We start from the raw sequence: 46,844 nt of genomic DNA on the forward strand, positions 1-46,844 counted from the left end.
ATTTCAAAGTAAAGCAAAAGGAGGTGTTTTTTCTCAGTGAGATGGTAACGGTGTAGGTGCGCACATTTCATACTTTTACGATATTTACACTAAAGTGTCATCCTTTCTTGTTTGTTTTCCATGGGGAAAGAGGTCTTTCACTTCGAACTCCGTCACAAAGGAATGTCTAGTGCCACAATAGCAATAAGAACTGGCGTCTTTGTGTGGTGCTTGAGGGAAAAACAGACACTTTATGGCATTTTGTAGGTCTTCACCTCATTATGATGGAAAGGGGATCGTTGTGTATGAAGAGATATCTACAAAGATTAGGACGTTCTTTGATGTTACCGGTTGCTGTGTTGCCTGCTGCTGCTATTTTAATGGGAATTGGTTATTGGATTGACCCTACTGGATGGGGGTCAGGGAATGTGCTTGCCGCGTTTTTGATAAAAGCAGGTGCTTCGATTATTGACCATATTCCGATTTTGTTCGCGGTTGGTGTTGCATTTGGGATGGCGAAGGAAAAAGATGGTTCTGCTGCGATTAGTGGTTTGGTGGCATTTCTAGTAGTGACGACGATGCTTTCAACTGATACTGTTGCTCTTCTGCAATCAGTTGATCCTGCAACTGTCGATATTGCCTTTAATAAAATTGATAATGCATTTATTGGTATTTTATCAGGTTTGATTGCAGCGGCGATGTTTAACCGTTATAGTCATGTCAAGTTACCAGATTTCTTAGCATTCTTTAGCGGTAAACGACTTGTGCCCATTGTATCAGCTGTGATCATGCTCTTTATTTCTGCATTATTATTTTATATTTGGCCGATTGTTTTTGGAGCATTAGTATCATTTGGTGAAGGTATCAGTGGTTTAGGTGCGGCAGGTGCTGGTTTATATGGCTTCTTCAATCGCTTATTGATTCCAACAGGCTTACACCACGCATTAAATACTGTTTTTTGGTTTGATACAATTGGTATAAACGATATCGGGAAATTCTGGGATGGTTCTGGTGTCAAAGGGATAACAGGCATGTATCAGGCTGGTTTCTTTCCAATTATGATGTTTGGTTTACCAGCTGCTGGTTTAGCAATGTACCATACAGCGAAAACAACAAGAAAAAAACAAGTAGCATCTTTAGTAATGGCCGCAGGTTTTACTTCGTTTTTTACAGGCGTGACAGAACCGCTTGAATTTTCGTTCATGTTCCTAGCACCAGTTCTTTATTTTGTGCATGCTGTGTTAACAGGGTTATCTATGTTTATTGCAGCAAGTTTTCAGTGGACAGCAGGCTTTGGTTTTAGTGCTGGCTTTATCGACTATGTCTTAACACTCCGCCTTCCACTAGCTAATTTACCATTAATGCTTGTGTTACAGGGACTCGTCTTTGCTGTCATTTATTACTATGTATTCAAATTTTTAATTTTAAAATTTGACATAAAAACACTTGGTCGAGAAGAAGATGATGATGAATTATCAACAACGAAATCATCAGACTCGTCGTTTTCGAAATTAGCGGCAGAAATTTATGCTGGTTTAGGTGGTGTTGCTAATGTTAGTTCTATAGAGCACTGTGCAACGCGTTTACGAGTTGAGGTCGCGCAGATGGAGAAGGTCGATCAAAAGCGTATAAAAAATACAGGGGTCTACGGCATAAATATTGTGGGACCAACTAGCATTCAAGTAATTGTTGGAGCGAATGTACAGTTTGTTGCCGATGAAATAGAGAAACTACGAAAATACTGAGGGTATGTCAGGCTGTTTAACGAGGATTAAATAATCGTTAAACAGCTTTTTCTTCATGACTATGAAATTCCCCATTTTCTAAGGTATAATAAAGAGCAGTAAATAGGAAAAAGGCGGTACGAGGAACGATGAAGAGAATTGAATCTACGCAAAATGCGTTAGTGAAATATTGGAAAAAATTATCGACGACACGCAAAGAGCGTGAGCGTTCTGGTGAATTTTTAGTTGAAGGTTTCCATTTGGTAGAGGAAGCTTTGAAAAATAACGAACAAGTACTACAGCTAATTGTGCGTGAGGGTGTCGATTTGCCGATGCTCTGGCCGATTGACGATGTGTCAATGGTGGAAGTGACAGCGGCTGTTGTGAAGGAATTTGCAGAAACGGAGACATCACAGGGTGTCTTTGCGGTTTGTAAACAGCCAGTTGTTGAAGAAGAAACGATGGCTTCATGGCGCAAGGTGCTACTGATCGATGCGGTGCAGGATCCAGGTAATATCGGAACAATGATTCGTACAGCGGATGCAGCAGGTTTGGATGCAGTTATACTTGGCAAGGGTTGCGCAGATTTATATAATCCTAAAACGCTGCGTTCTGCGCAGGGCTCTCATTTCCATGTCCCTGTAGTACGTGGGGATTTAGAGAATTGGATTGATTTGCTTCAGGACAATGGTGTGCCTGTATTTGGAACGGCACTGGATGAGGATGCAGTCTTGTACAGTGATATTCAACATAACGGTGCTTTTGCTATCATGATGGGCAATGAAGGTAGTGGTATCCATCCACAGCTGTTAGCGATGACAGATCAAAATATCGTTATTCCAATACTTGGACAAGCTGAATCATTAAATGTAGCTGTTGCTACAGGGATAGTTTTGTACGGATTTGTAAAGTAATCGCTGATAGCACGGTAAATATCGCTGAGAACGGGCATATCACCCTTGAAATGCAACGGCTAATTATTGTATAATCACTTTTAAATGTAATCATGTATAAAGAAATGCTTTGACCGGGAAGTAGTAAAGATTGTGAATGGACGACAGGGAGCGTAGGCCGGAGATTGAGAGCCAGCGCCGTATCAATGCAGTTTTGAATTCAGCCCGCGAGCAGCTACCGGGACCAGCGAAATGCTGTAAAGGTATGCCGGCTTCAATCGAGTCGTTATGGCAATGAAGTGATTGTGCGGATTTTATCGTGCAATAACTAGGGTGGTACCGCGAATATGTCCTCGTCCCTTTTATAGGGGCGAGGTTTTTTTGTGTCATTCGCGCAAGCGGGCATTTACATGAACAAGGAGGATTCAACACATGGAAGAGCAATTAAAGCACTTAGAGCAAGAAGCGCTAGCAAAAATTGAAGCGGCAGCAAACTTAAAAGAGTTAAATGATGTACGTGTAGCCTATTTAGGGAAAAAGGGACCAATCACTGATTTATTAAAAGGGATGGGTAAATTATCTGCTGAGGAACGTCCAAAAATGGGGGCTTTAGTCAATACGGTTCGTGAAAATGTTACAGCTGTGCTGGAAGCAAAGGCGACTGTCTTGGAAGAAGCGGCGATTGCTGAAAAATTAGCAAGTGAGTCGATTGATGTCACATTACCGGGTCGTGCAATTAAAGTCGGCAACCGTCATCCGTTAACACGTGTCGTTGAAGAAATTGAAGATTTATTCATCGGCATGGGCTACGAAATTGCAGAAGGGCCTGAAGTTGAGAAGGATTATTATAATTTCGAAGCATTAAACTTACCAAAAGGACACCCTGCTCGTGATATGCAGGATTCGTTCTATATTTCCGAGGAAATATTACTGCGTACGCATACGTCTCCTGTTCAGGCACGTACAATGGAAGCTAAAAAAGGTGAGTCGATTCGTATTATTTGTCCAGGGAAAGTGTTCCGTCGTGACAATGATGACGCTACGCACTCTCACCAATTCATGCAAATTGAAGGTTTAGTAATTGGCGAAAATATTCGTATGAGTGACCTTAAAGGTACTTTAGATACATTGGCGAAAAAGATGTTCGGTGCAGACCGTGAAATTCGTCTACGTCCAAGTTTCTTCCCATTCACAGAACCATCTGTTGAAATGGATATTTCTTGCTTTAAATGCGGTGGCTCAGGCTGTAACGTATGTAAAGGGACTGGTTGGATTGAAATTTTAGGTGCAGGTATGGTGCATCCAAATGTACTTGAAATGGCTGGCTATGATCCGAAGAAAGTTTCTGGTTTTGCATTCGGTATCGGTGCAGAGCGAATCGCAATGTTAAAATACGGTGTCGACGATATTCGTCATTTTTATACAAGTGACACACGTTTCTTATCACAATTCGAGCGAACAGAGGCGTAAGGGGGACAAAAAATGTTAGTATCATTAGAATGGTTAAAAGATTATGTCAGCACACAGGACTTAGCGCCAGAAGAGTTAGCAGAAAAAATTACGCGTTCTGGGATTGAGGTAGACGCAGTAATCGACCGTGCGAGCGGCATGGATAAAGTCGTTGTCGGTTATGTTGTTTCAAAAGAAAAACATCCTGAAGCAGACAAATTAAATATTTGCCAAGTGGACGTTGGTGAAGCAGAGCCACAACAAATTATTTGTGGTGCGCCTAACGTTGATGTAGGTCAAAAAGTAATCGTTGCTCGCCCAGGTGCCCATTTACCAGGTGGCATTAAAATTAAAAAAGCAAAACTTCGTGGTCATGAATCGAATGGTATGATTTGTTCATTACAAGAGCTAGGTGTTGAAGGCAAGCTTGTACCAAAAGCTTATGCAGAGGGCATTTATGTATTACCAGCTGACGCAGAAGTGGGTGCTGATGCACTTGCAATTTTAGGCTTACGTGACACAGTGTTAGAGCTTGGTTTAACACCAAACCGCTCGGATGCACTTTCAATGCTAGGTGTAGCATACGAGGTCGGTGCTATCCTTTCTGAAGAAGTAAAATATCCAGAAATCGCATACAACACAGCAGTTGAAAAAGCACAGGACGTGTTAAAACTTCGCGTAGAAGATTTACAAGCAAATCCGATGTATGTGGCAAAAGTCGTGAAAAATGTAAAAATAGCAGAATCACCAATGTGGTTACAACACCGTTTAATGGCAGCGGGTGTACGTCCACATAATAATGTTGTAGACGTGACGAACTATATTTTAATGGAGTATGGTCAACCGTTACATGCATTCGACTATGATAGCCTCGCAACCGGTGAAATTGTCGTGCGTAAAGCGACAGAAGGTGAAAAAATCACAACTTTAGACGATCAGGAGCGTACATTAAAAGCGACTGATTTAGTGATTACAAATGGCAAAGAACCTGTAGCTATTGCAGGTGTAATGGGCGGCGCAAACTCTGAAGTCACAGAAACGACAACAACAGTTGTCATTGAATCTGCTTACTTCGATGGTTTAACAGTACGTCAAACTTCTCGTAACTTAGGACTACGCTCAGATGCATCAGCTCGCTTTGAAAAAGGTGTCGATCCAAATCGCGTTGTACCTGCAGCTGAACGCGCCGCGGCACTACTTGCTGAATTAGCTGGTGGTGAAGTGTTAGAAGGCACTTGCATCGTGGACGAATTAGACAAAACACCAGCACGTGTCGTTGTTTCACCAGATTTTATCAATGAGCGTCTAGGTATGAAAATCTCATTAGAAGATATGCTGTCAATTTTAGAGCGTTTAAAATTTGGCGTAGAGGCGGCAAATGGATTATTAATCATTGATGCGCCAACACGTCGTCAGGATATTAAAATTGAAGAAGATATTGTGGAAGAAATCGCACGTCTATATGGCTACGATGAAATTCCAATGACATTACTAGAAGGCGCAAACCAAGTAGGTAGCCTAACACCTTACCAAGCAAACCGTCGCGTTGTACGTAACTACATGGAAGGAGCGGGACTATACCAAGCAGTAACGTATTCATTAACATCAGAAGCCTTATCACAACGCTTTGCTTTGAAAGCAGCATCGGTAACGCGTTTATTAATGCCAATGAGTGAAGAACGTTCAACGCTTCGTCAAAGCTTGATTCCACATTTAATTGAGGCTGCGGCATATAACGTTGCACGTAAAGCGGACAGTGTGGCCTTATATGAAGTTGGTTCTGTATTCCTTGGTCAATCAGCAGAAGGTCAACCTTTTGAGGAAGAGCATGTAGCAGCAGTTCTAACGGGTAAATGGTTAGACCATGCTTGGCAAGGTGAGAAAAAGGAAGTAGACTTCTTCGTGTTAAAAGGAATTGTTGAAGGTGTTGTTAGCAAGCTTGGTCTTACTGAACGTATTTCCTTCGTAAAAGCACAAGTAGATGGTCTACACCCAGGTCGTACAGCCAGCATCCTACTAGATGGCGAACATGTCGGCATTATTGGTGGTTTACACCCTGCTGAGCAAAAAACTTGGGGTGTAAAAGATACGTACGTAATGGAAATGAACTTAGTGGCCTTACTTGACGCTACTACAAACGAAGCACCTCTAGGCTATAAACCAGTGCCTCGCTTCCCTGCTATGTCGCGTGATATCGCACTTGTAATGGATAGTGTAACTGCGGCAGGAGAAGTAGTTGCTGTTATTCGTTCAGCAGGCGTGAAACTGTTAAAAGACATTCGTGTATTCGATGTGTACGAAGGTGAGAAAATGGAAGCTGGCAAAAAATCAGTTGCCTTCTCGTTAACGTACTTCGATCCAGAGCGTACGCTAACGGACGAAGAGGTTGTCGCAGCACACAATAAAGTACTAAAAGCTATCGCTACAATTGAAGGCACAGAAGTACGTTAAATTTAAATTATAAGTCAAAGGCTGTCTCAGAATCATTGAGACAGCTTTTTTATTTGTTTAAATGAATTAATTTTCATATCAATAAAGGCGAATATTATTAAAGAAAATAAAGTAATTGTTCCTACCACATAGGTATATTCCGTTACAGGTAGACGGGCAAGCACCGAGCCGCTTCCTTCGTTAGTTCGCCGCCCTACGCTCCTACCAAAAATGTTGGTGTTTCTTTATAGATAAACGATTTCTGAAATTAATTCAAATAACCATTACATTTTTAGTTTTTAATAATATTTAGAAATAACAAAAAATAAATCAAACGTATTTATTGTGTGTATAGTAGAAACTGGATAGAAAATTTTAGTAAGAGGAGATAAGCATTTTGAAAAATCATCGAAAACGAGGAAACTTATCCGTGCGTGCTCGGTTAATATGGGCATTTACATTGACGCTTTTAATTCCAAGTTTTGCAATTGGAACATTGTCATACATGAAGGCGGCCAATCAATATCAAGCAGAATTGAGTAAGAACTCACGCGAAAATGTAGATTTATTAAATTCATTAATTTCAGAAGAAATAGCACCCATCCTTGATGATGCCGAATATTTGGCTGCTTATTTTAATAAGGATTGGCAAGATGCCGAGCTATTAAAGGAAATAGAAAAATATAATGCGCTACATAGCAGTGTTTCCGTTGTCAATTTAGCAATGGAAGGGCACAAATTTTTACGTTCTCCATATGCCGAGTCTGAACCAGATTATAATCCATTTACGAGACCTTGGTATTTAAAGGCAATAGAGTCACCAGGCAAGAGTGTTATGGTTGATCCATATCAATCAACTATTACAGGAGAATTAATATTATCAGTTTCCGCTGGCTTAAAAGACGGTTCAGGGGTTATTTCGATTGGGCTGAATTTAGAGGGAATTTCTGAGCTTGTAAATACGGTGAAAATTGGTAAAAACGGCTATGCTTCATTAGTAAACGCCAACAATGTTAGTATTGCGGATCCCTTCTCAGAAGTTGGGAAGTCGCTCAAAGATTCCTATGTAGAAGAGATGGAAGGCAAGAATGAAGGCCAATTTAATATAGAGGAAGATGGCAAGGAGTACCAAGTATTCTTTGTAACGAATAAACTAACAGGTTGGAAAATTATCGGCACCATGGCTATGGCAGATGTATCAGCTGTCACAGCACCAATCTTCACTACAACTTTGCTAGTAATTGCGATCGCTTTAGTCATCTGTGGAGTAATTGGTGGCTTTATCATCAGTTCGATTACCCGCCCACTGAAACAACTGGCTACTGTCGCTGAGCAGGTAGGTGATGGAGATTTACGTAATTTTATCGAAATGAACACTAATGATGAGTATGGTAAATTGGCTAGTATATTTAACAAAATGATTAGCTCCTTACGTGAGGTTGTTCGTGACGTTAGTGAAAAATCAACCCTGCTAACTTCATCGTCAGAACAGCTTACAATAAGCACAGACGAAAATAAGCGGGCCACTACGCAAATTGTGGAGTCAATCCAGATGTTTGCCGGAACTGTTGATTCTCAAGCCGAAATCATCCATAAAAGTACAAATGCTGTTCGAGAAATGTCTTCATCGATTCAAAACATTTCACACAAGGCTGAAACGGTCAATGTCATGTCCAACAAATCGATGGATGCAGTGGTTGTAGGTGATCAGACTATTCAAACAGCTATTGAGCAGATGCAAATCATTCAAAAAACGGTTCACGCGCTTGAAGACACTGTTCAAACATTAGGTACTCGTTCACAAGAAATTGGCCACATTGTTGAAGCGATTACGCAAATTGCTGACCAAACAAACTTATTGGCATTGAATGCAGCGATAGAAGCGGCACGAGCAGGTGAACACGGCAAAGGTTTTGCAGTCGTTGCCGATGAGGTAAGAAAGTTAGCTGAACAGTCAGCCCAGTCAACGCTGCAAATTAAAGATATTATTTCTTATATTCAAAAGGATACGAAGCTAGCAGTCGAGTCGATGGCCATTGGGACAGCAGAGGTTGTAAAAGGCATCGAAGTGACGACTATTGCAGGGCAGTCGTTTGGAGAAATTCGTAGTAATGTGCAACAAGTGACAAAAGAAGTTGGAGAAATTTCGCAAGCAGCGAAGGTAATTTCACTTCACTCTGACGAAGTGGCAAATGGAATTGAAATTGTGCTGGAACGTACAAATGAAAACGTAGCAAGCGCACAAAACATTTCCGCTGCAACAGAGGAACAGCTTGCCACGATGGAAGAAATCGCATCTTCAGCTGAAGCACTTGCTGAAATGTCTGACAATCTCCAACAATCGATTCAGCAATTTAAATACGAATGATTAAAACAAGGGTGTCTACAATAATGTGACACCTTTCAGATTGATGACAAAAGGTATTCGAAATGATCACATTCCGAATACCTTTTGTCATTGTATCGGACATATTCGTACCAAATAGCCCCTATTAACGACAGTAGTACGCTATGAGCAACTAACTTCTGCCATTATTGGACTTTGCCAAGTCCAATAATTACCTTTAGTTCATAAATTACTTGCGCTTTGATTTTGGATGTAATTTTTCCTGCATTTGAACTAAAACATTCAACTTTTTTAAATAGGCATTCTCCATTTCTAGTTGTTTAATTCGTTCTTCAAGCGCTTCAACTGAACCTTCTACTAATTTTACCTTCTGCGTTTCTTTTTTCATGGATATTCGCCTCTGTTTCTTAGGAATAAGGGCATCGAATCCATCAGCATTAAAATTTATCCGCCATGTTCGAACTAATGATGGAGAAGATATATTAAAGATAGCCGCTGCATCGTAGGAGGATGTACCCGTTTCCTTCATATAATTAAGTACATCCATTTTAAACTCCGCAGAATAACTTGTATAGGATTTCTTAAATCCCTCTTCTCCTTGTACTTGATATAAACGGACCCATCCTTGAATCATTTGATAAGAAACCTTAAATAAATCTTGAAGTTCCAAATAACTATGTTTCCCCTCAAGGTAAAGACGAGCAATAAATATTTTCTCCTCGGCAGTAAAATTAGCCATAAAAAACACCCCTAAATCGTTAGATTTGGTGTCTAACAATTTAGGGGCAGTTCACTGTCCCAAAAGTAAAAATAACATGCTTAGTGGTATCCAAGTATGCTATTTTCACCATAAAGAAAGGCAGATGTTATTGTTTGAAGGGCTTTTTAGATAGGCCCTTGTTTTTAATTTTGGCGAGTAAACGAAGTTCTGCCTAAAATCTTATAAGGGAGAATGCATGAATGTATTTTCTGAACGAAGTAAACTTTATTTAATTTTCCTCGCCTTCTCTGTATTTGCAAAGTGCCATTTAGTGATGGAACGTAAAAATTCTTCGCCTTGTCCACGCCATATACGTGCTGCTAATGCATCCACCTTGCTAGAAGCCCCTTTCAACAGTTCAACGCCAGCAAGGTCACTTAGTCGGTCCATCTCCTTTAAGAAAGCGGCACGTGCCAAGATGGAAGCAGTTGCAACGGAAACATGAAGCTGTTCGGCCTTTGTAGACAACAACACATTTTCTCGCACAATTTCCTGTTCATTCTTTAAATAATTGTAGTAAACCCCACGTTCTGCAAACTGGTCAATGAGAATATGTGTAGGCTTTTCAGGTGTTATTTTAGACAGTGTATGTCCGAGCGCTTTATTGTGCATCATTGCTTTCATTTTGCCCTGTGAGTAGCCCTTTGCCTGTAACGCGTTATACTTTTCGTTGCGCAATATAAGTACGCTATGGACGCATGCAGCCCGTAAATCTGGTGCAATACGGCGCATATAGTCATCCGTCAGCATTTTGGAATCTTTGACGCCAAGCTCGTTCACTAATTCAATTTTCGAAGCAGGCACATAAACAGCTGCGACTGTAATGGGTCCGAAATAATCGCCAGTACCCGTTTCGTCAGAGCCTAGAACGGACATCGAAGCAAAACCGTCTGGCAGCACGTCACCCTTCGCTCCAATAGAGGATGATTTTGGAGTATTCGCAATTTGGGCGCTACCCCAACGTGCCGCTTCTCGATCTGCACCGCTTCCTTGAAACATTAATTTACCTGATTTATACAAAGTGATGGCTGTATCCGATAGTTTGGCAGCGAATACCACCCCGGGTGCTTTACGTTCTACTAAATTGCTTGCGTAAAAAGAGATTACCTCTTTTTGCATAGTTGTTGAAATTAAAAGTACAATATTTGACATTTAATCGTTCCTTTCTGTCCTCGTTGTTCACAATTTTATACCTTTCATGGTATGATAATAAATAGCTTTTTTGTGTGGATGTTGCTCACTACTGAATAAAATCGTGAGCAAAAAGATTTTATTGGAGGGTGCGACTATGGAAAATCAAGAAAAGAATAAAATTTCTGTGGAAATATATGGTCATACATATAAAATGGTCGGCTCTGAATCTATTGGACATATGCGACTTGTCGCTTCGATTGTTGATGACCGTATGCGCGAAATGAGTTTACATAATCCCTCACTTGATAGCGCGAAATTAGCGGTCCTAACAGCAGTAAATACGGTGCACGATTATTTACTCTTAAAAGAGCAAATGGAAATACTAGAAGAAGAATTGAAAAAATTAAAGGGTTGAAGTGAATGCTAGATTTAATTATATTATTGGTGCTATTGGTTGGACTAATTGTTGGGGCAAAACGTGGCTTTATCGTACAAATGATGCATATTGTCAGCTTTGTAGTTGCCCTGATTGTTGCGTATATCTATTATAAGCCATTAGCACAGAAATTTGTGTTTTGGGTGCCATATCCGGGCGTAACAGATTCCGGAAGTCTTGGAGTAGTTATTGATAGCTTGGATTTAGATCGCACGTTTTACCGTATAGTTGCGTTTGCGGTTATTTTCTTTGCGGTGAAGATTTCATTACAAATTGTGGCATCTATATTTGATTTTATTGCCTATTTACCTGTTTTAGGTACAATGAATCGTTGGCTTGGAGCACTTTTTGGCATGATTGAAAATTATTTAATTATGTTCATTATTTTGTATATTCTGGCGTTGTTGCCAATTGATATGATTCAAAATTTAATGTCGAAGTCGTTGTTATCCGGACTCATACTGGAGCATACACCGATTATCACAAAGATGTTCCAAAACTGGTGGTATATTTATCTCCACTCATCATAAAGCTGAGAATTTCTAACTGGTATCGGGCGTCATTCGAAGTGAGTGCGCATTGATTCTGTGAGAAAGCGGTGTAAGTACGAAGCATCTTCTGAGATGTTTTTTGAAACGAAAGCAAAGTGACAGGTACAACTGTGCCTTGGTGTAATGGATAGGCAATAGCAAACTATGCACTTCTCTCGGACTTGAGGGAAGTGTTTTTACGATAGGAGGAATTACCAATGAACAAAAAAACGATTATTCGTACACTAGAAAAAATAGCATTATACATGGAATTACAGGGTGAAAATCCATTCAAGGTCTCTGCCTTCCGAAAAGCAGCGGCGGCACTTGAAGGGGACGAGCGTTCACTGAGTGAAATGGAAGATGTCACGAAGCTTAAGGGCATTGGTAAAGGCACAGCTGCAGTTATTGAGGATCTTATAGCAACAGGTGAATCGAGCCTGTTAAAAGAATTAGAAGACATCGTACCGAAAGGATTACTGCCGTTACTGAAGTTACCAGGTTTAGGTGGCAAAAAAATTGCCAAGCTTCATCAAGAGCTAGGCATCGACTCAGCAGAAAGCTTACAGGCGGCATGTGAGGCTTGTAAGGTACGCGAGCTAGCAGGTTTTGCAGCAAAAACAGAAGAAAAGATTTTAAAAGAGCTTGCGAACTTTGCAAATCGTTCGGAGCGTTTGCCGATTTGGCAATTGGAGCCTGTCGTTTTACAAATTGAAGCACTTCTCGGTAGTATGGAAGAAGTGGAACGCTTTTCAGTTGCTGGAAGTTTCCGTCGCGCTTCAGAAACAAGTAAAGATATCGATTTTATCGTAGTGACGGAGGCAGTTGAGGTTGTGCGTGAAAAATTACTGCGTGCCCTCGTAATACAAGAGGTAGTGGCTGCCGGTGATACGAAAATTTCTGTCATTTTAGATTTAGATGAGCCAGTTAGTGTTGATTTTCGATTAGTGAAGGATGCAGAGTATGCAACAGCCTTGCATCATTTTACAGGCTCAAAAGACCATAATGTACGTATGCGTCAAATTGCAAAGGCACGTGGTGAGAAAATAAGTGAGTACGGTGTAGAACAGTCTGATGGTTCTGTGCTGACATTTACGGACGAAGCGGCATTCTTTGCCCATTTTGATTTACCTTTTATTTCACCTAGCTTACGTACGGGAACAACGGAGTTTGACCGTACAGATGAAATTACGGATTTAGTAACGCTTGACGAAATTGTAGCGGATTTGCATATGCATACAACTTGGTCGGATGGAGCGTACTCGGTTGCGGAAATGGGCGAAGCATTAATAGCACGAGGTTATCAATACAGCGTTATTACCGATCACTCGCAGTATTTAAAGGTGGCAAATGGCTTAACGCCTGAACGACTTATGAAACAACGTGTAGAGATTGAAGCGTTTAACGAAGAGCATCCAGACTTCTATTTATATGCAGGAACTGAGATGGATATTTTACCAGATGGTTCGCTAGATTTTGATGATGACGTACTTAAAGAGTTAGATTTCGTCATTGCTTCGATTCATTCTAGTTTCACACAAACACAGGATAAAATCATGGCTCGGTTACACACAGCGTTGCAAAACCCTTATGTCCATATGATTGCCCATCCAACAGGTCGCATTATTGAGGATCGAGCTGGCTATAATCCAGATATGGCGCAGTTAATTGCATGGGCGAAAGAGTATGGTAAAATTTTAGAGTTAAATGCTAATCCATATCGTCTTGATTTATGTGTCGAGCATTTAGAAATGGCAGTAGCAGCAGGTGTACCTGTAGCAATCAATACCGATGCACATGATATTGCGCATTTACGCTTTATGGATATTGGCGTACGCTATGCAAATAAAGCATGGTTGAAAAAAGATATGATTGTCAATACATGGACGCGTGAACAGTTCGAGGCGTTCATTCGACGAAATAAATAGGTTGAGGAGGTGTTCTCAGTGATCGCACAACGCGCATTGAAAACACTAGAATATGATAAAGTACGCCAACAAGTGGCAACACATTGTACGTCATCAATAGGCAAGTCAGCCATTGATGACCTTGTGCCACAAACGGACTTTGAAAAAGTAGTAAAATTACTAGAAGAAATGGATGAGGGTTTATCCATTTTACGAGTTAAAGGTAATGTGCCAATGGGCGGTATTTTCGATGTACGCCCTGCGGCAAGACGTGCACAAATCGGTGGCATGTTGTCAGCGCTGGAATTAATGGAAATATCAAGTACGATTCGAGCAAGTCGTATTCTGCGCAATTTCATCGAGGATATAGAATCAGATGAAGTTATAGAGATTCCACATTTCATTGCTAAAAAAGAAGCGATGCCAGTACTAACAGGTTTGCAACATGAAATTAATAACTGTATTGATGACAATGGCACTGTATTAGATTCAGCAAGTCAAACACTGCGCACTATACGTCAATCACTCCGTTCAGAAGAGGCTAAAGTACGTTCTAAACTAGAAAGCCTTACACGTGGTAGCAATGCCACTAAAATGCTTTCTGATGCACTCGTGACGATTCGTAATGACCGCTTTGTAATTCCTGTCAAACAAGAATACCGCCATCATTATGGTGGTATTGTGCATGACCAATCGTCTTCTGGTCAAACACTCTTCATCGAACCAGATTCGGTTGTGCAAGCGAATAACGAAATTCATCGTCTCAAAATGAAGGAGCAAGCTGAAATTGAACGCATTTTACTTGCTCTAAGTGCTATGGTGGAGGAAGTTGCACCCGATGTATTTAATTTAGTAAAAATATTAGGTGAAATCGACGTTATTTTAGCCAAGGGTAAATACGGTCAAGCAAACAAATGCACGATGCCTAAAATGAACAAGGACGGCTATATTCGACTTGTGCGAGCACGCCATCCACTGCTGCCAATTGAAACGGCGGTCGCAAACGACATAGAGTTTGGTAAAGACATTACAGCAATTGTCATTACAGGACCCAATACAGGTGGTAAAACCGTTACTTTAAAAACAGTCGGTTTATGTACATTAATGGCGCAGGCAGGCTTACCAGTGCCAGCTCTAGATGGCTCAGAGCTAGCCGTGTTCGAGCAACTCTTTGCAGATATTGGGGACGAACAATCGATTGAGCAATCACTTTCAACCTTCTCATCTCATATGGTGAACATTGTTGATATCTTGCAAAAATTTGACCACGTATCACTGGTTCTCTTCGATGAATTAGGTGCAGGAACTGATCCACAAGAAGGGGCAGCCCTAGCAATTTCAATTTTAGATGAAGTACATGGTCGTGGAGCACGTGTTATGGCAACAACACACTACCCAGAATTAAAAGCATACGGCTACAATCGTCCAGGTGTGGCAAACGCAAGTGTAGAATTTGATATAGAAACACTGAGCCCGACTTATCGCTTACTTATAGGTGTGCCTGGTCGCTCTAACGCGTTTGAAATCTCAAGTCGACTTGGTTTACCTGAATCCATTATTGATCGTGCGAAAAGTTTCACAGGCACTGACCGCCATGAAGTTGAGTCGATGATTGCCTCCCTTGAAGAGACGCGACGCCAATCAGAGGATGATGCAGAACGCTCTCATGATTTACTTTTAGAGTCGGAAGTCTTACGAAAAGAGCTACAGGACAAGCTACAATCCTACGAAGAGCGTAAAGAAGCACTCGACAAAAAAGCAAAGGAAAAAGCACGTAAAATTGTCGATGAAGCGAAACGAGAGGCAGAAACCATCATTGCGGAACTTCGAGATATGCGTAAGAACGCTAATCAAGTTGTGAAAGAACATGAACTTATTGAAGCGCGCAAACGTTTGGAGGATGCAACACCACTCGAAAACAATAAAGTGCTAAAAAAAGCAGCTCAAGTAAAGGCTCGTGCACAAAACTTAGTTGTCGGGGACGAGGTAAAGGTGTTAAGCTATGGACAACGAGGTACTTTACTAGAAAAAGTATCGGATTCTGAATGGGTTGTGCAAATGGGTATTTTGAAGATGAAAATTGCAGACGGTGACCTTGAATACATTAAGCCTGAGAAAGAACCTATTCATCGAGTTGCGGGCGTGAAGAACCGCGATAGCCATGTGAAGTTAGAGTTAGATTTACGAGGTGAGCGATTTGAGGATGCAATTATGCGTACTGAAAAATATATAGATGATGCGCTACTTGCAAACTATGGGCGAGTATCCATTATCCACGGTGTAGGAACAGGTGCGTTACGTCAAGGTATTCAAAGCTACTTGAAAAAGCATAAACGTGTAAAATCCTTCCGCTTTGGTGAGACAGGGGAAGGTGGCTTTGGGGTCACGGTCGTAGAATTGAAATAGATGAGAAAAGTGTATTCGTACTTGCTTGTAGTCGCTGCTAAGCTATTGCATGGACAAAACGTTAACTAAGAGGAGTCTTGATAACTGTATTTGCAGACGTTGAAAAGACAGAAGCGACGATTAGCACATGGTACGAGGTACGAATATCAGAAGTAAAGGGGACGGAGAAAATGCTAAATTCTAGCTTTTGGCGATATCCAATTATCGAAACAGCAGGATATTTTAGTGTTGTTGTTTTATGTTTAGTCGTCTCGATGGCATTGTTCGAAGTCGTTACGAAATATAAAAATTGGGAAGAAATTAAAAATGGAAATGTTGCAGTGGCTCTGGCAACTGGTGGGAAGATATTAGGGATTTGTAATATTTTTCGCTACTCGATTGCACGCCACAGTACATTGAGCGAAATGATTGGATGGGGACTTTTTGGTTTTACATTATTGATCGTGGCCTATTTCTTATTTGAATTTATGACACCGCGTTTTAATGTAGATCAGGAAATTGCAAATGACAATCGCTCGGTTGGCTTCATTTCTTTCACCATTTCAGTTGGTCTATCGTTCGTTATTGGGGCAAGTATTGCATAGGAGTTTAATGAGATGGAAAAATTAGCGAAAATACTAATTGTTGTCTGCATCGCATTTTTATTAGTCGGTGTCTACTATATGTTGACTATTTAAATTGAAAAGCGCATCCTCTTTCTGAGGATGCGTTTTTATCTGTCTGTAGGGCTAGCGCCGCTCAGGGAGTTGTAGGTATCGTTCAGGTGAAGGTCAGTATCAAATCATGGCCCCGGATCGCTCGAGTGAAGCGCGGAACCGCTCGGGAAGTAACGGGTACCGCTCAGGTAAAGCCAGTTACCGCTCGGGAAGTAACGGGTACCGCTCAGGTAAAGCCAGTTACCGCTCGGGTAGCCACAAGAATCGCTCAGGTAAAGGCCATTACCGCTCGGGTAGCCACAAGAATCGCTCAGGTAAAGGTCATTACCGCTCGGGTAGCCACAAGAATCGCTCAGGTAAAGGTCATTACCGCCCGGGTAGCCATAAGAACCGCTCAGGTAAAGGTCATTACCGCTCGGGTAGCCACAAGAACCGCTCAGGTAAAGGCCATGACCGCTCGGGAAGCCACAAGAATCGCTCAGGTAAAGGCCATTACCGCTCGGGTAGCCACAAGAATCGCTCAGGTAAAGGCCATTACCGCTCGGGAAGCCACAAGAATCGCTCAGGTAAAGGCCATTACCGCTCGGGAAGCCACAAGAATCGCTCAGGTAAAGCCCATTACCGCTCAGGTAGACACAAGAGCTAGGGTAGTCCCAAGCATCGCTCAGGTACAGACAGTCAGTTACCGCTCGGGTAGTACAACCGCTGCTCATATCCAGTCAGTCATCGCTTACATTTTTACGTCACAGTGCGCAGACACCACATCAAAGCATCGGCCATATCGCATAATTCTACCATTCTCCAATAATATTCTCTTAATAATATTATTCCCTCGCTTAAATAATTATTTTTCGACTATAGAAATTTTAGGTATAGCATTTGCATAAAAAAGTAAGAATGAATGAGTATTCATAAGGGGGATCAACGTAAATCTCCTTCATGGTGTTGTCATAAAAATGTTGTTAATTGCATAATAATTAATCGAAAATACATTTATTTTCTATTTTGTGTTTGAAACTGTATTCCTTTTTCATTATAATTAAAATAAGAATTTACAAAGTTTGGGACAAAGGGGAGAGGACGTATGACAGCAAAACCATGGCTAGCAAATTATCCTGAAGAAGTACCATCGTCTTTAACGTTTGAGGAAATTCCTGTGCAAGAGTTTTTGACACGTGCCTATAAAAAGAATCCTTCCAAAGTTGCGATTCATTTCATGGGTAAGGATTTGACGTACACCGAGCTATATGAGTCTGCACTAAGGTTCGCAAACTATTTACAATCACTTGGGGTGGAAAAAGGTGATCGTGTGGCTATTATGCTACCAAACACACCACAAAGTGTGATTGCTTACTATGGAGCAATGTATGCGGGGGCAGTTGTTGTACAGACAAATCCACTTTATACTGAACGAGAGTTACAATATCAGATGGCTGATTCGGGAGCGAAAGTTATTTTAGTAATGGATATATTGTATCCACGCGTGATGAAAATCATGAAAGAAACGGCTCTTGAAAACGTCATTGTAACAGCAATTAAAGACTACTTACCATTCCCGAAAAACTTAGTGTATCCTTTTATTCAAAAGAAGCAATATGGCTTTAGTGTGAAGGTTGAGCATAGCGGACAAAATCATTTATTTATAGAAATCATGCGATCGGCGCCCGTGAAAATGATCGATATTCCGTTTGATTTTGAAGAAGACTTAGCATTGTTGCAATATACAGGAGGTACGACGGGCTTCCCAAAAGGTGTAATGCTGACTCATAAAAATTTAATTGCCAATACGACAATGTGCGATGCATGGATGTATAAATGTGTACATGGGGAAGAGACGATTATGGGCGTGCTTCCGTTCTTTCATGTATACGGAATGACAACTGTGATGTTGTTATCGGTGTTCACGCAAAATAGAATGGTGCTGCTACCGAAATTTGATGCAGAAACAGCCTTGAAAACGATTGATAAACAAAAACCAACGTTGTTCCCAGGTGCACCTACGCTATATATTGGTCTATTAAATCATCCAGATATTGCGAAGTACAATTTATCGTCTATTAAGGCATGTCTGAGTGGGTCTGCTTCATTGCCAGTCGAGCTACAGGAGCGGTTTGAAGAAGTAACAGGAGGCAAGCTAGTGGAAGGCTATGGTTTAACAGAAACCTCTCCCGTTACGCACGCGACACCCATTTGGGGTAAACGTGTCATCGGTTCTGTTGGCCTGCCTTGGCCGAATACCGATTCGGTAATTCTACGTACAGGTGATACGGAGCAGCTTCCGGTAGGTGAGGTTGGCGAAATCGCAGTGAAAGGGCCACAAGTCATGAAAGGTTATTGGAATCGTCCTGAAGATACAGCTGCGACGTTTGTAGATGGCTGGTTCTTAACGGGTGATATAGGCTATATGGATAAAGATGGTTTTTTCTATGTAGTCGACCGAAAAAAGGATTTAATTATTGCGGGTGGTTTTAATATTTATCCTCGAGAGGTTGAGGAAGTATTATACGAACGTGAAGAAATTCAGGAATGCGTGGTAGCAGGTATTCCAGATCCGTACCGCGGAGAAACGGTAAAAGCTTATATTGTATTAAAAGAAGGATATTCGATTACCGAGGACGAATTAAATAAATATTGCCGACAACATTTAGCCTCCTTTAAAGTACCGCGCTATTACGAGTTCCGAGATGAGCTACCGAAAACGGCGGTCGGCAAAATTTTACGTCGTACATTAGTGGAAGAAGAAAAAACAAAAATGGCGACTAAAGAAGCAAAATAACTACGTGATAAAGTATTGACAAGCGTGGATGTAGAATATAATATGAAAATATGAATGAATGACCATTCATATTTTCATATTTTTTATTTAATAGGTAATCACGCCGCATCCTCCATAATGTTTTAATACGCTGATAAAAGTGTATATGTACCTTCATTTCAAGTTCTTCAACTTTTGTGGATAGACAATAAGTTACAGCTTAGTCGAATCCTTCATTGTTGCTGATAGGAATGTAAGTAGGCGTGGGTATGTTTTTTCTAGGTGGTGATTTAAAAGTGAAACGAGATAAGCCTAAGTATAAGCAAATTGTTGATGCAGCTGTCATCGTTATTGCAGAAAATGGGTATCACCAAGCGCAAGTATCGAAAATCGCCAAACAGGCAGGGGTGGCCGACGGAACAATCTATTTATATTTTAAAAATAAAGAAGATATATTAATTTCTGTCTTTAATGAAAAAATGGCTGTTTTTGTAGAGTCCTTACAAGATATAATAGAAAATGGAAGTACGTCGAGAGACAAGCTTTCACGAATGATTGAAAATCATTTTAATGTTCTAGCGACTGATCGATACCTAGCAACTGTCACACAATTAGAACTTCGACAATCAAATAAAGATTTACGACTAAAGATCAATGCAGTATTAAGAGAGTATTTACAATTGCTTGATCAAATTTTAATTGAAGGCATGCTATCAGGTGAGTTCAATCAAACGATGGATGTACGCTTGGCACGTCAAATGGTGTTTGGAACCATTGATGAAACCATTACGTCGTGGGTTATGAATGACTATCGATACGATTTGATAGAACAGGTTCCAAAGGTTCAGGCGTTAATCCTGAACGGCATTAAAGCGTAAAGGGATGTGGAGAAATGGAATTTCTAAGTTGGAAAGTTGAAGAAGGCGTAGCAATTATTTCGATTGCTCGTCCGCCAGCAAATGCATTATCTCGCGGAATCATTACAGAAGTAAATGCTGTACTAGATGCCGTAGAAAACGATGATACTGTCCGTGTTCTTGTGCTTCACGGTGAAGGCCGTTTCTTCTCAGCGGGTGCAGATATTAAGGAGTTTACAGAAGTTGAATCGGGCGCAGCGTTCACTAAATTAGCAAGCAATGGGCAACGAGTATTTGAACGTGTTGAAACATTTTCAAAGCCAGTTATTGCAGCAATTCACGGTGCAGCACTTGGTGGTGGACTTGAACTAGCAATGAGTTGCCATATGCGCTTTGTGACGGAATCTGCGAAATTAGGATTGCCTGAACTACAACTCGGTCTTATTCCAGGATTTGGTGGAACACAACGTCTACCACGTTATGTGGGTGTTGCGAAAGCAGCAGAAATGATGTTTACAAGTGAGCCTATTTCAGGTTCAGAAGCCGTACAATGGGGCTTAGCAAACAGAGCATTTACAGATGAAGCCTTACTCGAAGAGACATTAAAGGTTGCGAAAAAAATTGCCAAAAAGAGTCCGATTGCTTTAAAAGCAGCCATTCAAGCTTTGCAATACGCTAAGCCGGCTTCATTCTATGAAGGTATTGAAGTAGAAGCTGAATCCTTTGGTACGGTATTTGTTACTGAAGATGCTAAGGAAGGTATTCAAGCATTTATCGAAAAACGTGAGCCTGTATTTACTGGCAAATAGTATTCCATCAGTATCGATAGCAAACTTAAGGGGGTTATCGATACTGAAAATATATAATATTTATAAGTTTACTTAGAAATTAAAAAACGTTTCAGGAGGTATGGATTTATGAACATTTTTGCATTAATTAAACGTACTTTTGATACAGAAGAAAAAATCGTTGTTTCAGGTGGGAAAATTCAAGAGGATGGCGCAGAATTCATCATTAACCCTTATGACGAATACGCAATTGAAGAAGCTATCCAAGTGCGTGATGCGGCAGGCGGTAAAGTAACCGTTGTCACAATTGGTGGCGAAGATGCTGAAAAGCAATTACGTACGGCTCTAGCAATGGGCGCTGACGAAGCGGTGCTTATTAATACAGAAGATGAAATAGATGAATTAGATCAAAATGCAGCAGCTTACCTTTTAGCTGAGTATTTAAAAGATAAAGATGCAGACCTTATTTTAACAGGTAACGTTGCCATTGATGGTGGTTCTGGTCAAGTAGGGCCGCGAGTGGCTGATTTATTAGGCATCAATTATGTAACAACAATTACAAACCTTGAAATTGATGGCACATCTGCAAAAATCGTGCGCGATATCGAAGGTGATTCAGAAGTAATTGAGACATCTTTACCACTTTTAGTAACAGCTCAACAAGGTTTAAACGAGCCACGTTACCCATCTTTACCAGGTATCATGAAAGCGAAAAAGAAACCGCTTGCAGAGCTTGAGTTAGATGATTTAGATATCGATGAAGATGATGTAGAAGTAAAAGTAGAAACAGTAGACATTTACTTACCAGCTCAAAAAGCTGCAGGACGCATTCTTGAAGGCGAACTTTCTGCACAAGTTAAGGAGCTAGTAAACCTACTTCATACAGAGGCAAAAGTAGTTTAAGTCATTAATTTTCATTCAGCATATTTTGTGGCGAAAGCGTAGCATCAGCTACAGAGGACTCTCACATGAAGAGAGTTTTGCAGTGGGTTTCCAACACCAAATGAATGAAGATCAAGCCTTGGACGGGTGTTACAGATTTTAATAGGAATCCATTTAGGGTGTTAGCCTACATACATTGCTTTTAAGCGATATCGGCTAACTAATCTACACTGCTTCCAACGCCATGACTTGTGGCTATACCGAAAGGATCGACATCATGCCGGTCCTCGTGCAGGCCTAAATACAATTTAGAATCCGAATGATAAACGCCAAGGTGTAGTTGATGATGTAAATCGAATCTTAGAGGGTAACGGAGGGAATGTACTATGTCAAAAAAAGTATTAGTATTAGGTGAAGTTCGTGAAGGAAGCTTACGTAACGTATCTTTCGAGGCAATTGCTGCTGCCAAACAAATCGCTGATGGCGGCGAAGTTGTCGGTGTTCTTTTAGGGGATGCTGTAGCAAATCTTACAGGTCCATTATTCGAGTATGGTGCTGATCGTGTTGTAACAGTGGAACATCCACATTTAAAACAATATACATCAGATGGCTATGGTCAAGCTTTACTAGCTGTAATCGAGCAAGAAAATCCAACTGGTATCGTGTTTGGACACACAGCGAATGGTAAAGACTTGTCACCAAAAATTGCAAGTAAATTACAAGCAGGTCTTGTATCTGACGTAACAACAATTGAAGGTGCTGGTGATGATGTAGTATTCATTCGCCCAATTTATTCTGGTAAAGCTTTTGAAAAGGTAAAAATAAAAGACGGCGTTGTGTTAGCATCGATTCGTCCAAACAATATTGCACCTTTAGAAAAAGAAGCGGGTAAATCAGGTGATGTGTCTGCTGTAGCTGTAGAAATTACTAACCTACGTACAATCATTAAAGAGGTTGTCCGTAAATCTACAGAAGGTGTAGATCTTTCTGAGGCGAAAGTAGTTGTTGCTGGTGGACGCGGTGTGAAATCTGAAGAAGGTTTCGAACCGTTAAAAGAACTAGCAGATTTACTTGGTGGTGCAGTTGGTGCTTCACGTGGTGCATGTGATGCCGAATACTGTGATTACTCACTACAAATTGGTCAAACTGGTAAGGTTGTAACACCAGATCTTTACATTGCAGCTGGTATTTCTGGAGCAATCCAACACTTAGCAGGTATGTCGAATTCAAAAGTAATCGTTGCCATTAATAAAGACCCAGAGGCAAATATCTTTAAAGTTGCAGATTATGGGATTGTAGGCGATTTATTCGAAGTAGTGCCGCTTCTGATTGAGGAATTTAAAGCGTTAAAAGTGAATGCATAATTAGTCGTTTTATACATGTTGCGCGGGGAGGATTTATCTTCCCTGCTTTTTTTGTGTAATTCATCGTTTAGCATAATGTTTGAGCAAGTCTGTAGTGGTTTTGAAAATTATTGCAAAATAAAATATTGACACAATTAATATAAGGCCGTATAGTGATGGATAATAATTAAATTTTTCAATAATAATGTTTTGAAACGCAAAGATTAGGAGTAGTAAAAGCTCATTATTTGGTAAAGAGAGCTGCGGGATGGTGCAACGTAGTCCAATAAGACTTTGAACTTGCCTAGGAGTGGTAAGATAAATAGAATTAACAGATTATTCTATTTGTTTGACGGTTAACCTTCGTTACAAGGTTTTTAAGTAGGGTTCTTATAGAACCAATTAGAGTGGTACCGCGGTTTGCTTTAGGCATATCGTCTCTTCTTTCATTTGATAATGAAGGAACAGACGATATGCCTTTTTTGATTTTAGGAGGTAAGGAAATGGAAAAAGACAACCAGAAATTACAAAGAACAATGACCTCACGTCATATTACGATGATGGCTTTAGGTGGTGCCATTGGTGCAGGGTTATTTAAAGGGAGCAGTGCAGCTATTGATATGGCAGGGCCATCAGTACTTTTTGCTTACTTAATAGGTGGTATTATTCTATTATTTGTTATGCAAGGTTTAGCAGAAATGGCCGTTCGTAATCATGAGGCCAGAACGTTTAGAGATTTAGTACAATCAATTTTAGGAAAGTATCCAGCTTATTTTCTAGATTGGATTTATTGGAAAATGTGGGTGTTAAATATTGCGGCGGAATCCGTAGTTGCGGCCATTTTCATTCAATATTGGTTGCCACATTATCCGATTTGGATACTTGCCCTATCCGTCTCGGTGTTAGTTACAGCCATTAACTTATTATCAGTAAAAGTTTTTGCAGAAACAGAATATTGGCTTGCCTTAATTAAAATTACCGTTATTGTGGTGTTTATCATAGCAGGATTAGTTTTATTGCTTGTTACTTTTGGCAATCATACAGCTGTTGGCTTTTCTAATTTAACGGAGCACGGTGGATTCTTTCCAAACGGTTCAACGGGCCTAATAGCTGCAATGCTTGTGGTTATTTACTCTTATGGTGGTACTGAAATTATTGGTATTACGTTAGCTGAAACGAAAAATCCTGAGAAAGTAGTACCCAAAGCTGTGCGCAGTACATTAGTACGTATTGTGACCTTCTATCTACTGCCTTTCTTCATTATCGTTAGCTTAATTCCTTGGAATGAAGTAAATGGCGTATCAGAAAGCCCGTTTGTAATGGTATTTAAAATGATTGGTATTCCAGGGGCCGACCATATTATGAACGCTGTTGTTATACTCGCAATTATTTCATCTATGAACTCTGGCCTTTATGGTTCATCACGCGTTCTATATACACAGGCTGTGGACGGGCGTATTCCTAAAATCTTTGCTCATTTATCGAAAAGGAAAGTGCCGGTATATGCTATATTGATGTGTACGTTAGCTTTATATATGGGCGTAATCATTTCTTTATTTGCCGGAAGCAAAACTTTTGACTTTCTGATGGGTTCACTGGGATACACTGTGTTATTTATTTGGTTAATTATTGCGATTGCGCATGTGAAATCACGTAAAAAACAGCCAGAAAAAACAAGTGCTTATGCAGTAAAATGGTTTCCTTATACAACTTGGATAGCAATTATCGCCTTAAGTGCAATTCTGATTGGCATTATTTTTACAACATCTATTATCGTAACAGGTATTACATTAGCCATTTACATTTTTATTACTTTAACTTATGTATATAAGGGACGTTATCAAGGAAATTCGGCTAAATAATAATTCAACATAATGCCTTTTTCGACTCTTTTATACTTGTTTTTCATAAATTATGCAGTCAAGGCAGATTGTTCGCTCAAGTGAATTTATCCATGCTATACTACAAGCATAGTAAGTTTAAGGAGGATTTCAAATGGCAATTGTACATGCAACAGATGCAACTTTCCAAGATGATATTAAAGAAGGGTTAGTACTAGTAGACTTTTGGGCTGCTTGGTGCGGACCTTGTAAAATGATTGGACCAGTTCTTGAAGAAATGGATGCTGCAGGGAACGCAGCTAGAATCGTAAAAGTAGACGTAGATAACAACCAAGGTACTGCAGCGCAATACCAAGTTATGTCTATCCCATCACTACTGTTATTTAAAGATGGTGAGTTAGTAGACAAAACAGTTGGTTTCCAACCAAAAGAAGCGCTAGAAGCTTTCATCGCTAAACACGCTTAATAAGTAGTAAAGGAAAGCCAGGCCATCTATTGATGTGCTTGGCTTTTTTTCGTTATATAATGTAAGAAAAGGGGGGGCAGGTAGGCGATGAATGATTTAATCAAACGCAAGCTTGACATTTTACCAGATCAGCCTGGCTGCTATTTGATGAAGGATAGGCAAGGCACGATTATTTATGTAGGAAAGGCCAAAATACTTAAAAACCGAGTGCGCTCTTATTTTACGGGGACACATGAGGGGAAAACACAACGCCTCGTTAGCGAAATTGAGGATTTTGAGTACATTGTGACGTCGTCAAACCTAGAAGCACTTATTTTAGAGCTTAATCTCATCAAACTGCACGATCCGAAATACAATGTCATGCTAACAGACGATAAAACATACCCATATTTAAAAATTACAAATGAAAAAAATCCACGTCTTATTACGACTCGAAAGGTAAAAAAAGATAAGGCGAAGTATTTCGGCCCATACCCAAATGCATACGCTGCAAGTGAAACTAAAAAGCTACTTGATCGTTTATATCCACTCAGAAAATGTGTGCAATTACCGTCCAAAGTTTGCTTGTACTATCATATGGGACAATGTATAGCACCTTGTGTGAAAGACATTGATGCACAAATTTATCACGATATGATTGAGGATATGACGAAGTTTTTAAATGGTGGGGTTGAAGCTGTAAAAAAAGAACTTGAAGAGAAAATGCTTGCGGCAGCTGAAAATCTAGAGTTTGAGCGGGCGAAGGAATTCCGCGATCAAATTGCTCATATCGATACAGTTATGCAAAAGCAAAAAATTGTGTCGAGTGATACGACGAACCGAGATGTGTTTGGCTATGCGGTAGAAAAGGGCTGGATGTGTGTGCAGGTCTTTTTCGTGCGACAAGGCAAACTGATTGAGCGAGATGTTTCGATTTTTCCGATTTACCAGGATGCAGAGGAAGAATTTTTAACATTTGTTGGGCGATTTTATGAGAAGCTTGAGCATATTAAGCCAAAAGAAATTTTTATTCCGCAGTCCATTGATGCAACAATTTTAACGGACTTACTTGCTGTGAAGGTGCTTACACCAAAGCGTGGTCAGAAAAAAGAGCTGGTCGAGTTGGCGACAAAAAATGCTGAAATTGCGGTTAAGGCTAAGTTCCAACTCATTGAACGACAAGAAGAGCGAACGATTGGTGCGTGTGAGGCACTCGGTGAGGCAATGGGCATATCTGCGCCACTACGCATTGAGGCATTTGATAATAGTCATATGCACGGTGCAGATGCTGTCTCGGCAATGGTTGTGTTTGTTGATGGGAAACCAGCTAAGAAAGAATATCGTAAGTACAAAACGCGCACTGCTGCAAAGCATGATGACTATGGTGCAATGCAGGAAGTGATTCGTCGTCGTTACACAAGAGTATTAAAAGAAGGCTTGCCATTGCCAGATTTAGTACTGATTGACGGTGGTAAAGGGCAAATGGAAGTTGCGCGAGAAGTGTTAGAAGATGAGCTTGGCCTAGTCATGCCAATTGCTGGCTTAGCAAAAGATGATAAGCACAATACATCACAGCTTTTATTTGGGGATCCTCCAGAAGTAATAGCGTTAAAACGTACAAGCGACGGCTTTTATTTATTACAACGTATTCAGGACGAGGTGCATCGTTTTGCGATTACATTCCTCCGACAACAGCACGAGAAAAATGCGATCCAATCGGTACTCGATGGCATTGAGGGTATTGGACCGAAGAGAAAACAACAGTTGCTAAAGCATTTTGGCTCGGTGAAGAAAATACGTGAGGCGAGTGAGCTCGCATTACAAGAAGCGGGTATGCCCGTTAATTTAGCAAGTAATATTTACGCTTATTTTCAGCAAGAGGCATTGTCAAAGGACTAGACATATGCTAACGTAAATATAAGTTTATATTCACTATTTTAGTGATGATAGAGGTGCAAGGTTAAATAGTAGCATATTGGAGGGTGGACAAACCCTTTGATGATGTGCGAAAGGGAAGCTTGCCGAAGTGGAGTATCGTTGTTTCCGATACTTTACTGGTTTTGCATTTAAGAGATGTAAGACTGTCGATTCTTGATGTTTCGGAGAGCTATCACACATGCGCAAGATTTTATATTGTACATGTTGCAGGCAGCTCTCACATTATGTGGGGCTGCCTTTTTGATGTTCCCAGCATGTTTCTTTTACATCATTCATGTATCCTCAATTTCTCAAAGTGGGTGATGAATACCAAAATGGTTTGCTAGACTGCGGAGATACAGTTGCGGATTGTACGCTAAAATCGGCCCTCACTGCGGTAAGCTATCTGAGCGAAAGCAACAGGATACTTGTATCGACAGCTAAGTGATTAACTTCATATTGGCTAGAGCACAGGTGGCAGTTGATAAGAATGACTTTTGTCAGTACAAGTCACAATCCGTATCCAAATTATACTGAGGCGTAAATGAGTTAGAAGGAGAATGATAACGATGACGAGAATTGTACTAAAATTTGGTGGAGCAGCGATAGCGTCAACAGATCGTATTCAGGAGTTCGCAAAAAAGGCAGTTGCCGAAAAAAATCGTGGACTAGATGTAGTGGTTGTGACATCAGCAATGGGACGTACTGCAAAAGAGTTAGCAAAGATGGCTCGCGATTTATCGGACGATGCTTCAAAGCGTGAACTGGATGTACTATTTTCAACAAGTTCACAAGTTGCAAGTGCGTTATGTGCGATTGCTCTTCAGGAAGCAGGTTATGATGCAGTGTCTTTAACCGGTTGGCAGGCAGGCTTACTAACTGATGCCAAGCACCGCAACGCACGCATTGGAGACGTTGCTGTCAATCGTATTGAAAAACATTTAGCGCAGGGTCAAATCGTAGTAGTTGCTGGTGAACAAGGCATTGATGGGGCTCAGAATATTACAACGCTCGGTAAAGGTGGGGCGGAAACGACAGCGGTTGCCATCGCTGCAGCAATCAATGCTGAAAGAGTAGATATTTTCACAAATGTAGAAGGCGTTTATACAGCAGATCCCAATCATATTTTAGGCGCGAAAAAGTTAAAGGAAATTTCGTATGATGAAATGTTAGAGCTTTCAAATTTAGGTTCGCATATTTTACATCCACGTGCAGTGGAACTCGCGAAGAAGTTCCAAATCCCTGTCATTATTCGTTCGTGTGAGCTGGATGTGACAGGTACCTTATTAAAGGAGGAAGTTGAAGTGGAAAAAAATTTAATCGTACGTGGTGTTGCTTTTGAATCAGACATTATTCGTTTAACAGTCGGGTATGATGCTTATTCTGATGCATCCTTAGCAGATATGTTTACGGTACTGGCAGAGAATCGCATCAATGTAGATATTATCGTACAAGCTATTATTGATGGCTTAAAGCCGTCAGTATCCTTTACGATTTTGAAAGAGGAATTTGCACAAGCTCTACACGTTTTAGAAAATAGTAAATTATCATTGGGTTTTAGCTTTGCTGATTTTGAAGTTGGCCTAGCGAAGGTTTCGATTATTGGCTCGGGAATGGCGTCCAACCCAGGTGTTGCTGCACGTATGTTTGATCGGTTACGTCGTGAGGGCATCCCTGTGAAAATGGTAAGTACCTCAGAAATTAAAGTATCCGTAGTCGTACCACAGGACGATATGATTCAAGCAGCTAATGCTTTACATGCGGAGTTTAATTTAGCTGAAGCGCTTCAAGAATAGATAATGGGGGTGTGTCGAAAATCAAGGACGCATTCTGTATAATTTGTTTATAACAATTTGTAACTTTAGTGAATATTCAGACAGTGCTGATAGTGATATTAAAGTAAGAAAGGATTGCCATTCACCATTTAATGGAATGACAATCCTTATTCGATTACTCTGTCGGAATGGTGTTCATGATACGTTCCTTCACATCCCACTTGACGGTAAACATTATAAGCTGTTGTTTTTCGCGTTTTTCATCATAGCACTCAGTCAAATAGCCTTTTGCTTGCTGAATCTGCTCCGCTATAAATCCTGCTTCAAGTCGAAAGCTTCGATTTCTAAGCTGTAAAAGTGCTGGCTCATTTGTTAAATGGAAGATACGTCCATCCTTTGATTCCTTCGTAAGTTCTAGAGTACCCCAGCAGGCATCTGCGAAAAATGCGATAAGTTCTTCTTGACTTTTACAGGGGAACTTCCGAGCAAGCTCTTTTCCAGCCCAATAAAGCACTTCATCTTCATGTTTACCAAGAATGGAAGATAGAATATGATCGCGAATTATCTCATACCCAAATGATGAGATTGTAGGAGATGGAGTATTTAACATTGATATCCTTCTTTCTTAGAATTTTCTTATAATTTGGTAGTGATAAAGTAAAGATAGATTTTTCGAGAAAAAATGACGCATCATGTACTAGATTATTACTTTAATAAGGGCTATTAAAAACTCCGAGTTGCCTTGACGCTCGTAGCTCTTGAGAGTACAATAAACATGTCATAATATTGTACCATGATGAAATACACAGTCAATGAAGTTTCATTTACAAAATGGTGACTTCTTTTGTTGTGCTATTTTAAGTACTAAGGGGGGTAACAGTCTTGTCGAAAGATCGAGAGTTTTTATGGCGCCGCTTACATTCTCTACTTGGTGTCATACCAGTAGGTTTGTTTTTGGCGTTCCACTTGTCATTAAACTTCACTGCTGTTGGCGGTGAAGAAGCTTACAATGATGCAACAGGGGCGATGGAATTAGTTCCACATTCTCTATTGTTGCTAATGGAATGGGTAATTATTTATATCCCATTAATGTTCCACGCTTTCTATGGTGTGTTCATTGCTTTTACAGCTACACCAAATACAGGTCGTTTTAGCACATACCGTAACTGGATGTTCTCATTACAACGCTTCACTGGTGTATTCCTAGTGATTTTCATTGCATGGCACATTTTCCAAACTCGTATTCAAAAAGCACTTGGAGCGCACGTTGAATATGACATGATGGCAGATATTGTTGCAAATCCATTCATGCTTGGATTCTACATTGTTGGTATTTTATCAGCAACTTTCCACTTATCAAACGGTTTATGGGCATTCTTAGTAAGCTGGGGTATTACACAATCTCCTCAGGCTCAAAAGATTGCTACTTATGTAACAAACATTATTTTCGTAATTCTAAGTGTTATGGGTGTGGCTGCAATTTTAGCTTTTGTGTAAGTACGTGAAAACTAAAAGAGGACATGCAATCATTGCAATTTTTTAAGAGGAGTGAGAAATAATCATGGCGAAAAGCAAAATAATTGTTGTCGGCGGCGGTCTAGCCGGTCTGATGGCAACGATTAAAGCAGCTGAAGTTGGTACTGAAGTTGATTTATTCTCATTAGTTCCTGTAAAACGCTCACACTCTGTATGTGCGCAAGGCGGAATTAATGGTGCGGTTAATACGAAAGGTGAAGGGGATTCTCCTTGGATTCACTTTGACGATACAGTATACGGTGGGGACTTCCTAGCGAATCAACCACCAGTTAAGGGTATGTGTGATGCAGCCCCTGGTATTATTCACTTAATGGACCGTATGGGTGTAATGTTCAACCGTACACCAGAAGGTTTACTTGACTTCCGTCGTTTCGGTGGGACTTTAATGCACCGTACAGCCTTTTCTGGTGCAACAACTGGTCAGCAATTACTATACGCACTAGACGAGCAAGTTCGTTCTCACGAAGTAGCTGGTTTAGTTAATAAATATGAGCACTGGGAATTCCTTGGTGCAATAGTCGATCCTGACGGCGTTTGTCGTGGTATCGTTGCGCAAGATATGCGTACAGAAGAAATTAAATCATTCCGCGCAGACGCTGTAATCATGGCGACTGGTGGCCCTGGTATTATCTTCGGTAAAACAACGAACTCTGTTATCAATACAGGTTCTGCTGCTTCTATCGTTTACCAACAAGGTGCTTCATACGCGAATGGAGAGTTCATTCAAATTCACCCAACAGCAATTCCAGGGGACGATAAAAACCGTCTAATGTCAGAATCTGCTCGTGGTGAAGGTGGACGTATTTGGACTTACAAAGACGGTAAACCTTGGTACTTCCTTGAAGAAAAATATCCTGCATACGGTAACTTAGTACCACGTGATATTGCAACACGTGAAATTTTTGACGTTTGTGTAAACCAAAAACTTGGTATCAACGGCGAAAACATGGTATACCTAGATCTTTCTCATAAAGATCCACATGAATTAGATATTAAACTTGGTGGTATTATTGAAATCTACGAAAAATTCGTAGGCGATGATCCACGTAAATTACCTATGAAAATTTTCCCAGCTGTTCACTATTCAATGGGTGGATTATGGGTTGACTACAACCAAATGACTGAAATTCCTGGCTTATTTGCTGCAGGTGAATGTGATTACTCTCAACATGGTGCAAACCGTCTTGGTGCAAACTCATTATTATCTGCTATTTATGGTGGTATGGTTGCTGGTCCAAACGCAGTAGATTACGTAAAACACCTTAAAAAGCATGCTGAAGATATTCCACAAGAAGTATATGATGCACGCGTAAAAGAAGAACAAGCTAAGTGGGATGCGATCATGAAAATGGATGGCACAGAAAATGCTTACTTGCTTCATAAAGAGCTTGGTGAAATGATGACAGCTACTATGACAGTAGTACGTTACAACGACCAACTTGAAGATACATTGAAAAAACTTGATGATCTTCTAAAACGTTGGGAAAACATCAACATCAACGATACGCAAAAATGGAGTAACCAAGGTGCTCACTTTACGCGTCAGCTGAAAAACATGCTTTACCTAGCGAAAGTAATGACAAAAGGCGCCCTACTACGTAACGAATCTCGTGGTGCGCACTACAAACCAGACTTCCAAGAACGTGATGATGAAAACTTCTTAAAAACGACTATGGCAAAATTTGACCCAACTACGGGTGAGCCAATTATCACGTACCAAGAAGTTGACGTTTCATTAATCCCACCACGTAAACGTGACTACTCTGCTTAAGGAGGCTAAGAATTATGGATATCGCAGCTAATACTGGAAGAATGGTAAAAGTTGAAATTTTACGTCAAGATACACAAGGTGGCAATGGCTACTGGCAGAAATTCGAAGTTCCTTATCGTCATGGTATGAACGTTATTTCTGTATTAATGGAAATTCAAAAAAATCCTACTACAGCTTCTGGTGAATCAACAACGCCTGTAGCATGGGACATGAACTGTCTAGAAGAAGTTTGTGGCGCATGTTCAATGGTTATCAACGGACGTCCGCGTCAATCTTGTTCAACACTGATTGATCAATTGACTGAACCAGTTCGTCTTGAACCAATGAAAACTTTCCCAGTTATTCGTGACTTACAAGTTGACCGTGACCGCATGTTTAATGCACTTAAAAAAGTTAAAGCATGGGTACCAATTGATGGTACGTATGATTTAGGTGAAGGTCCTCGTATGCCAGAAGGTAAACGTCAATGGGCTTATGAATTATCTAAATGTATGACTTGTGGTGTATGTATGGAGGCATGTCCAAACGTGTCTGAAAAAGCTTCATTCATAGGACCAGCACCATTATCACAAGTACGTCTTTTCAACACGCACCCAACTGGTGCAATGATTAAAGACGAGCGTTTAAATGCTATTATGGGTGACGGCGGTCTTGCTAACTGCGGTAACTCACAAAACTGTGTAGCTGCTTGTCCAAAAGGTATTCCTTTAACAACATCTATCGCATCTTTAAACCGTGCAACTACAGTGCAAATGTTCCGCAACTTCTTCGGTTCTGACCACTTTGTTGACTAATTGACTACAAGCTATACTCCCTTACACAAATTGTGTAGGGGAGTTTTTATTTATACTATATTTTAGAAAGTAAAGGATAAAACGAGGGAATTCCTTAATAAAACACTGAAATATCAGATTCTTTCTATACTAATAATGTTTCTTCTTATATAATGAATTTGTATTCATTTTAACTTTAATTAGCATGAGTTACGACCTACTGTTATAAGATGTTGTTTTACGCGGATGTCATGGTCAACGCTCTAAGTATGTAAGAATAGATTCATATAGTTAAAAAGTGTTACAAGTGCATAAATGGTTTATAGACACGCACTCAACGCTGAAGACTACTTTAAAACAAAAATTGTTTTTAGCTGTAGTCAATGCAGCTAAATAACATGAAGGCGAATTAATAAAAAGGGGATGAACAACATGAAGGCAAGTTATATTGGAGATTTTCAGGAGTGGGCACAGGAATTTTCATTTTTTATTGAGGTACGAGTGCGTTTTTCAGAAACAGATATGTTCGGTCATATGAATAATACAGTTAGCTTTACATATTTTGAACAAGCGCGTATCGATTATTTTCATCATCTAGGTGTACTAATGCCGTCAAAAATAGATGAAAGTGTGAAAGGCATTCCGATAGTAGCTGATTTACAATGTGATTATGTAAAGCAAGTTTTCTTTGACGATGTCCTTCGTGTTTTTGCCAAAGTAGCGAAAGTTGGTAATTCATCTATAGATATTCATTACTTAGCTAAAAATCAAAAGGATGAAGTTTGCTTCACAGGACGTGGTACAGTTGTACAAATGGATCCCCGTACAGGAAAGAGTGTACCAATCTCTGAGGAAGAAAAGGAACATTTAGCATCCTTAGCAGTCATTTAACTTTCTACTGATTGTTTTGTTGGAGAGGCAATTTTGAAGATGAAGATGTGCAATTACATGATTATTAACGAATTTATAGAAGCAACTTCCAAATTTTTTGTGCAAACACGTGGTAATCATGAAAATAGCCGTCACCGCTCCTCGTTCCTTAACATAAGTTACAATACGTGCGGGGGAGGAGGGTGTGACTGAAAATGAATGGCTCTCATCATCGTTCTCTTTTAACAAACCGAGAACGTGAAATATTTGCGCTTTTATTAGCTGAAAAAACAACGAGGGATATTGCAGAGCAACTTGGTATTAGTGAAAAAACAGTGCGAAATCACATTTCCAATACAATTCAAAAGCTAGGTGTAACGAATCGATCTCAGGCGTTAATTGAGCTGTTACGCTTAGAAGAATTCAAATTAGACTAATGGACACTTGCTATTTCGTGAAAAAAACGACAAAATAGAACTATTCAACGTATTTTTAGGAGTGAAATAGTTATATGTCGGATGAAGTAACAAAGCACTCACCTGAAACCGTTGCAACGGTTGAAAAGGAATTACGCTATATAGCGGCCATTGTGAAACAAAAAGGAAGAGAGATTGTTTCACAATATGCGATTACGCCGCCACAATTTGTTGCATTACAGTGGTTAGAAGAGCTTGGTGATATTACAATTGGCGACTTGTCAAACCGTTTATACTTAGCATTTAGTACCACAACAGATTTAGTGGACCGGATGGAGAAAAATGAATTAGTCAAGCGTGTGCGTGACGATAATGATCGTCGTGTTGTTGTTGTTCATCTTCTCGAAAAGGGCGAACGTATAATACAAGAAGTTATCGAAAAAAGACAGCAGTATTTGCAGGAGATGCTTGTTGGGTTTAATGAACAAGAGGTCGGGCAATTATCGAGCTATTTACAAAAACTACATGTACACATGAAACAGGATTGAGGCGGAAAGTATGAATGCCCCGATAGGCGTTATTGATTCAGGAGTAGGCGGTTTAACCGTAGCAAAGGAAATAATGAAGCGATTACCAAACGAAACGATTTATTATATTGGTGATACAGCAAGATGTCCCTATGGTCCACGAACTCGACAAGAAGTACGGAATTTTACTTGGCAAATGGCAAAAGCACTTGAGAAAATGAATATCAAAATGCTCGTCATTGCTTGTAATACAGCGACTGCAGTAGCACTCGAAAGTTTACAAAGAAATATGCCTTTTCCGGTACTAGGCGTTATTAATGCTGGCGCACGTGCAGCTGTAAAGAAAACGAAGCGACATGAAGTCGTTGTGCTTGCAACTGAAGGAACCATTAAAAGTGGGGCGTATGAGGAAGCCTTGGTGTCACTGAATACGTCAACACATATCATTCCATTAGCTTGTCCAACATTCGTTCCACTTGTAGAAAGTGGCGAATATAAAGGTGAATTTGCCAATAAATTAATCGCAGAAGGTTTAAAACCGTTGAAAAATGAACAATTTGATACGGTGATTTTAGGATGTACGCATTATCCAATTCTGCAAAAGCAAATAGAAGCTGCCGTTGGAGAAGATGTTTTCGTGCTATCATCTGCGGAAGAAACCGCAAAGGATGTTCAAGAAATGCTTGCGTATAATGGCACTTTAGCAGATTCAGATGCTGTGCCTGCTCATAAATTTTATGCAACTGGTTCTGTACCGATTTTCCGTTCGATTGCAGAAAATTGGCTCGAGCAAGGTACACTCGATATAAAACGTATTTCATTAAAATAAAAATCAGCTTAGCTTATGAAAGCTAGGCTGATTTTTTATTTCCCAAAATCAAAAACGAACAGATTGTAAGACTGTCCGTTTTAGGGTTCAACTTTAAATAAATAAGTACACAGCTACGAACATCGCTGCACTGCCTGCCATGACAAAAACATGCCAAATTGCATGATTGTACTTGATTTTTTTGTTTTTATAAAAGAATGTGCCTGCAGTATAAAAAATGCCCCCGATTAAAAGTGTCATAAAGCCGTCGAACGAAATATACGTGACTAATGGTTTATAGACGAATACAATAAGCCACCCCATACCAATATAGACAAGCAATGAAACTTTCTTAAAGCGATAAACGAAAAATTGTTTTAAGACGATACCAATGATTGCGAGTACCCATTCGATAATAAAAATGGTCAAGCCTAGCTGTCCACCAACAGCAATCAGAGCAACTGGTGTATACGTTCCTGCAATTAATAAAAATATGGAACTGTGATCTAGTTTTTTTAGTAATACTTTATGTGTTGGAATGGAATGATATAGCGTAGATGCTAAGTATAAACAGAACATTGAAATGCCGAATATAATGTAACTAATGAGTTCTGTTGTTGAACCGGAAACTAATGCTTTATGAACTAATAAAAGGGTAGCAGGAATTGTTAAAAATGCACCGACTCCATGCGTTAGGGCGTTCCAAAACTCTTCCTTAATAGTATAACTACTTTGCTCAACCGCGGATTGTGGCATGACCCGTCACCTCTTCCTTTATTCACCTTACTATAACAGAACAATAAAATGGATTGTAGAAGAAAGTGTAATACAATCTATATGATAAATATCATATATTGCAGAGAGTTAATCGTCTTATCGATGTAAAATATGATAAAATAAGTGCGCGAAAGATTTTAGGAGGCACGAAAAATTATGACAAGATATGATGGTAGAACTGTGGATGCAATGCGTCCTGTAAAAATGGATAGCGAGTATTTACTGCATCCTGAAGGTTCAGTATTAATCCAAGTAGGAAATACAAAAGTTATTTGTACGGCAACAGTTGAAGATAAAGTACCAGGTTTTTTACGTGGACAAGGAAAAGGCTGGATTACAGCCGAATACTCGATGTTACCACGTGCCACAGCGCAGCGAACGCCACGCGAATCGTCTCGTGGCAAAGTGAACGGGCGAACTATGGAAATCCAACGTCTAATTGGCCGGGCATTACGTGCTATCGTCGATTTAGAGGCACTTGGCGAACGTACAGTATGGATTGACTGTGATGTAATTCAAGCAGACGGAGGGACGCGTACGGCATCGATTACAGGGGCATTTGTAGCGATGACACAGGCGATTGCCAAACTTGCAGAAGAAAAACAACTCGCTAAATTCCCAATCACCGATTTTTTAGCTGCCACAAGCGTTGGAATTGTGGAGGAACAAGGTGCTATTTTAGACTTAAACTATGTTGAGGACGTTGCAGCAGCTGTAGATATGAATATCATTATGACAGGGGCAGGACGTTATGTAGAATTACAAGGTACTGGCGAGGAAGCAACATTTTCCCGAGAAGAGTTAAATGAACTACTTGCATTAGGTGAAAAAGGTATTCAAGAATTGATCGTACTACAAAAAGAAGTACTTGGAGAACTAGCGAACAAAGTAGGAGGAGACTGCTAAGATGACACAGGTTGTAATTGCGACAAAAAATAAAGGAAAAGCCAAAGATTTTGAAGCACTGTTTGGGCCGCTTGGTTATGAAGTGGTGACGATGTTTGATGTTGCACCAGACATGGAAATAGAAGAGACGGGCACTACCTTTGAAGAAAATGCAGTCTTAAAGGCAGAGGCACTGGCAAAAGCACTAGGCACAATTGTCATTGCAGATGATAGTGGCTTAGCAGTAGATGCCTTAAATGGTGAGCCAGGGGTTTATTCAGCACGTTACGCTGGTGATCATGATGATGAGGCCAATATGGTGAAGTTACTGGCGAATTTACAGGGTGTTGCAGATGAAAAACGAACTGCACGGTTTTGCTGCTGCATCGCCATTGCAGGTCCGAATTTTGAGACGACAACCGTATTTGGGACATGTGAAGGTATGATCGCCCACGAAAAACGTGGCACAAATGGCTTCGGTTATGATCCAATCTTTTTCGTACCAAGCTTAAAGCGCATGATGGCTGAGTTAACAGCAGAAGAAAAGGGTGCCATTTCACATCGTGGAAATGCAATTCGTAAGCTAAAGGAAACATTGCCAAATCTTATAAAGTAAGAGGTGATATCCATGCAAGTTTTAGTTATGAGCGATACACATGGCGACAGTCTTGTTATTGATAAAGTTCGTGGCTTTTATCCAAATGCGGATGCCGTGATTCATTGTGGGGATAGTGAGCTTGCTTTTTCACATACCGCATTAACAGGCATGAAAAAAGTACGAGGTAATTGTGACGCAGAAAAAGCATTTCCAGACGAAGTGGTATTTGAAGTGGGCGACGTGGCATTTTTTGTGACACATGGTCATTTATTCAATGTCAAAACATCCATTTTGTCTTTGTCCTATCGTGCAAAGGAAGTCGCTGCGCAAATCACCTGTTTCGGTCATTCTCATATTTTAGGTGCTGAAATGATTGATGGTGTGCTGTTTATTAATCCAGGTAGTTTATTAAAACCACGTGGTCGCAAGGAAAAAAGCTTTGCAATAGTAGAAATCAGCGATGCGAATTTCCAAGTGAATTTTTTAACAGATGATAACGATTGTATTTCTTTACATCAATTTGTGCGGTAATAATCATGAACTAGAACAACATAAAAACGCTTAAAATTCTAATTAATAGAAAGTTAAGCGTTTTTGTGTTTATGCAGGATTGTACTCTTGGAAAGTATGTCCACGGATTGATTTATGTTTAAGTAGAAAAATAAAAGAAAAAGAACTAAAGGAGATAAGATGACAAAAAACAAAATAGGTTGGAATTTTGATAATAGTTATGCTCGTCTACCGCACACTTTTTATACTGCACTCAGTCTAAATCCTGTGGAGTCACCGAATTTGGTCGTGCTTAATCATTCGGTGGCACAGGCCCTTGGGTTGGACAGTGATTCGTTGCAAAGTGAAGCTGGTATAGCGATGCTTGCTGGTAATGAGGTTCCGGATGGTGCATTGCCACTTGCACAGGCTTACGCGGGGCATCAATTTGGACATTTTAATATGTTGGGGGATGGTAGAGCACTTTTACTAGGTGAACAAATAACACCTAGCGGGGATCGGTTCGATATCGGACTTAAAGGTTCAGGTAGAACACCCTATTCTCGAGGTGGCGATGGCCGAGCAGCACTGGGACCGATGCTGCGAGAATATATCATCAGCGAAGCCATGCATGCACTTGGTATTCCTACTTCTCGTAGTTTGGCCGTGGTGACTACTGGTGAATCAATAATCCGTGAAAAGGAACTTCCTGGAGCCATTCTAACACGTATTGCCAGCAGTCATTTACGTGTCGGTACCTTTCAATATGTAGCACAGTGGGGTAATGAAGAGGAGATGCGAATTTTAGCTGATACTACGTTGGCGCGTCATTTTCCCAATTTTAACGGAGTCCCAAACCGCTATATATATCTGCTTCAGCAAGTAATTAAGCGTCAGGCTTCACTCATTGCGAAGTGGCAATTGGTTGGCTTTATTCATGGGGTCATGAACACAGACAATATGACCATTAGTGGCGAAACAATTGATTATGGTCCATGCGCCTTCATGGATACCTATGACCCTGCAACAGTATTTAGTTCTATTGATAGACAAGGGCGTTATGCATACGGTAATCAGCCACAAATTGGCGGATGGAATTTAACTCGATTTGCTGAAACGCTACTACCTCTAATCCATGAAGATCCAGAAGAAGCTGTTAATCTTGCGCAGGAAGCGATTCAACAATATCCGCAGCTGTACTATACGAATTGGATATCAGGAATGCGCGCGAAACTAGGGTTATTTAACGAAGAGGAACAGGATGAATCTCTTATTGAAGAACTCCTTGGATTAATGCAGCAACATCGGGCAGACTATACCAATACATTTCGTGCATTAACCCTCGATAAAACGGAGGACACGGTCTTGTTTGGTATCAAAGAATTTGAAAACTGGTACAACAAGTGGTTGGCAAGGCTAGACAGACAAGAGGAATCAAAAGCGACTTGTCAACAGTTAATGCGAGACAATAATCCTGCGGTAATTCCTCGCAACCATCGAGTCGAAGAGGCATTAGAAGCGGCTGTTGAACATGATGACTATAGTGTAATGGAACGATTGCTTGTGGTTCTTGCAAATCCATTTGTAGATTCTGCCAAGCAGGAGAAATACACGACATTGCCAGAACCAACAGACTGTCCGTATCAAACTTTTTGCGGCACATAATCATTCACAACGAGGGGACTTCCCTTCGTTTTTTTATTTGTTCATGGGGCGTAAGAAGGTCACCTCACATCATTCCTGCGCATACGCTATGTATGAATAAAAGAAAAGGAGATTGTGAAAGGTGCATAAATATTCAAAAGGTTGGTTTGTCCAGCAATTACGAGCAAAAGGAATTAAATTACATCCGCAATTGCGCATGCATTTAGGACTTTTTAAAGAATCAGAATTACGTAATTTATATTACCGATATGTGGAAAATGAGCAGGTGGATACGGAATAATTAAAAGCTCGTAGTAAGTTTGAACGGCTCCCCTATTGGAAATAATTAGATTCAACAGGGAGGCGTTGTATTATGTCGAAGAAACCATGGGTAATAACGCAACAATGGCATGATGTAGTATTTTTGCATTGGCCGTTACCGCCACATGAATTACAGCAGCATATTCCAAAAGAATTGCACCTTGACCTCTATGATGATACAGCATGGCTTGGCATCGTACTCTTTAAAGTAAAAGGAAATAGATTACGATTTATGCCTCCTTTTCTTAGAATAAGTTCCTTTCTACAAATAAATGTCCGTACGTATGTGACTTATAGAGAGAGGAAAGGAATCTATTTCTTTAGCTCAGATGTAAGTAGTGCATTTATTGCTCAAATTTCTTCAATAGGTCATTTTTTGCCTTATCGCCATGCAGAAATAACTTTTAGCAGGATAGATAATGCCTTTTCTTTTTTTAGTCACCACCGAAACTCGAAAGTGAACGAATCGTTTCATGTTACATTCGAGCCCATTGCTGGAGAGATAAAAAGCCATGCATTTGAAACGTGGTTAGTTGAGCGCTATCATTCATGGATGACGGGGAAAAAGAATTTAATTCGCATCGATATTAGTCATATGCCATGGCCTTTACAGCGAGTTAACGCTTTTATTGAAACGAATACAATGGCACCTTTTATAAACAATAGCAAACAAGACAATCAACCAATTGCCCATTATGCTAAAAGTAGAACGGCTCGCATTTTTCCACCTATAGTGGAAACGTAAAAATACCAGGTCACGAACAATTACTCATTGTCGATGGACCTGGTATTTTCTTTATTTTGACATTCAAAATGCCATTAAATTAAAAGCGATTACAAAATTGCATGACAATTGCTTTGGCAATCATATCTGACATGGCGAGTGCTTGAGCCTCTGATGCTGTTCATGATTAATCGCACGCAGTTTTGCATAATCACTTGTTTCAGGTCCAATCAGGTGATATACAATTGACTGTAATGTGATCTGGTCCAAATGAACGTGCCATGGCATGTGTTAAAGCCACAATTCCACCTTTTGTTGCTGCATAGGCCTCCGTGTGAGGTTCAGACATGTTAGCACGTGTAGAGGCGATAGACACAATAGAACCGCCTTGTTCATTGGAACGCATAATTCTTGCGGCCTCTCTCGATCAGAAAAAGACACTCGTTAAATTCGTTTGAATCACATCATTCCATGCCTCCATCGTTACATCATAAGGAGAGACATGTTGAAAATTGGCTGCATTATTAATGAAGATATGAATGGTCCCAAAACGATCCACCGTTTTCTGCATCAAAGCAACGATGTTATGTTCTTTCGTAATATCCGTTTGCACAAATAAAGCATGATAGCCAAGCGTATGTAACTCTTTTTCGAATTGATGGCTAGTCTCATAGTTAATATCAGCCACAACAACGCTCGCTCCACCTTTTGCATAGGCAAGCGCTATGCTTCTAGCGATCCCCTGCGCACCGCCAGTAATAACGACAACTGCATTGTTATTCCTCCAATTTTTTGCTGTTAGTTATTTTAGCAAAAAAATAGTTGTTTTATCGGGAAATGACTATTTGCAGATGGAATAATATGAGATAGGAAATCATATAATGAATAGATGTAGAGTAGTAGCGAGGTAATCCTTCCCTTCAAAGTAAAATTCATGTTGACATTATGTTAAAAAGCACATATAATAAATATTGTCTTTCAAATAGATTCGTTCTATCGGGAAACAACCATGTCTCAGTAGCTCAGCAGGATAGAGCAACGGCCTTCTAAGCCGTCGGTCGGGGGTTCGAATCCCTCCTGGGACGTTAAGATAAGCCTTACAGCCACAACGGTTGTAAGGCTTTTTATATTTATACATAACTGCATATTTTATTGAACAGTGCCCAAAAGGTGCCCGAATCAATCTTTTTCGCCAAATAGTTTATCAAAATGAGAACTTGCTCGCTGATCAGTTTCTTGCAAAAGATGACCATAAGTATTCATTGTTGTTATGATATTAGAATGACCTAATCTTGATTGAATGACTTTTGGATGTTCGCCAGCATGAATTAATAAAGTTGCTGATGTATGACGCAAATCATGAAAACGAATTCTAGGTAAATCAGTATGGCGTTTCATAAAACGGTCCCACCACTGACTTATTGAATCAGGACGATACGGTTTGCCAAATTCATTAGAGAAAAGGAAGATGTGATCATCCCATTCTCGTTCTTCTCCAGCTTCCTCTAGTTGATATTTTTTTACAGCTAAAAGTGTAACCAAATCATTCATTATGTTAGATGGTATTGTCACTACACGTTTTCTTTTACCTTTAGTCTCTTTAACAATAATTCCTTCACCTGTTAAATTAACTAATGCTTGTTCTATTAATAATGTATTACTCTTAACATTTAAGTGTTTTTCTTCTAGCGCAACTAATTCACCTTGACGGGCTGCGCTTACTACAGCAAGTTCCACCAACAATCTTTTTTCGGCCGTTTCACTATTATTTAATCGTTCAAACAACATTTTAACTTGTTCTTCGTTATATGCTTTTCCTTCTTCATATTTAAGTCTTGGTAGCTTAACGTTCTTACACGGACTTTCTTCTATTAAGTTCCATTGAACAGCGACATTCATAATACTAGCAAACGCCTTGTAAATATTATGAATAGTTGAAGGAGCCAATTCGCTTTCTTCTCCATCTAACCTACGTTTTTTCTTTTGTAAATCTCCAACGAAAAATACCACATCAACCTTTTTTATATCCTTTAATTTCATAGTTCCGAAAATAGGAAAAATACGTTTTTCTAAGTGTGTACAGTTATCATGAAATGATCTAGCACTATAATGCTGTTTTGCATAGTTATCTTTCCATCGAGGATAAAGATTATTTAATGTTATCGAATCTACATCGCTAAAATAGACGTCTTTATTTTGTTTCATCTCTTCTTCAAATAGAATAAGGAGACGCATAGCTTCTTTTTCGCTTTTAGCTTCTACATTTTTTGTTTTTCGAATGCGACGATTACCTCGATAGCCTAAATCAGCTATAAGTTTAAATTTATTTTTTCCTATATTTTTAACATAACCCAATATAATTACTCCTTTCTAAAAGAGCATACCTTTCATCGGAATGGTTTTCCGAATAATGCTGCAATCTTTTATAAGCTACTTCTGGTTCTACATTGAACTGTTCACATATAAATTGAACTGCCTTTTTCTCTCCTAAAGGCAACAACAATTTTTTTAACATAAAAGTAGGTACACAAGCATGGAGCATAAAACTATTAGCTTTCCATTCTTGGTATTCAATCCAGGAATACGGCATTTTCCTTTGGCTCCCACTGTGCCACAACGCATGACAAAGTTCGTGACAAAAATCTTGCCACATTTCCTGTTCATTTAAATCTTCTTTTAAAAAAATATAAACTTTTCCCTTAAAGAATAATGCTTGACTTGGGTTTTCCCAATAATACAGTTGAATGTCTAACTTGTAGGCTATTTCTTTAAAATCTAATTGAGATGGTAAGAATATCCCTAATTGAGTGTATAGCTTTTTAATAAAATCTTCTGTATGTGTTGTAAATGACATTCAAACATCCCCAAACCAAATGAAATAGAACGTACGTTCCTTTTTAGTTTACAATAAAACCCCACTTCTTAGAAGAAGGGCTTTAGACCAAAATATTATTTATTTCATTTCGTGTTTAATAATTTCCCAAATATCACGTAATCGACGAACTGCCTCCTCATCTGACTCAGGTAGTTCTTTGTAAAATTCCTGTAATTCAGGATCATTTGCAAAAGCTTGGAATGCAGCTTCTTCTTTTTCTGCTTGGCTAATTGGTGTAGGGTTGTCAGTTCTCCCCATAAGCCATTCAACAGATACACTGTAGAGGTTAGCCATCTTGTTTAAAATGTCAGTATCCGGATCGCGGTAATTTCTTTCATATCCAGACAAAGTACCATTAGATATATCTAATTTTTTTGCAGCTTCAATTTGTGTGAGTTTTGCATTAAGCCTAGCTGTTTTGAGTCTTAATCCTAAGATAACCATTGTGTTCACCTCATATATAATATATCAATATTAAGCGTATCGTTTAACAAATTAAGCGAATAGCTTACTTTTTTTAAAAATAGTGTTGACTTAAGCGTTTCGCTTAATATATACTGTAAATAAGTTAAGCGTTCCGCTTATTTAAGGAGGTGTAGTTATGAAGCCAGTTTACTTGAACATAGAAGAAATTCGAATGAGAAAAGGTGTAACTAAGACGCACATTGCTAAAAAATGCAATAGGACAGTAGCTTGGTATCATGGCATTTCTATTGGTAGACGGGTACCTAATGTCGAATCTTTACAAATGATTGCAGATGCTTTAGAGGTAGATGTAAGAGTTTTTTTTGATAATGAATTAAGCGTAACGCGTAATTACGAGAAACAAATCGTCTAACTGTCCCTATATCATCAACCAATCTATATAACTAGAAAGTGGGTGTTACGTATGGGTTGGAGCATGACCAAACCAAAGCGTAAAAAGAAACGCAAGCAACCATTGCCATCAGATGAATTTCGAAATCTTAAAGGACCTAAGAGAGAAAATTTGATTACTGTAAGAAAATCTAAAGGATTGACACAAACTCAGCTTGGAAAATTAGCTGGGTGTTCAGCAGCAATGGTTAGTTCACTCGAATTAGGTAGAGCGAATCCAAGTGTTGAAATATCAATGCAACTGGAAATGGTTTTAGAAACAACATTCTTTGAATTATTTCCTGATTTATAAAAAACACTTGACATGAGGTATTACGATTTTTTCCATTTCTAATATCAATGTATATAAACTGATGTAAATTTTCTTTAAAAAAACGTAGAACAAAAAGGAAATTATTAAAAGTATATAAACAGATATAAGTTAAAGGTTAATTTAAATACCTTTAAATCCCAAAAATGTAAAAATGACAATATGCATAATAGAAACTATAACAAAAGGAGGAATTTATTTAAATGAATCAATTACAAGTTATTCACGAACAAGTTGTCTTAACAAAAAAATTCGAAGTATATGGAACTTTAGAAAATCCGTTGTTTTTAGCCAAGGATGTTGCAGGTTGGATTGAACACAGTAATGCTTCTTCAATGTTAAAAAGTATCGATGAAGATGAAAAGGTACTAAACAATGTTTACACCCTTGGCGGAATACAAGAAACATGGTTCCTAACAGAAGATGGTATATACGAAGTATTAATGCAGTCACGTAAACCTATCGCTAAACAATTTAAAAAACAGGTCAAAAAAATATTAAAGGAAATTCGTCTAAACGGTGGCTACATTGCTACAAACGAAGATGACGACGAAATGACAATTTTAGCAAAAGGTTTCCTAATTGCTCAAAAAACTGTTGAACGCCAGAAACGCGAGAACGAAGCATTGCATCAACAAATCGAACAAGATGCTCCATATACGAAATTCGGAAAGGTAGTAGCTATTTCTGATGGAGCAATCAATATAGGCACGTACGCCAAAATGCTCTATGAAAAGCATAGCATTAACCTTGGGCGTAACAAATTGATGGCGTGGTTACGTGATAATGGTTATTTAATCATACAAAAAGGCGCTGAACGTAACTTACCTAAACAAAAATATATCGAGAATGGTTGGTTCCGAGTTAGACCAGCACTTGTTGCCAGAACAGATGGAGATATGCAAACGGGAACTCCTTTAATCACCGGAAAAGGGCAAATTGCTATTGCTAATATCCTTTTATCCGAGTTTACTGATTCATCTGAAAAATTTAATAACCAAAGAAACGCATCATTGGTATAGGAGGTTTTTAAATTGAATCTAACAATAAATGAACTAAAGGACGCCTTACTTAATGCAGAACTATCTGACTTTCTTCAAAAAGCTTACAAACAAGGAGTTGAAGATTGTAGAGAGAGTATGAAATTTGAGCTGTCTTTACCTCCAAATTTGAGAAAAGAACATGTAGCTAAAATATTCCAATGTGAACTACCTACTGTAGAAAAGATAATTCGCATGGACGGCTTCCCTAAATGTCATGCATTAAGCGCTCGTTATCCACGAGATAAAGTACTGGAGTGGCGTGATAATAACACCATGTACATGAACTCGCGTTTAGGCATTTATGTGAGTGAAAATGAAAGTCTCAGGTTATTAAGAGCATAAGAGCA

At 39.6% G+C, this 46,844-nt stretch carries 43 protein-coding genes, 1 tRNA gene, 1 pseudogene, 1 riboswitch and 1 other annotated feature; of the genes and pseudogenes, 37 read left to right on the plus strand and 8 right to left on the minus strand.

Features of this window, described 5'->3' with window-relative positions:
• The first annotated feature begins 284 nt into the window (after positions 1-284).
• The 5 genes from nagE to ACOMCU_RS23875 all read left to right on the plus strand — a co-directional run bounded on the left by nagE (position 285) and on the right by ACOMCU_RS23875 (position 8,843).
• Entirely contained in the window at positions 285-1,724 is a 1,440-nt protein-coding gene (nagE, locus tag ACOMCU_RS23855) for an N-acetylglucosamine-specific PTS transporter subunit IIBC (protein ID WP_421051636.1), read from the plus strand.
• 128 nt (positions 1,725-1,852) lie between these two features.
• The gene (locus ACOMCU_RS23860; protein WP_421051638.1) at positions 1,853-2,617 is read left to right on the plus strand and encodes a TrmH family RNA methyltransferase; all 765 of its coding nucleotides are present in this window, start codon (positions 1,853-1,855) and stop codon (positions 2,615-2,617) included.
• A 411-nt stretch (positions 2,618-3,028) separates the two neighbouring features.
• Positions 3,029-4,066, plus strand: a complete 1,038-nt coding sequence (gene pheS / locus ACOMCU_RS23865; protein ID WP_421051639.1) for a phenylalanine--tRNA ligase subunit alpha — start codon at positions 3,029-3,031, stop codon at positions 4,064-4,066.
• Positions 4,067-4,078: 12 nt separating this feature from the next.
• Complete coding sequence (gene pheT / locus ACOMCU_RS23870) at positions 4,079-6,496, plus strand: phenylalanine--tRNA ligase subunit beta (RefSeq protein WP_421051641.1); 2,418 nt, start codon at positions 4,079-4,081, stop codon at positions 6,494-6,496.
• Between the two features lie 376 nt (positions 6,497-6,872).
• On the plus strand, positions 6,873-8,843 hold the full coding sequence (locus tag ACOMCU_RS23875) for a methyl-accepting chemotaxis protein (protein WP_421051642.1): 1,971 nt from the start codon (positions 6,873-6,875) through the stop codon (positions 8,841-8,843).
• A gap of 208 nt (positions 8,844-9,051) precedes the next feature.
• Here the strand turns inward: ACOMCU_RS23875 and ACOMCU_RS23880 are convergent, their stop codons facing one another.
• Together ACOMCU_RS23880 and rnhC are read right to left on the minus strand one after the other, a co-directional pair.
• Positions 9,052-9,561 (minus strand): helix-turn-helix domain-containing protein, encoded by a 510-nt coding sequence (locus tag ACOMCU_RS23880; RefSeq protein WP_421051644.1) that lies wholly within the window; start codon positions 9,559-9,561, stop codon positions 9,052-9,054.
• A gap of 246 nt (positions 9,562-9,807) precedes the next feature.
• The gene (gene rnhC, locus ACOMCU_RS23885; RefSeq protein ID WP_421051645.1) at positions 9,808-10,734 is read right to left on the minus strand and encodes a ribonuclease HIII; all 927 of its coding nucleotides are present in this window, start codon (positions 10,732-10,734) and stop codon (positions 9,808-9,810) included.
• A gap of 136 nt (positions 10,735-10,870) precedes the next feature.
• Here rnhC and zapA point away from each other — a divergent pair, with 136 nt between their 5' ends.
• The 14 genes from zapA (at position 10,871) to ACOMCU_RS23955 (ending at position 29,275) form a co-directional block, all read left to right on the plus strand.
• The gene (gene zapA, locus ACOMCU_RS23890) at positions 10,871-11,131 is read left to right on the plus strand and encodes a cell division protein ZapA (RefSeq protein WP_010860128.1); all 261 of its coding nucleotides are present in this window, start codon (positions 10,871-10,873) and stop codon (positions 11,129-11,131) included.
• A gap of 5 nt (positions 11,132-11,136) precedes the next feature.
• Positions 11,137-11,682 (plus strand): CvpA family protein, encoded by a 546-nt coding sequence (locus tag ACOMCU_RS23895; RefSeq protein WP_010860127.1) that lies wholly within the window; start codon positions 11,137-11,139, stop codon positions 11,680-11,682.
• A 218-nt stretch (positions 11,683-11,900) separates the two neighbouring features.
• A complete protein-coding gene (gene polX / locus ACOMCU_RS23900; RefSeq protein ID WP_421051646.1) occupies positions 11,901-13,610 on the plus strand; it encodes a DNA polymerase/3'-5' exonuclease PolX in 1,710 nt (569 codons plus the stop codon).
• An 18-nt stretch (positions 13,611-13,628) separates the two neighbouring features.
• Entirely contained in the window at positions 13,629-15,995 is a 2,367-nt protein-coding gene (locus ACOMCU_RS23905; protein ID WP_421051647.1) for an endonuclease MutS2, read from the plus strand.
• A gap of 170 nt (positions 15,996-16,165) precedes the next feature.
• Positions 16,166-16,579 carry a DUF350 domain-containing protein gene (locus tag ACOMCU_RS23910; RefSeq protein ID WP_010860124.1) on the plus strand — a complete coding sequence of 138 codons (414 nt, stop codon included), beginning with the start codon at positions 16,166-16,168 and terminating at the stop codon, positions 16,577-16,579.
• Between the two features lie 1,156 nt (positions 16,580-17,735).
• The gene (locus ACOMCU_RS23915) at positions 17,736-19,427 is read left to right on the plus strand and encodes an AMP-binding protein (protein WP_421051648.1); all 1,692 of its coding nucleotides are present in this window, start codon (positions 17,736-17,738) and stop codon (positions 19,425-19,427) included.
• 275 nt (positions 19,428-19,702) lie between these two features.
• A complete protein-coding gene (locus ACOMCU_RS23920) occupies positions 19,703-20,284 on the plus strand; it encodes a TetR/AcrR family transcriptional regulator (protein WP_036131589.1) in 582 nt (193 codons plus the stop codon).
• A gap of 14 nt (positions 20,285-20,298) precedes the next feature.
• Positions 20,299-21,072 carry an enoyl-CoA hydratase gene (locus ACOMCU_RS23925; RefSeq protein WP_421051649.1) on the plus strand — a complete coding sequence of 258 codons (774 nt, stop codon included), beginning with the start codon at positions 20,299-20,301 and terminating at the stop codon, positions 21,070-21,072.
• A gap of 108 nt (positions 21,073-21,180) precedes the next feature.
• Entirely contained in the window at positions 21,181-21,954 is a 774-nt protein-coding gene (locus ACOMCU_RS23930) for an electron transfer flavoprotein subunit beta/FixA family protein (RefSeq protein WP_421051650.1), read from the plus strand.
• A 365-nt stretch (positions 21,955-22,319) separates the two neighbouring features.
• Positions 22,320-23,297 (plus strand): electron transfer flavoprotein subunit alpha/FixB family protein, encoded by a 978-nt coding sequence (locus ACOMCU_RS23935; RefSeq protein ID WP_010860119.1) that lies wholly within the window; start codon positions 22,320-22,322, stop codon positions 23,295-23,297.
• 190 nt (positions 23,298-23,487) lie between these two features.
• Positions 23,488-23,721 (plus strand) — a binding site (T-box leader).
• 58 nt (positions 23,722-23,779) lie between these two features.
• Positions 23,780-25,138: an amino acid permease gene (locus tag ACOMCU_RS23940; RefSeq protein WP_036130560.1), complete on the plus strand. Its 1,359-nt coding sequence runs from the start codon at positions 23,780-23,782 to the stop codon at positions 25,136-25,138.
• 133 nt (positions 25,139-25,271) lie between these two features.
• Positions 25,272-25,583, plus strand: a complete 312-nt coding sequence (gene trxA / locus ACOMCU_RS23945; protein WP_010860117.1) for a thioredoxin — start codon at positions 25,272-25,274, stop codon at positions 25,581-25,583.
• A gap of 87 nt (positions 25,584-25,670) precedes the next feature.
• Positions 25,671-27,461: an excinuclease ABC subunit UvrC gene (gene uvrC, locus ACOMCU_RS23950; RefSeq protein ID WP_010860116.1), complete on the plus strand. Its 1,791-nt coding sequence runs from the start codon at positions 25,671-25,673 to the stop codon at positions 27,459-27,461.
• A gap of 40 nt (positions 27,462-27,501) precedes the next feature.
• Positions 27,502-27,680, plus strand: a riboswitch (Lysine riboswitch).
• A gap of 368 nt (positions 27,681-28,048) precedes the next feature.
• Complete coding sequence (locus ACOMCU_RS23955) at positions 28,049-29,275, plus strand: aspartate kinase (protein ID WP_421051651.1); 1,227 nt, start codon at positions 28,049-28,051, stop codon at positions 29,273-29,275.
• 154 nt (positions 29,276-29,429) lie between these two features.
• Here the strand turns inward: ACOMCU_RS23955 and ACOMCU_RS23960 are convergent, their stop codons facing one another.
• Complete coding sequence (locus ACOMCU_RS23960; RefSeq protein ID WP_010860114.1) at positions 29,430-29,864, minus strand: YslB family protein; 435 nt, start codon at positions 29,862-29,864, stop codon at positions 29,430-29,432.
• Between the two features lie 272 nt (positions 29,865-30,136).
• Between ACOMCU_RS23960 and ACOMCU_RS23965 the strand changes: the two genes are divergently transcribed.
• The 7 genes from ACOMCU_RS23965 to racE all read left to right on the plus strand — a co-directional run bounded on the left by ACOMCU_RS23965 (position 30,137) and on the right by racE (position 35,976).
• The gene (locus ACOMCU_RS23965; protein WP_010860113.1) at positions 30,137-30,751 is read left to right on the plus strand and encodes a succinate dehydrogenase cytochrome b558 subunit; all 615 of its coding nucleotides are present in this window, start codon (positions 30,137-30,139) and stop codon (positions 30,749-30,751) included.
• A gap of 64 nt (positions 30,752-30,815) precedes the next feature.
• Complete coding sequence (gene sdhA / locus ACOMCU_RS23970; RefSeq protein WP_421051652.1) at positions 30,816-32,561, plus strand: succinate dehydrogenase flavoprotein subunit; 1,746 nt, start codon at positions 30,816-30,818, stop codon at positions 32,559-32,561.
• Between the two features lie 14 nt (positions 32,562-32,575).
• On the plus strand, positions 32,576-33,355 hold the full coding sequence (gene sdhB, locus ACOMCU_RS23975; RefSeq protein WP_010860111.1) for a succinate dehydrogenase iron-sulfur subunit: 780 nt from the start codon (positions 32,576-32,578) through the stop codon (positions 33,353-33,355).
• 411 nt (positions 33,356-33,766) lie between these two features.
• A complete protein-coding gene (locus ACOMCU_RS23980; protein ID WP_010860110.1) occupies positions 33,767-34,225 on the plus strand; it encodes an acyl-CoA thioesterase in 459 nt (152 codons plus the stop codon).
• A 194-nt stretch (positions 34,226-34,419) separates the two neighbouring features.
• Positions 34,420-34,641, plus strand: a complete 222-nt coding sequence (locus ACOMCU_RS23985; RefSeq protein WP_004226437.1) for a helix-turn-helix domain-containing protein — start codon at positions 34,420-34,422, stop codon at positions 34,639-34,641.
• A 74-nt stretch (positions 34,642-34,715) separates the two neighbouring features.
• Complete coding sequence (locus tag ACOMCU_RS23990) at positions 34,716-35,168, plus strand: MarR family winged helix-turn-helix transcriptional regulator (protein WP_010860109.1); 453 nt, start codon at positions 34,716-34,718, stop codon at positions 35,166-35,168.
• Positions 35,169-35,178: 10 nt separating this feature from the next.
• Complete coding sequence (racE, locus tag ACOMCU_RS23995; protein ID WP_010860108.1) at positions 35,179-35,976, plus strand: glutamate racemase; 798 nt, start codon at positions 35,179-35,181, stop codon at positions 35,974-35,976.
• Between the two features lie 93 nt (positions 35,977-36,069).
• Here the strand turns inward: racE and trhA are convergent, their stop codons facing one another.
• Positions 36,070-36,711, minus strand: coding sequence for a PAQR family membrane homeostasis protein TrhA (gene trhA / locus ACOMCU_RS24000; RefSeq protein ID WP_010860107.1), 642 nt, complete (start codon positions 36,709-36,711; stop codon positions 36,070-36,072).
• A 177-nt stretch (positions 36,712-36,888) separates the two neighbouring features.
• Between trhA and rph the strand changes: the two genes are divergently transcribed.
• The 6 genes from rph to ACOMCU_RS24030 all read left to right on the plus strand — a co-directional run bounded on the left by rph (position 36,889) and on the right by ACOMCU_RS24030 (position 41,414).
• On the plus strand, positions 36,889-37,638 hold the full coding sequence (rph, locus tag ACOMCU_RS24005) for a ribonuclease PH (RefSeq protein ID WP_036130554.1): 750 nt from the start codon (positions 36,889-36,891) through the stop codon (positions 37,636-37,638).
• Between the two features lies 1 nt (position 37,639).
• Positions 37,640-38,233 carry an XTP/dITP diphosphatase gene (locus ACOMCU_RS24010; RefSeq protein ID WP_010860105.1) on the plus strand — a complete coding sequence of 198 codons (594 nt, stop codon included), beginning with the start codon at positions 37,640-37,642 and terminating at the stop codon, positions 38,231-38,233.
• Between the two features lie 12 nt (positions 38,234-38,245).
• Complete coding sequence (locus ACOMCU_RS24015; RefSeq protein WP_421051654.1) at positions 38,246-38,746, plus strand: metallophosphoesterase; 501 nt, start codon at positions 38,246-38,248, stop codon at positions 38,744-38,746.
• A gap of 159 nt (positions 38,747-38,905) precedes the next feature.
• Positions 38,906-40,369 (plus strand): protein adenylyltransferase SelO, encoded by a 1,464-nt coding sequence (locus ACOMCU_RS24020; protein ID WP_421051655.1) that lies wholly within the window; start codon positions 38,906-38,908, stop codon positions 40,367-40,369.
• Positions 40,370-40,490: 121 nt separating this feature from the next.
• Positions 40,491-40,649, plus strand: coding sequence for a DUF2639 domain-containing protein (locus ACOMCU_RS24025; protein WP_010860102.1), 159 nt, complete (start codon positions 40,491-40,493; stop codon positions 40,647-40,649).
• A gap of 72 nt (positions 40,650-40,721) precedes the next feature.
• On the plus strand, positions 40,722-41,414 hold the full coding sequence (locus tag ACOMCU_RS24030; protein ID WP_421051656.1) for a YqjF family protein: 693 nt from the start codon (positions 40,722-40,724) through the stop codon (positions 41,412-41,414).
• Between the two features lie 199 nt (positions 41,415-41,613).
• Here ACOMCU_RS24030 and ACOMCU_RS24035 read toward each other — a convergent pair.
• Positions 41,614-42,153: pseudogene (locus ACOMCU_RS24035) on the minus strand (SDR family NAD(P)-dependent oxidoreductase).
• Positions 42,154-42,404: 251 nt separating this feature from the next.
• Here ACOMCU_RS24035 and ACOMCU_RS24040 point away from each other — a divergent pair.
• Positions 42,405-42,478, plus strand: a tRNA-Arg gene (locus tag ACOMCU_RS24040).
• Between the two features lie 94 nt (positions 42,479-42,572).
• Here ACOMCU_RS24040 and ACOMCU_RS24045 read toward each other — a convergent pair.
• From ACOMCU_RS24045 to ACOMCU_RS24055, 3 genes are all read right to left on the minus strand, one after another.
• Positions 42,573-43,748, minus strand: a complete 1,176-nt coding sequence (locus tag ACOMCU_RS24045; protein ID WP_421051657.1) for a tyrosine-type recombinase/integrase — start codon at positions 43,746-43,748, stop codon at positions 42,573-42,575.
• Positions 43,735-44,247, minus strand: a complete 513-nt coding sequence (locus ACOMCU_RS24050) for an ImmA/IrrE family metallo-endopeptidase (protein ID WP_421051658.1) — start codon at positions 44,245-44,247, stop codon at positions 43,735-43,737. Before ACOMCU_RS24050 ends, ACOMCU_RS24045 begins: the two co-directional genes overlap by 14 nt.
• 99 nt (positions 44,248-44,346) lie before the next feature.
• Positions 44,347-44,712, minus strand: coding sequence for a helix-turn-helix domain-containing protein (locus tag ACOMCU_RS24055; protein WP_421051659.1), 366 nt, complete (start codon positions 44,710-44,712; stop codon positions 44,347-44,349).
• Positions 44,713-44,869: 157 nt separating this feature from the next.
• Here ACOMCU_RS24055 and ACOMCU_RS24060 point away from each other — a divergent pair, with 157 nt between their 5' ends.
• The 4 genes from ACOMCU_RS24060 to ACOMCU_RS24075 all read left to right on the plus strand — a co-directional run bounded on the left by ACOMCU_RS24060 (position 44,870) and on the right by ACOMCU_RS24075 (position 46,839).
• On the plus strand, positions 44,870-45,106 hold the full coding sequence (locus ACOMCU_RS24060) for a helix-turn-helix domain-containing protein (protein WP_421051660.1): 237 nt from the start codon (positions 44,870-44,872) through the stop codon (positions 45,104-45,106).
• A 51-nt stretch (positions 45,107-45,157) separates the two neighbouring features.
• Entirely contained in the window at positions 45,158-45,436 is a 279-nt protein-coding gene (locus ACOMCU_RS24065) for a helix-turn-helix transcriptional regulator (protein ID WP_421051661.1), read from the plus strand.
• Positions 45,437-45,657: 221 nt separating this feature from the next.
• Positions 45,658-46,476 (plus strand): phage antirepressor, encoded by an 819-nt coding sequence (locus ACOMCU_RS24070; protein WP_421051662.1) that lies wholly within the window; start codon positions 45,658-45,660, stop codon positions 46,474-46,476.
• A 12-nt stretch (positions 46,477-46,488) separates the two neighbouring features.
• Positions 46,489-46,839 (plus strand): hypothetical protein, encoded by a 351-nt coding sequence (locus ACOMCU_RS24075; protein ID WP_421051664.1) that lies wholly within the window; start codon positions 46,489-46,491, stop codon positions 46,837-46,839.
• Positions 46,840-46,844 lie beyond the last annotated feature (5 nt).

Origin of the sequence: Lysinibacillus sp. UGB7 (genome assembly GCF_049058285.1) — a bacterium.
Classification (GTDB): domain Bacteria; phylum Bacillota; class Bacilli; order Bacillales_A; family Planococcaceae; genus Lysinibacillus; species Lysinibacillus sphaericus_B.

What these genes read in the sequence shown, in the direction of transcription:
- nagE (WP_421051636.1), top strand. Translation starts at nt 285, where the DNA reads ATGAAGAGATATCTACAAAGATTAGGACGTTCTTTGATGTTACCGGTT.
- ACOMCU_RS23860 (WP_421051638.1), top strand. Translation starts at nt 1,853, where the DNA reads ATGAAGAGAATTGAATCTACGCAAAATGCGTTAGTGAAATATTGGAAA.
- pheS (WP_421051639.1), top strand. Translation starts at nt 3,029, where the DNA reads ATGGAAGAGCAATTAAAGCACTTAGAGCAAGAAGCGCTAGCAAAAATT.
- pheT (WP_421051641.1), top strand. Translation starts at nt 4,079, where the DNA reads ATGTTAGTATCATTAGAATGGTTAAAAGATTATGTCAGCACACAGGAC.
- ACOMCU_RS23880 (WP_421051644.1), bottom strand. Translation starts at nt 9,561, where the DNA reads ATGGCTAATTTTACTGCCGAGGAGAAAATATTTATTGCTCGTCTTTAC.
- rnhC (WP_421051645.1), bottom strand. Translation starts at nt 10,734, where the DNA reads ATGTCAAATATTGTACTTTTAATTTCAACAACTATGCAAAAAGAGGTA.
- zapA (WP_010860128.1), top strand. Translation starts at nt 10,871, where the DNA reads ATGGAAAATCAAGAAAAGAATAAAATTTCTGTGGAAATATATGGTCAT.
- ACOMCU_RS23895 (WP_010860127.1), top strand. Translation starts at nt 11,137, where the DNA reads ATGCTAGATTTAATTATATTATTGGTGCTATTGGTTGGACTAATTGTT.
- polX (WP_421051646.1), top strand. Translation starts at nt 11,901, where the DNA reads ATGAACAAAAAAACGATTATTCGTACACTAGAAAAAATAGCATTATAC.
- ACOMCU_RS23910 (WP_010860124.1), top strand. Translation starts at nt 16,166, where the DNA reads ATGCTAAATTCTAGCTTTTGGCGATATCCAATTATCGAAACAGCAGGA.
- ACOMCU_RS23915 (WP_421051648.1), top strand. Translation starts at nt 17,736, where the DNA reads ATGACAGCAAAACCATGGCTAGCAAATTATCCTGAAGAAGTACCATCG.
- ACOMCU_RS23925 (WP_421051649.1), top strand. Translation starts at nt 20,299, where the DNA reads ATGGAATTTCTAAGTTGGAAAGTTGAAGAAGGCGTAGCAATTATTTCG.
- ACOMCU_RS23930 (WP_421051650.1), top strand. Translation starts at nt 21,181, where the DNA reads ATGAACATTTTTGCATTAATTAAACGTACTTTTGATACAGAAGAAAAA.
- ACOMCU_RS23935 (WP_010860119.1), top strand. Translation starts at nt 22,320, where the DNA reads ATGTCAAAAAAAGTATTAGTATTAGGTGAAGTTCGTGAAGGAAGCTTA.
- ACOMCU_RS23940 (WP_036130560.1), top strand. Translation starts at nt 23,780, where the DNA reads ATGGAAAAAGACAACCAGAAATTACAAAGAACAATGACCTCACGTCAT.
- trxA (WP_010860117.1), top strand. Translation starts at nt 25,272, where the DNA reads ATGGCAATTGTACATGCAACAGATGCAACTTTCCAAGATGATATTAAA.
- uvrC (WP_010860116.1), top strand. Translation starts at nt 25,671, where the DNA reads ATGAATGATTTAATCAAACGCAAGCTTGACATTTTACCAGATCAGCCT.
- ACOMCU_RS23955 (WP_421051651.1), top strand. Translation starts at nt 28,049, where the DNA reads ATGACGAGAATTGTACTAAAATTTGGTGGAGCAGCGATAGCGTCAACA.
- ACOMCU_RS23960 (WP_010860114.1), bottom strand. Translation starts at nt 29,864, where the DNA reads ATGTTAAATACTCCATCTCCTACAATCTCATCATTTGGGTATGAGATA.
- sdhA (WP_421051652.1), top strand. Translation starts at nt 30,816, where the DNA reads ATGGCGAAAAGCAAAATAATTGTTGTCGGCGGCGGTCTAGCCGGTCTG.
- sdhB (WP_010860111.1), top strand. Translation starts at nt 32,576, where the DNA reads ATGGATATCGCAGCTAATACTGGAAGAATGGTAAAAGTTGAAATTTTA.
- ACOMCU_RS23980 (WP_010860110.1), top strand. Translation starts at nt 33,767, where the DNA reads ATGAAGGCAAGTTATATTGGAGATTTTCAGGAGTGGGCACAGGAATTT.
- ACOMCU_RS23985 (WP_004226437.1), top strand. Translation starts at nt 34,420, where the DNA reads ATGAATGGCTCTCATCATCGTTCTCTTTTAACAAACCGAGAACGTGAA.
- ACOMCU_RS23990 (WP_010860109.1), top strand. Translation starts at nt 34,716, where the DNA reads ATGTCGGATGAAGTAACAAAGCACTCACCTGAAACCGTTGCAACGGTT.
- racE (WP_010860108.1), top strand. Translation starts at nt 35,179, where the DNA reads ATGAATGCCCCGATAGGCGTTATTGATTCAGGAGTAGGCGGTTTAACC.
- trhA (WP_010860107.1), bottom strand. Translation starts at nt 36,711, where the DNA reads ATGCCACAATCCGCGGTTGAGCAAAGTAGTTATACTATTAAGGAAGAG.
- rph (WP_036130554.1), top strand. Translation starts at nt 36,889, where the DNA reads ATGACAAGATATGATGGTAGAACTGTGGATGCAATGCGTCCTGTAAAA.
- ACOMCU_RS24010 (WP_010860105.1), top strand. Translation starts at nt 37,640, where the DNA reads ATGACACAGGTTGTAATTGCGACAAAAAATAAAGGAAAAGCCAAAGAT.
- ACOMCU_RS24015 (WP_421051654.1), top strand. Translation starts at nt 38,246, where the DNA reads ATGCAAGTTTTAGTTATGAGCGATACACATGGCGACAGTCTTGTTATT.
- ACOMCU_RS24020 (WP_421051655.1), top strand. Translation starts at nt 38,906, where the DNA reads ATGACAAAAAACAAAATAGGTTGGAATTTTGATAATAGTTATGCTCGT.
- ACOMCU_RS24030 (WP_421051656.1), top strand. Translation starts at nt 40,722, where the DNA reads ATGTCGAAGAAACCATGGGTAATAACGCAACAATGGCATGATGTAGTA.
- ACOMCU_RS24050 (WP_421051658.1), bottom strand. Translation starts at nt 44,247, where the DNA reads ATGTCATTTACAACACATACAGAAGATTTTATTAAAAAGCTATACACT.
- ACOMCU_RS24055 (WP_421051659.1), bottom strand. Translation starts at nt 44,712, where the DNA reads ATGGTTATCTTAGGATTAAGACTCAAAACAGCTAGGCTTAATGCAAAA.
- ACOMCU_RS24060 (WP_421051660.1), top strand. Translation starts at nt 44,870, where the DNA reads ATGAAGCCAGTTTACTTGAACATAGAAGAAATTCGAATGAGAAAAGGT.
- ACOMCU_RS24065 (WP_421051661.1), top strand. Translation starts at nt 45,158, where the DNA reads ATGGGTTGGAGCATGACCAAACCAAAGCGTAAAAAGAAACGCAAGCAA.
- ACOMCU_RS24070 (WP_421051662.1), top strand. Translation starts at nt 45,658, where the DNA reads ATGAATCAATTACAAGTTATTCACGAACAAGTTGTCTTAACAAAAAAA.